This is a genomic window from Aestuariivivens marinum (assembly GCF_022662175.1).
Classification (GTDB): domain Bacteria; phylum Bacteroidota; class Bacteroidia; order Flavobacteriales; family Flavobacteriaceae; genus Aestuariivivens; species Aestuariivivens marinum.
Genome location: NZ_JAKMCR010000001.1, coordinates 865,072 through 922,742, shown reverse-complemented (window position 1 = coordinate 922,742; position 57,671 = coordinate 865,072). Strand labels below are relative to the sequence as shown.

The 57,671-nt window shown below is 35.1% G+C and carries 51 protein-coding genes and 2 tRNA genes (2 of these 53 only partly in view); 25 read left to right on the top strand and 28 right to left on the bottom strand.

Going from position 1 to position 57,671, the window contains the following annotated elements:
- Together MR053_RS03950 and MR053_RS03945 are read left to right on the top strand one after the other, a co-directional pair.
- Positions 1 to 83: the 3' portion of a SusC/RagA family TonB-linked outer membrane protein gene (locus tag MR053_RS03950; protein ID WP_242131152.1), read on the top strand. Its footprint begins 3,208 nt before the window's first position; 83 of the gene's 3,291 nt are visible here — the last part of the coding sequence; its start codon lies off the left edge, out of view; it ends in the stop codon at positions 81 to 83.
- Positions 84 to 93: 10 nt separating this feature from the next.
- A complete protein-coding gene (locus MR053_RS03945; protein ID WP_242131151.1) occupies positions 94 to 1,680 on the top strand; it encodes a RagB/SusD family nutrient uptake outer membrane protein in 1,587 nt (528 codons plus the stop codon).
- Between the two features lie 200 nt (positions 1,681 to 1,880).
- Here the strand turns inward: MR053_RS03945 and MR053_RS03940 are convergent, their stop codons facing one another.
- From MR053_RS03940 to MR053_RS03930, 3 genes are all read right to left on the bottom strand, one after another.
- On the bottom strand, positions 1,881 to 5,153 hold the full coding sequence (locus tag MR053_RS03940) for a VCBS repeat-containing protein (RefSeq protein WP_242131150.1): 3,273 nt from the start codon (positions 5,151 to 5,153) through the stop codon (positions 1,881 to 1,883).
- A 71-nt stretch (positions 5,154 to 5,224) separates the two neighbouring features.
- Positions 5,225 to 5,668: a LexA family protein gene (locus MR053_RS03935; protein WP_242131149.1), complete on the bottom strand. Its 444-nt coding sequence runs from the start codon at positions 5,666 to 5,668 to the stop codon at positions 5,225 to 5,227.
- Positions 5,669 to 5,729: 61 nt separating this feature from the next.
- Positions 5,730 to 8,066, bottom strand: coding sequence for a hypothetical protein (locus tag MR053_RS03930; protein WP_242131148.1), 2,337 nt, complete (start codon positions 8,064 to 8,066; stop codon positions 5,730 to 5,732).
- 70 nt (positions 8,067 to 8,136) lie between these two features.
- Here MR053_RS03930 and MR053_RS03925 point away from each other — a divergent pair, with 70 nt between their 5' ends.
- Positions 8,137 to 8,610 carry a regulatory protein RecX gene (locus MR053_RS03925; protein WP_242131147.1) on the top strand — a complete coding sequence of 158 codons (474 nt, stop codon included), beginning with the start codon at positions 8,137 to 8,139 and terminating at the stop codon, positions 8,608 to 8,610.
- On the opposite strand, the gene MR053_RS03920 is transcribed toward MR053_RS03925, so the two are convergent.
- Entirely contained in the window at positions 8,600 to 9,469 is an 870-nt protein-coding gene (locus MR053_RS03920; protein ID WP_242131146.1) for a cupin-like domain-containing protein, read from the bottom strand. The two genes, MR053_RS03925 and MR053_RS03920, sit on opposite strands and share 11 nt — an antisense overlap.
- A gap of 86 nt (positions 9,470 to 9,555) precedes the next feature.
- Complete coding sequence (gene bioB, locus MR053_RS03915) at positions 9,556 to 10,650, bottom strand: biotin synthase BioB (RefSeq protein ID WP_242131145.1); 1,095 nt, start codon at positions 10,648 to 10,650, stop codon at positions 9,556 to 9,558.
- 171 nt (positions 10,651 to 10,821) lie between these two features.
- Here bioB and MR053_RS13990 point away from each other — a divergent pair, with 171 nt between their 5' ends.
- From MR053_RS13990 to MR053_RS03900, 3 genes are all read left to right on the top strand, one after another.
- Complete coding sequence (locus MR053_RS13990; RefSeq protein WP_242131144.1) at positions 10,822 to 12,264, top strand: sensor histidine kinase; 1,443 nt, start codon at positions 10,822 to 10,824, stop codon at positions 12,262 to 12,264.
- Positions 12,265 to 12,400: 136 nt separating this feature from the next.
- Entirely contained in the window at positions 12,401 to 13,090 is a 690-nt protein-coding gene (locus MR053_RS03905) for a LytR/AlgR family response regulator transcription factor (RefSeq protein WP_242131143.1), read from the top strand.
- Positions 13,091 to 13,199: 109 nt separating this feature from the next.
- Positions 13,200 to 14,693, top strand: coding sequence for a TlpA family protein disulfide reductase (locus MR053_RS03900; RefSeq protein ID WP_242131142.1), 1,494 nt, complete (start codon positions 13,200 to 13,202; stop codon positions 14,691 to 14,693).
- Between the two features lies 1 nt (position 14,694).
- On the opposite strand, the gene MR053_RS03895 is transcribed toward MR053_RS03900, so the two are convergent.
- The 4 genes from MR053_RS03895 to MR053_RS03880 all read right to left on the bottom strand — a co-directional run bounded on the left by MR053_RS03895 (position 14,695) and on the right by MR053_RS03880 (position 19,027).
- Positions 14,695 to 15,879 (bottom strand): beta-ketoacyl synthase N-terminal-like domain-containing protein, encoded by a 1,185-nt coding sequence (locus tag MR053_RS03895; protein WP_242131141.1) that lies wholly within the window; start codon positions 15,877 to 15,879, stop codon positions 14,695 to 14,697.
- A gap of 21 nt (positions 15,880 to 15,900) precedes the next feature.
- On the bottom strand, positions 15,901 to 17,166 hold the full coding sequence (bioA, locus tag MR053_RS03890) for an adenosylmethionine--8-amino-7-oxononanoate transaminase (protein ID WP_242131140.1): 1,266 nt from the start codon (positions 17,164 to 17,166) through the stop codon (positions 15,901 to 15,903).
- Positions 17,163 to 17,777: a dethiobiotin synthase gene (gene bioD / locus MR053_RS03885; protein ID WP_242131783.1), complete on the bottom strand. Its 615-nt coding sequence runs from the start codon at positions 17,775 to 17,777 to the stop codon at positions 17,163 to 17,165. Before bioD ends, bioA begins: the two co-directional genes overlap by 4 nt.
- A gap of 74 nt (positions 17,778 to 17,851) precedes the next feature.
- Positions 17,852 to 19,027 carry an aminotransferase class I/II-fold pyridoxal phosphate-dependent enzyme gene (locus MR053_RS03880; RefSeq protein WP_242131139.1) on the bottom strand — a complete coding sequence of 392 codons (1,176 nt, stop codon included), beginning with the start codon at positions 19,025 to 19,027 and terminating at the stop codon, positions 17,852 to 17,854.
- Between the two features lie 270 nt (positions 19,028 to 19,297).
- On the opposite strand from MR053_RS03880, the gene MR053_RS03875 reads away from it, so the two are divergent.
- Positions 19,298 to 20,554: a Y-family DNA polymerase gene (locus tag MR053_RS03875; protein WP_242131138.1), complete on the top strand. Its 1,257-nt coding sequence runs from the start codon at positions 19,298 to 19,300 to the stop codon at positions 20,552 to 20,554.
- Positions 20,555 to 20,556: 2 nt separating this feature from the next.
- Here MR053_RS03875 and MR053_RS03870 read toward each other — a convergent pair whose 3' ends face one another.
- The 5 genes from MR053_RS03870 to gdhA form a co-directional block, all read right to left on the bottom strand.
- Positions 20,557 to 20,976, bottom strand: coding sequence for a hypothetical protein (locus MR053_RS03870; RefSeq protein WP_242131137.1), 420 nt, complete (start codon positions 20,974 to 20,976; stop codon positions 20,557 to 20,559).
- Between the two features lie 43 nt (positions 20,977 to 21,019).
- Positions 21,020 to 23,428, bottom strand: a complete 2,409-nt coding sequence (locus MR053_RS03865) for a TonB-dependent receptor plug domain-containing protein (protein ID WP_242131136.1) — start codon at positions 23,426 to 23,428, stop codon at positions 21,020 to 21,022.
- 3 nt (positions 23,429 to 23,431) lie between these two features.
- Entirely contained in the window at positions 23,432 to 24,151 is a 720-nt protein-coding gene (gene recO, locus MR053_RS03860; RefSeq protein ID WP_242131135.1) for a DNA repair protein RecO, read from the bottom strand.
- Entirely contained in the window at positions 24,151 to 26,490 is a 2,340-nt protein-coding gene (gene porZ, locus MR053_RS03855) for a type IX secretion system anionic LPS delivery protein PorZ (RefSeq protein WP_242131134.1), read from the bottom strand. Before porZ ends, recO begins: the two co-directional genes overlap by 1 nt.
- A 113-nt stretch (positions 26,491 to 26,603) precedes the next feature.
- Positions 26,604 to 27,947: an NADP-specific glutamate dehydrogenase gene (gene gdhA / locus MR053_RS03850; RefSeq protein ID WP_242131133.1), complete on the bottom strand. Its 1,344-nt coding sequence runs from the start codon at positions 27,945 to 27,947 to the stop codon at positions 26,604 to 26,606.
- Positions 27,948 to 28,148: 201 nt separating this feature from the next.
- Between gdhA and MR053_RS03845 the strand changes: the two genes are divergently transcribed.
- Positions 28,149 to 28,979, top strand: a complete 831-nt coding sequence (locus MR053_RS03845) for a THC0290_0291 family protein (protein WP_242131132.1) — start codon at positions 28,149 to 28,151, stop codon at positions 28,977 to 28,979.
- 35 nt (positions 28,980 to 29,014) lie between these two features.
- On the opposite strand, the gene MR053_RS03840 is transcribed toward MR053_RS03845, so the two are convergent.
- The gene (locus MR053_RS03840; protein ID WP_317221703.1) at positions 29,015 to 29,488 is read right to left on the bottom strand and encodes a DinB family protein; all 474 of its coding nucleotides are present in this window, start codon (positions 29,486 to 29,488) and stop codon (positions 29,015 to 29,017) included.
- A gap of 130 nt (positions 29,489 to 29,618) precedes the next feature.
- Between MR053_RS03840 and MR053_RS03835 the strand changes: the two genes are divergently transcribed.
- Positions 29,619 to 29,966 carry an arsenate reductase family protein gene (locus tag MR053_RS03835; RefSeq protein ID WP_242131131.1) on the top strand — a complete coding sequence of 116 codons (348 nt, stop codon included), beginning with the start codon at positions 29,619 to 29,621 and terminating at the stop codon, positions 29,964 to 29,966.
- Between the two features lie 127 nt (positions 29,967 to 30,093).
- Here the strand turns inward: MR053_RS03835 and MR053_RS03830 are convergent, their stop codons facing one another.
- From MR053_RS03830 to MR053_RS03805, 6 genes are all read right to left on the bottom strand, one after another.
- Complete coding sequence (locus MR053_RS03830) at positions 30,094 to 30,282, bottom strand: hypothetical protein (protein WP_242131130.1); 189 nt, start codon at positions 30,280 to 30,282, stop codon at positions 30,094 to 30,096.
- 302 nt (positions 30,283 to 30,584) lie between these two features.
- Positions 30,585 to 30,656, bottom strand: a tRNA-Arg gene (locus tag MR053_RS03825).
- A 354-nt stretch (positions 30,657 to 31,010) separates the two neighbouring features.
- Positions 31,011 to 32,519 (bottom strand): hypothetical protein, encoded by a 1,509-nt coding sequence (locus MR053_RS03820; RefSeq protein WP_242131129.1) that lies wholly within the window; start codon positions 32,517 to 32,519, stop codon positions 31,011 to 31,013.
- A 23-nt stretch (positions 32,520 to 32,542) separates the two neighbouring features.
- Complete coding sequence (locus tag MR053_RS03815; protein ID WP_223549876.1) at positions 32,543 to 33,166, bottom strand: outer membrane beta-barrel protein; 624 nt, start codon at positions 33,164 to 33,166, stop codon at positions 32,543 to 32,545.
- Between the two features lie 8 nt (positions 33,167 to 33,174).
- Positions 33,175 to 33,708, bottom strand: coding sequence for a T9SS type A sorting domain-containing protein (locus MR053_RS03810; RefSeq protein ID WP_223549878.1), 534 nt, complete (start codon positions 33,706 to 33,708; stop codon positions 33,175 to 33,177).
- A 332-nt stretch (positions 33,709 to 34,040) separates the two neighbouring features.
- A complete protein-coding gene (locus MR053_RS03805) occupies positions 34,041 to 34,397 on the bottom strand; it encodes a DUF3088 family protein (protein ID WP_242131128.1) in 357 nt (118 codons plus the stop codon).
- A 317-nt stretch (positions 34,398 to 34,714) separates the two neighbouring features.
- Here MR053_RS03805 and MR053_RS03800 point away from each other — a divergent pair, with 317 nt between their 5' ends.
- Complete coding sequence (locus tag MR053_RS03800; RefSeq protein WP_242131127.1) at positions 34,715 to 35,665, top strand: NmrA/HSCARG family protein; 951 nt, start codon at positions 34,715 to 34,717, stop codon at positions 35,663 to 35,665.
- A gap of 170 nt (positions 35,666 to 35,835) precedes the next feature.
- On the top strand, positions 35,836 to 37,086 hold the full coding sequence (locus MR053_RS03795; protein ID WP_242131126.1) for a T9SS type A sorting domain-containing protein: 1,251 nt from the start codon (positions 35,836 to 35,838) through the stop codon (positions 37,084 to 37,086).
- 169 nt (positions 37,087 to 37,255) lie between these two features.
- Here MR053_RS03795 and MR053_RS03790 read toward each other — a convergent pair whose 3' ends face one another.
- On the bottom strand, positions 37,256 to 37,495 hold the full coding sequence (locus tag MR053_RS03790) for a hypothetical protein (protein ID WP_242131125.1): 240 nt from the start codon (positions 37,493 to 37,495) through the stop codon (positions 37,256 to 37,258).
- Between the two features lie 269 nt (positions 37,496 to 37,764).
- Between MR053_RS03790 and MR053_RS03785 the strand changes: the two genes are divergently transcribed.
- Both MR053_RS03785 and MR053_RS03780 read left to right on the top strand, forming a co-directional pair.
- On the top strand, positions 37,765 to 38,031 hold the full coding sequence (locus MR053_RS03785; protein WP_242131124.1) for a DUF2492 family protein: 267 nt from the start codon (positions 37,765 to 37,767) through the stop codon (positions 38,029 to 38,031).
- A gap of 467 nt (positions 38,032 to 38,498) precedes the next feature.
- Positions 38,499 to 39,392, top strand: coding sequence for an alpha/beta fold hydrolase (locus MR053_RS03780; RefSeq protein ID WP_242131123.1), 894 nt, complete (start codon positions 38,499 to 38,501; stop codon positions 39,390 to 39,392).
- Positions 39,393 to 39,568: 176 nt separating this feature from the next.
- On the opposite strand, the gene MR053_RS03775 is transcribed toward MR053_RS03780, so the two are convergent.
- Positions 39,569 to 42,526, bottom strand: coding sequence for a DNA polymerase III subunit alpha (locus MR053_RS03775; protein ID WP_242131122.1), 2,958 nt, complete (start codon positions 42,524 to 42,526; stop codon positions 39,569 to 39,571).
- A gap of 2 nt (positions 42,527 to 42,528) precedes the next feature.
- Entirely contained in the window at positions 42,529 to 43,743 is a 1,215-nt protein-coding gene (gene dinB, locus MR053_RS03770) for a DNA polymerase IV (RefSeq protein ID WP_242131121.1), read from the bottom strand.
- 52 nt (positions 43,744 to 43,795) lie between these two features.
- On the opposite strand from dinB, the gene MR053_RS03765 reads away from it, so the two are divergent.
- Entirely contained in the window at positions 43,796 to 44,563 is a 768-nt protein-coding gene (locus MR053_RS03765) for an XRE family transcriptional regulator (RefSeq protein ID WP_242131120.1), read from the top strand.
- An 80-nt stretch (positions 44,564 to 44,643) separates the two neighbouring features.
- Here the strand turns inward: MR053_RS03765 and MR053_RS03760 are convergent.
- Positions 44,644 to 44,717 (bottom strand) — tRNA-Asn (locus MR053_RS03760).
- A gap of 69 nt (positions 44,718 to 44,786) precedes the next feature.
- Positions 44,787 to 46,130, bottom strand: a complete 1,344-nt coding sequence (gene rseP, locus MR053_RS03755) for an RIP metalloprotease RseP (protein WP_242131119.1) — start codon at positions 46,128 to 46,130, stop codon at positions 44,787 to 44,789.
- 172 nt (positions 46,131 to 46,302) lie between these two features.
- Between rseP and MR053_RS03750 the strand changes: the two genes are divergently transcribed.
- From MR053_RS03750 to MR053_RS03700, 11 genes are all read left to right on the top strand, one after another.
- Positions 46,303 to 46,971, top strand: a complete 669-nt coding sequence (locus MR053_RS03750) for an SCO family protein (RefSeq protein WP_242131781.1) — start codon at positions 46,303 to 46,305, stop codon at positions 46,969 to 46,971.
- Between the two features lie 189 nt (positions 46,972 to 47,160).
- Positions 47,161 to 47,394, top strand: coding sequence for a FeoA family protein (locus MR053_RS03745; RefSeq protein WP_223551919.1), 234 nt, complete (start codon positions 47,161 to 47,163; stop codon positions 47,392 to 47,394).
- On the top strand, positions 47,387 to 49,486 hold the full coding sequence (gene feoB, locus MR053_RS03740) for a ferrous iron transport protein B (RefSeq protein ID WP_242131118.1): 2,100 nt from the start codon (positions 47,387 to 47,389) through the stop codon (positions 49,484 to 49,486). Before MR053_RS03745 ends, feoB begins: the two co-directional genes overlap by 8 nt.
- Positions 49,487 to 49,514: 28 nt before the next feature.
- Complete coding sequence (locus tag MR053_RS03735; RefSeq protein WP_242131117.1) at positions 49,515 to 49,655, top strand: FeoB-associated Cys-rich membrane protein; 141 nt, start codon at positions 49,515 to 49,517, stop codon at positions 49,653 to 49,655.
- 121 nt (positions 49,656 to 49,776) lie between these two features.
- On the top strand, positions 49,777 to 50,436 hold the full coding sequence (locus MR053_RS03730; protein ID WP_242131116.1) for a metal-dependent transcriptional regulator: 660 nt from the start codon (positions 49,777 to 49,779) through the stop codon (positions 50,434 to 50,436).
- Positions 50,429 to 51,226 (top strand): transporter, encoded by a 798-nt coding sequence (locus MR053_RS03725; RefSeq protein ID WP_242131115.1) that lies wholly within the window; start codon positions 50,429 to 50,431, stop codon positions 51,224 to 51,226. Before MR053_RS03730 ends, MR053_RS03725 begins: the two co-directional genes overlap by 8 nt.
- A gap of 3 nt (positions 51,227 to 51,229) precedes the next feature.
- Positions 51,230 to 52,135, top strand: a complete 906-nt coding sequence (locus tag MR053_RS03720) for a metal ABC transporter solute-binding protein, Zn/Mn family (RefSeq protein ID WP_242131114.1) — start codon at positions 51,230 to 51,232, stop codon at positions 52,133 to 52,135.
- Between the two features lie 91 nt (positions 52,136 to 52,226).
- Positions 52,227 to 52,964, top strand: a complete 738-nt coding sequence (locus MR053_RS03715; RefSeq protein WP_242131113.1) for a metal ABC transporter ATP-binding protein — start codon at positions 52,227 to 52,229, stop codon at positions 52,962 to 52,964.
- A gap of 341 nt (positions 52,965 to 53,305) precedes the next feature.
- The gene (locus tag MR053_RS03710; RefSeq protein ID WP_242131780.1) at positions 53,306 to 54,433 is read left to right on the top strand and encodes a metal ABC transporter permease; all 1,128 of its coding nucleotides are present in this window, start codon (positions 53,306 to 53,308) and stop codon (positions 54,431 to 54,433) included.
- Positions 54,426 to 55,586, top strand: a complete 1,161-nt coding sequence (locus tag MR053_RS03705) for a metal ABC transporter permease (RefSeq protein WP_242131112.1) — start codon at positions 54,426 to 54,428, stop codon at positions 55,584 to 55,586. Before MR053_RS03710 ends, MR053_RS03705 begins: the two co-directional genes overlap by 8 nt.
- Before the next feature lie 52 nt (positions 55,587 to 55,638).
- Positions 55,639 to 55,998 (top strand): YraN family protein, encoded by a 360-nt coding sequence (locus MR053_RS03700; protein WP_223551933.1) that lies wholly within the window; start codon positions 55,639 to 55,641, stop codon positions 55,996 to 55,998.
- A gap of 4 nt (positions 55,999 to 56,002) precedes the next feature.
- Here MR053_RS03700 and MR053_RS03695 read toward each other — a convergent pair whose 3' ends face one another.
- Together MR053_RS03695 and mfd are read right to left on the bottom strand one after the other, a co-directional pair.
- Positions 56,003 to 57,349 carry a TlpA family protein disulfide reductase gene (locus MR053_RS03695; protein WP_242131111.1) on the bottom strand — a complete coding sequence of 449 codons (1,347 nt, stop codon included), beginning with the start codon at positions 57,347 to 57,349 and terminating at the stop codon, positions 56,003 to 56,005.
- Between the two features lie 76 nt (positions 57,350 to 57,425).
- Positions 57,426 to 57,671: the end of a transcription-repair coupling factor gene (gene mfd, locus MR053_RS03690; RefSeq protein WP_242131110.1), read on the bottom strand. Its footprint extends 3,168 nt past the window's final position; the window shows 246 of its 3,414 coding nt (coding positions 3,169–3,414); its start codon lies beyond the right edge, outside the window — the gene reads right to left on this strand; its stop codon occupies positions 57,426 to 57,428.

The following is a 57,671-nucleotide window of genomic DNA, read 5'->3' as shown; positions in this document are numbered from 1 at the left end:
CGGGAAATGCATTACAAGGGGTGGATGCTTTAGGACTTCCTTCTTCTAGAAGCCTAGGTCTAAATCTTAATTTATCATTCTAAAAAAAATATCATGAAAAACATAAATAAACTATTTATATACACCATCATATTGGCCTTTATAACTGCATCGTGTAGTGATTTAGATCAATTTAACACAAACGACAGAAATATAACCCAGGATCAGTTGGAAGTAGATTTTCAACATGTAGGTTCAAAATATAAACCTATTTTTGAGAGCATTTACCAATATACTCCCGCTTGGTCGTACCAATTACAACAAAACCTAAATGCCGATGTGTATTCTGGATATATGACCAATCCAAGGCCTTTTGTTGCAGGTGCTAATAACACAACTTATGCTCTGGTAAGTGGTTGGAACAATTTTATATGGAGTGTTCCGTATTCTAACGTAATGAATAATGTTGACGATATAAGTAAACTAACAGAAGTAGAATTCCCTACGCTTAATGCGGTTGCTCTAATCCTAAAAGTAGAAGCAATGCATCGTGTGTCTGATGTATTCGGTCCAATAGTGTATTCCAATTTTGGGGACCTCGCTAATGCCGGTGTCTATGACTCCCAACAAGAAGCTTACAATGCGTTTTTTAATGATTTAGATACGGCTGTAGCCAGTTTAATGGCCGATATAGATAGTCAGAAATTTGCTGCTTTTGACAAATCTTACAATGGAGACTATAGGCAATGGGTAAAATTGGCCAACTCATTACGCCTACGTTTAGCTATTAGAATATCAAAAGTAGATCCAACTAAAGCAAAAACTGAAGGTGAAAAAGCATTATCGCAATCCTTAGGATTGATGGCTAGTAATGAGGACAACTTTAATGTTAACAGTTCTTTAGACCATCCTCTTTCTATTATTGATAATTCGTGGGGAGATATAAGAATGAATGCATCAATGGAATCTATTTTAGTGGGTTACAACGATGGAAGGGCTGAAAAGTATTTTGATGCTCCAACAAGTGTTGCTGGTTCGGTAAAGGGTATAAGAGGTGGACTTCCTTTGTTAACTGGATATGCAGATGAACTAGCGCAAAAAGCAGATTATATTGGTTTTTCTGCTATAAATGATGGTGTACATACCTCAACAGTGCAATTAATGACTGCGGCAGAAGTTGCTTTCTTAAAAGCAGAGGCCGCTTTGAGAGGTTGGACTGGATCTGGAAATGCACAAGCAAATTATGAAACAGGTATTTCCTTATCATTCGAACAGCACGGTGTGGGTGGTGCTGCAGCTTATATTGCTGATAATACATCAACCCCAGCCGATTATGTCGACCCTGTTAATGCTTCTAATAACATTGCAGCTATGAGCAATATTACCATTGCTTGGGATGCTGGCGGGACTAATGAGGAAAACCTTGAGCGTATAATTACCCAAAAATGGATTGCCATGTTCCCCGAAGGACAAGAAGCTTGGAGTGAATATAGGCGTACAGGGTATCCTAAAATTTTCCCGGTTGTGAGCAACCAAAGTGGTGGCACCATTGATACCAATATTCAAATTAGACGGATTCCGTTTGTAGATAGTGAATTGTCTACAAACCCGGATGGCGTATCTGCAGCTGTTAGTAAACTTGGTGGCCCAGATAATGGAGGCACAAGACTATGGTGGGATACAGGCGGATCTAATTTTTAACAGATAACCTTTTTTATATTTAAGAGCGTTAAATTTAATTTGTTAATAAAAACCGGAAGGCTGAGCTCTTCCGGTTTTTTTATATTCTTTCTTGAAGTTTCATCTATCTAATACACTATCACCCTAATTTTAATATAAGATATGTTTATTTTTAAACAACTACTTAAGCTCCTTATACCATCACCATAAAAATCAGCAAACTATTTTAATTTTGCTTCTATTAATTTTAAAAATGTTAACGCTTTACCAGCATTTAAAAGTACTATGTGTGTAGTTCCATTAATTTTAATTTTCTTTATTGCTTTGGTATCATCGTGGGTGAAGTTTTGAAAACCATCCAATAATTCACAATTACTATCCAACACACAGCCTCTAAATGCATCATAGCGTATCGTTTCAACTTCTGCATCATAATTATTCCCAATGACTAAAACTTCCTTTTTGGAATCTTTGTTTAAATCTAAAAACTCAAACCCTAATACTGGTCCAAATTGAGCTTTTTGGGGTAATGGCTTAAATTCAAAATTATTATTCCCCATGTTTTCAATAAAAAAAGAACTGAAAGTATTTACTTCTAAGTGCAATGCATTTTCTATGTTTTCCTCACCATAAATATCAATAATATTTGAGTTTGCAAAAGCACTATAGGTAGATATCTTGTTTTTTAAAAAAGGCGTCTGTTGTGTAGAACATTCTTTACCTCGAATGGGGAAAAGTGCACCCTGTGATTCCTTACTTAATGCCATATCATAGCTTTTATTATCATCAAAGTAATTGGCATATATGTGTAACGGCTTTCTTTCGCTGGGATGAAATTTATTGTTATGACCATAATTACCAACAAAATAATCCTCATCACCATCATGATCAAAGTCAATGGCTTTTATAGTTTGGAACCATCCAGATTTGATTTTTAAAGATGTATCTGTATTAGTAAAAGTTCCTTCCTTATTATTAAAAATTGTTACAGGCAACCATTCTCCTACAATTAATAAATCCTTATCCCCATCATTATCATAATCAGAGAAAATTGCATCATTAATTAACCCCAAATTTGCTAATGCCTTCCCTCTTTCTAAAGTAACATTTACAAAGCTCCCATTTCTATTCTCCAACAAATACGATTCTGGTGCCATAGGATATTTTCCAGGAACGACCCTCCCTCCTACAAACAAATCTAAATCGCCATCGCCATCAAAATCATTTGATGCAATAGCTTTAGTAACAGTTAGCATTTTTGGAAGTTTCCCTTTATAAAAATTACCACTTCCATCATTAAGATATAACCTGTCCTGCAATAAAACACTATGTTCAGGCAGACTGTAGTTTCCTGTTGCTACATACAAATCCAAATCACCATCACTATCGGCGTCAAAAAACAAGGCATTGTTATCATTGTACTTTTTATCTGTTTCGAATAAGCTCTCATTGGAGAGCTTAAACTTACCCGATGGCAACTGAATATACAATGCTGAAGGGTAATCTTTTGTATTACCTATAAAAATATCGTCCAACCCATCATTGTTCACATCTGCAACGGCCAAGGCATTATCAATAGTCGATTGCTTTTGTGGCAGCAATACCTGCAAACCATAATCATTAAATACCACAGATTCGTGCTTATAATTTATTCCTAAGCTTTCTGCGCTAATATTTTCAAAATGGTTTTTTGTTTTTTCTGCTATTGGGTCAATACTTTCAGAATTCGAAAAAGAAAGCTCAATTTGAGTATTCACATTAATATCTTTTAATGTTTGTGATTTGTTTTCATCCCAAACCACTTTAAGGCTATCTACTTTTGTATTGTCTCCCAATCCAAAGTTTAAGTTATAACTAACAGACGATTGGTACCCCCTACTAGAATAAACTTCCTTAACCTGCTGCATTCCATTTGCATATACAAAAACCTTTGCTCCTATACCTTTTCTATTTTTATTGTTACCATTTAAAACAACCTTTATATAATTTGCTTCAGTGTTATTTCTATATATTGAGGCCTTATCGGACTGATTATTAATCACTAAATCCAAATCGCCATCGTTATCAAAATCGGCATAAGCCGCTCCGTTTGAATTTATTTTCTTATCAAGACCAAAATCTTTAGAGACATCTTTAAATGTATAATCCTTATTATTTAAAAATAAGTAATTAGAAAGTTTGGTTGAGGGCATCATAGAAATGGCTTCTTCTAATGTTACTTTTTTGCGGTTCTTAATATTTTGACGCATTTTATGCCTGAAGTCTTGATTAGATAAATCATTTTCAATCCCATTTGTAGCAAAAACATCGTTATAGCCATCATTATTAAAATCTGCTATTAAAGGTGCCCAACTCCAATCTGTTTTTGCTATTCCTGAAAGTTGACCAATTTCACTATAGGCCCCTTCACCATTATTAAGCTGTAACATATTGGACATGTATTGATGGTGAAAACCTATTTTAACCATTAAATTGAAGTTTTCAGTACTCATGGTTGCCATGTTTTCCTTACCTCGTTTTCTGTCTGCGGCCATCATATCTAAAACAATAAGATCTGGCAATAAATCATTGTTAATATCAGCAAAATCTGAACCCATGCTATTGGTTGGAATATGCTTAAAATAACTCTTAATAGCATCGGTAAATGTCCCATCCTGATTATTGATGTATAAAAAATCTGGCTCTAAAAAGTCGTTAGCCACATATATGTCTGGCCAATTATCATTATTAAAATCTCCTATTGAAGCACTCAATCCCCATGCCTTATTAGCAACTCCTGCTTGTTGTGTAACATTAACATATGTTCCATTATTGTTTCTGAATAATTGATCGGAGTCTTCCTGTGTTATTTGCTTTAACAACTCTAAGTTAATAACAATGTTATTTTGGAAATCGGCACGATGATTCACCAAATACATGTCCAAATCTCCATCCTTATCGTAATCTAAAAAATAAGCTTGTGTTGAAAAGCCTTTCTGGTTCAACCCATATTGTTTAGCTTCCTCTTTAAATGTTCCATTTTTTTGGTTGATGAATAATTTGTTCTGCCTTAATTCGACATTTTTTAAAGATCCTGATTTACAGACATAAATATCCAACCAGCCATCATTATTAATATCAACCATAGTTACTCCAGTTGACCAACCATCATCGTCCTTCACATTTGCTTTTTCTGTAATATCTTCAAAAACAAAGTTGCCTTTATTTATGTATAATTTGTTAGTGTTTTGGTTGGAAGTAAAATAAATATCCTCTAACCCATCATTATTAATATCACCTACCGCTACACCTCCGCCATTATAGATGTATGAATAATTTAAAAAGTTGAAATACAAGTTCTCTACAACCGTATTCTGAAATCTAATTTTAGAATGGTTTTCTGGTATTAAAGTAAAAATGGTACTGCTACCACTATTATAAGTTTCTTTTACTTTTTCTTTTTTACAACTTAAACAAAAGAAAAGCAGTATAAACAGTGTATTTTTATAACGCATGTTATGTATTTTGAATAGCTATAAAAATAAGGATCTTTTAAAGATTTTATAATTAAATAGAGCAAGAATATCTAATACACTTTCTTAATTACATTGGTAACTATACCCCAAATAACAAAGTGGTTTTCTTCGGTTATCTTAATAGGTTTATAGTTGTCGTTTTCGGGTTGTAACCAAACCCCATCAGCTTCAACTTTCAATCGTTTAACCGTAAATTCCCCATCCAAAAAACAAACTGCAATCTTATTGTGTTGTGGGGTTAAACTACGGTCTATTACTAACAAATCATTATCATCCAATCCTGCATCAATCATGGACTGTCCAGAAACACGAGCAAAAAAAGTAGATTCTTTGTTTTTAATCAGCTCCCTGTCCAAAGACAGGCGTTCTTCTTTAAAATCTTCAGCAGGCGATGGAAACCCTGCTGAGATGCCTGTGTCTAAAAATACAGCTCCTAAACCATTCGTTGGTTCTGGATTAAAAAATGTTAAATGATTTGATGCGTGTAGCTGCATATCGTTTGGCTATCCTATATAAAAATAGAACAATAAAAATAAATAAAAATACTTATACGAATTATTCCCTAACAATCTTTTTTGTATATACCAATCCATTCGACAATTCTACCTTGGCAATATAAACTGTATTAGGTTTTAATTTAGAAAGTGTATAGGTCTCAGAACTGCTATTTCCTTTTAAACTATAAAGCAAACTTCCGTAAAAGTCATAAACCTTAACAGATTTAATATCTGACTTGTCCGCTGTAGAAAATACCATAGCATAATTGTAAGCTTTTGAAATATTAACCGAACGCTCTTCAGAAGGACTTGAATTACCTAATGACTTAAACACAATTTCAAATCGATTTTTGAATTCACCAATTTCTGAAGTAAATGTATATTCGGAAGCTGACAAATCATGTGCTTTCCTTAAAATTTTATCTCTTAGGTAAATGGTATTTTCTTCCAAAAATTGCCCTTGAAGCTTTGCTATGGATAACGTGTATAACGTTGGGACGCTTATGGTTGTTGAAAATCCTAGTTGGATTTTCTCATTAACTGACAAGTCTTTGGTGTTTTTTCCTTGTATGGCATATTTTTTATCAGACCCTTTTATAATTGAATATAATACTGACGAACTTTTCGATGCGAAAACTTTTGTAGCATCATAACGGGTTCCGTCGTCATGCTTTGTAGCACCATCGACATAACCTATTAAGGCTTGGTTAAACACTCCATTATCCGACGTTAGGTTAATCCATAATTTATTATCAGCCTGACTATTAACTATTTGTTTTTTAGGATTTGCCGTTTTAAAGAACTGACTGTTATCTGTAGCTTCTTTAACGCGCATACTATTACTGAACGTCACAGAACCTTCGCTTATATCTCCCACAGTTGAAATTGGCGTTGCCGAATCACTATACATCACAAAAAATCCTTGACAAGATGGAATAAATCTGTTAGGAATAACGCCATCTCCTCCTGCCGTTTCCCCTACACCACTATTGATTATAGCATAATCTGAGTCTGAAAAATTCAGCACTTGATTACCATTGGCTGTTGCACTTGGCGGTGTATTCTGCGACCACAAATAAATGGCTCCATCTACATCTGGGTTAGCTGAGAAAAACGCATCTACATCTATAGCAGAAGGATAAGGGTTGCCTATAAAGTTCCAATTTTTATCATTAAGCTCAAAGTCATTTCTATATAAAGGCACAGTAATATCCCCATTATTAAAAACGCCATTAAAGGTATAAATAAACTGCCTTGGAAGCCCTCCTGGACTACTATTAAATATAAATTCATCATGGGTTGAAGCATAACCCATCCCTGGCTGCATTACTGCTGCTCCAGATACTGCTTGCCAATCGTTACCATCATCATCAATATCATCCTGCCCAGGATCTGTAGCACCATTGTTATTGGTTTCCTTAGTAGCATCTAAAAAGCTCTGTGCTGCATATTTGAATACCCTACCCGTTTGGGCATCCGACAGTCCATCTGCTATGGTCGTTGCCACTACAGGTGAACTCCAATAGGTATACTCGTACCAATTATTAGCTGGAGCTGTCTGTTTTTCAACTGTTATAGTTCCTGTACCACTAACCGCACCATCATCATTTATTTGAACAAAAGCTCCTTCAGGATTTACTATTATATTTCCATTGGCCACTAAATCCCTTTGGACCTCAACATAATCGCCATTCGCTATGGTCAATGTTCCTGAGTTAATGGTTAGACTACAAGCACTAAAACTAGCTTGTAAAGACGTACTATAGTTCCCATTTAAAATAACTGCTTTGTTAATATTTGGATCATCATTGTCCCAAGAAGCACCGTCCCATGTCGTTGTACTAGCACATATAGGAGTTACGGTGCCGTTAAATATAAAATCGTTTATACTGAATGTTCCATTTCCATTTGAAGCTCCCCAAGCATAGAATCTAAATGTAATTGAGCCAGTTATATTTTGATATGAAGAAGCGGACAAGTCAATCGTTGTTCCAGCAATACTTGATGTTCCAATATTTGCTGTATATACATCCAAACTACTTCTAAAGGCTGCTGAAACAGGACCTTGTGCAGATGATTGCCCTGTATAAAAGAAACTTGTGAAATTAATTTGATAACCAGAATTCGGCGTTATCGTAAAGTAAAAATAATCATCTGCATCGAAAACATTTTCCCAGGTTCTTGCATTATAGCGATCTGCCGTATTGCCTGGTGGGGCTATAAGTCCAGTACCTCTACCAATTCCTGAAACAGTAATATTAGCATCTACAACTTGGCCCGTAGTGTAAGGGTCTGATGCGGCTGGGTTTGTTCCTGTAATATCGTTAGAAAAAATACTTTGTCCATAAATAATGGCACAAGTAAAAAAAATAACAACAGAAAATATTCTTTTCATGGTTAAGTTTTAGATTTGGTAAAGTAAAAATTGAACGTGCTATTAATCAATTCTTATTACCTTCGTTACTATGGTAAAAAAACAAACGTACATCTTAGAAGAAGCCAAACAAAAGCTTGAAAACTTCTGTGTATACCAAGAACGTTGTCATAAAGAAATTAGGCAAAAACTTCTAGACATGCATATGAAACCAGAGGCCATAGACCTTATTATTATCCACTTAATAGAACACAATTTTCTAAATGAAGAACGCTTTGCCAAAACATTCGTTAGGGGAAAGTTCAATATGAAGAAATGGGGGAAACGCCGTTTGACTTTAGAATTAAAGAAAAAAGACATTGCCAAATCTAATATAAATCACGCAATTAACGAAATAAATAATGATGATTACTACAAAACGCTTGATGATTTAGCAAAAAAACGCCTTGCTTCGATTACCGAAAAAAACAAACTAAAAAAGAAGAAAAAGTTAGCCGACTATCTTTTATACCGTGGGTGGGAATCCCATTTGGTTTACGACAAAGTTAATGAGCTTATACCCTAGCTGTTTTTTTTTGCGTCCTCACAATGGCCTGTTCGTTTTTCCAATCTATCCAATGTTGACCTTTTATGCGACGCATGACATTATCTAGTGTACGCATCACAAACACATTATAAACAGCTCTTCCCAAATTTTTAGGATTTCTTGGAATAGCTCGCAAGCTCATAGAAAAACCAGGGGTAATGTAACGCATATAATGCCAATACCCCTCGGGCATATACAATACTTCTCCATGCTTTAATTCGCAAATCCATCCTTTGGCATACTTTAATGCTGGCCACTTTTCAAAATCGGGGTTATTAAAATCTATGTCCTCTCTTGTAATAAGGGAATGTGGAACTTTGTATAAATAATCATTTTGCTTTTGATCAAATAAAATACAACGCTTTTCCCCTTCAAAATGAAAATGAAAAATATTAGCTAGATCTATATCATAATGCATAAAGGTGTAGCTATTACGGCCACCAAAAAACAACATGGGTAAGTCTTTCATAAGACGTAGGCCAAAATCGGGATAGGAGAAATCTTTTTGAAGTTGGGGGATTTCTTTTAAAATATTCCAAAGGAAAATACGGTATTTGGTTGGCTCCTTTTTTAACAAATCCACATAATCGGCCATCTTCATTTTGGCATGTGGTTCATTAAACCCGTCTTTATAATCAACCGGTCTATCATCGTAAAGCGGTACCGTTTTATCACCAGCGACACCTTTAATATAATCCAAGTTCCACTTACTGTAGGCTGGCCAATGCTCAATAAAACGTTCTATAACCACGGGTTTTTGAGGCTTAAAATAATGCTTGATAAAGTCCTTCTTCGTGATAGTTTTTACACGCGGAACATCTTGTAGGTTCAATGCCAATACTTTCAGATTTTATGCTTCAAATTTAAGAAAACGTGGCTAAAGCATAAATAGTATATTTCTTTAACTAATGTTGGTTTTGGAAATTATTTATCCGCTTTAGCCTTTTCTTTTGCCGCTTCATTCCGTTCTATGGTATGGCCTGGTCTAGACCATTTAGGCTTTTCTCCCAGATCTTGGTATTGTGAATCGGTAGCTTCAACCGTTTGTGGCTGTACTTTTTTGGTAAACGGTTTTTGAGAGTTTAACCCTAGCAAATCAAACATTTTCATATCTTCATTTACATCAGGATTAGGTGTAGTTAATAATTTATCACCTGCAAAAATAGAATTAGCACCAGCAAAGAAACACATGGCTTGACCCTCTTGGGTCATTTGTGTGCGACCAGCACTTAAACGCACCTGGGTTTCTGGCATGACAATACGGGTCGTGGCTACCATACGTACCATCTCCCAGATGGATACAGGTTCTTGATCCTCCAAAGGCGTCCCTTCAACAGCTACTAATGCATTAATCGGCACCGATTCGGGTTGTGGGTTTAATGTTGAAAGTGCCACGAGCATACCTGCACGGTCTTCAACTTTTTCGCCCATACCAATAATCCCTCCACTACAAACGGTAACATTGGTTTTGCGAACATTATCTATGGTTTGTAAACGGTCTTCAAATCCTCTTGTAGAAATGACTTCCTTATAATATTCTTCTGAAGAATCCAAATTATGGTTATAGGCATACAAGCCTGCTTCGGCTAATCGTTTTGCTTGGTTTTCGGTAAGCATGCCTAAGGTACAGCATACCTCCATATCCAATTTGTTAATGGTTCGCACCATTTCCAATACTTGGTCAAATTCTTCGCCATCTTTTACATTACGCCATGCCGCCCCCATGCACACGCGGGAACTACCACTATCTTTTGCCCTTAAGGCTTGTGCCTTTACCTGCTGTACACTCATTAAATCGTTACCCTCTATATTGGTATGGTAGCGTGCCGCTTGGGGACAATAACCACAATCTTCTGAACAGCCTCCTGTTTTTATAGATAATAATGTACTTACTTGTACCGTATTGGGGTCATGCTGCTCACGATGTACGGTAGCCGCTTGGTATAGCAACTCCATTAACGGTTTATTGTATATCTCTAATATTTCGTCTTTAGTCCAGTTGTGTTTGGTTGCCCCCATATAAAATGATTTTATGCAAAAGTAATTATAATGCCCAAGATTGCTAAAGATAAAAAACATTAATTTAACACGATAACTTACTTTTATACCACCACGCATAGTGTTTGTAACATTGTTTTTTAAATAGTTTAAAATGGAGATAGTTTTAATTTTAATTAATCTTTTATAACAGTGTCAAAACTTTTTAAATTCAATAGGAAATCTATTGTGCACACAATAGTACTAATTGTATCCATTTTTAGTTTATATGTATCTGCTCATGGTGCTCTAAACCGTCATGGCAATTTATTTAATGGGAGCTTTTATGACTCCTTACTATTTGTTTTTACTATTTATTTTATCGCATTAATAATCATTCCGCTATTATTAAAGAATTGGAAAAAATACCTCCATATACCAATTTTATATATCACTATTTATTCTCTTCTATTAGGATGGATACGGGCTGTTCAAAGAAGTAATTCTGTTTTATTAAGAAAAGGGTTTTCTGTTGAGCCAATGGAATACTTTACTTTCGATTCAGTTTTCAAATTATCAATGACATTAATACCAATGGGTATTATGGCCTTATTATATTCAATTTTTGTAATGGATTGGGGAAAACTTAAAAAAGGTTTCTTTCAAAAAAATACCGAAAAAACTATAAACTCTATTGCTGTTATTTTAATTATGCTATATTTTAGTATAATGCCAGCTAAACCAAAAACAGATGCATTCTTCTTTGTAAGCTTTTTTATTCTGTTCTTTTACATCAATACTTTTTATATATCTCCAATTTTATTTATATACAATAAAAAGTTGAAGTATATTATTATTACCATTTTATGGTTTGGTACTCTTAATGCAATATATTTTTTAATTCTTTATTTTTTTTCAGGACCAATGGGTAAAAGTATTGTAACAAGGAATGCTTTATCAATTTCATTTATACTTCGTGCTACTTTTATGGCCTATATACCCCTTTTTTTGGTATCACTTACTTATGGATATATTCGTGTTAAAATAAAAAATCAAGATAACATTCTCGAAGCTAAAGAATCTGAATTAAGTCTTTTAAAATCACAGGTCAACCCCCATTTTTTGTTTAACACATTAAACACTTTGTACAGTACGGCTTTAGAAGAAAAGGCTGAAAAAACCGCCCAAAGCACTGCAAAACTTGCTAACTTAATTCGCTATATGCAAGAAGATATTAATAAGGATTTTATTCCGTTAGAAAGCGAAGTCAAATACCTTAAGGATTATATAAACATTCAAGAGTTGCGCTGTGCCATAGCACCACAAATTGAAACTGAGTTTTCCAATATTGAAAATCATACCATCAGCCCAGGCCTACTCATTCCCTTTGTGGAGAATGCGTTTAAATATGGCATCGACCCTTCAAAACCATCAACCTTAAAAGTATCGGTAGTATGTAATGAAAACACCATTAATTTTGAATGTATCAACAGCTATAACGATGCCTTTAAGACCTATTACAAAGAACAGGGCTTTGGTATTGGGATTAAAAATGCGAAACAACGTTTGGAACTGGTATACCCTAAAAAACATACCTTTAGCATTAATAAAACAGATCATTTGTTTTCGGTGAATATGAGTATAAACACAAAGTAAATTAAATGTCATTCAGAAGGAGCGTAGTGACTGAAGAATCTCAAGTATCTATGCTTAGATTCTTCGCTCCATCCCGATAGTTATCGGGATTCCGCTCTGAATGACAATAATGATGAGATGCTGAAATAAGTTCAGCATGACAACCATGATAACAGCCATAGCCATAGACGACGAACCCAAGGCCATTAAGGTCATAGAGCATCATGCCTCAAAAATAGAGCATTTGCAACTCGTTGCGCATTTTTATAACGCCGATGATGCGCTTCAGTTTTTAAGACAAAACCCAATAGACTTCATCTTTCTAGACATTAATATGCCCAATGTTTCTGGCATGGAAATGTTAAACAAATTACAGCACCAACCCCTAATTGTTTTTACAACCGCATATAGTGAATATGCACTGGAAAGCTATAATTTTAATGCGGTGGATTATCTATTAAAACCTTTTGAACTGGATCGTTTCCAACTTGCCATTAAAAAGGTAGAAGAACGGTTGGAAAGCACAAAGTATAATAGCTCCTATTTTTTTATAAAAGATGGCTTTAAAACCATTAAAATAGCATTCGAGGATATTTTGCACATAAAAGGTTCTGGAAATTATTTAGATATTGTCACTGATGGAAAATCGTTTTCACCACGTATGACCTTTACCGAAATTGTCGAGAAACTACCAGCATCACAATTTGTACGGGTGCATCAATCGTATGTGATAAATATCTCAAAAATTGATAAAATTGAAAACAATCATGTCTCTATTGGCGAACATAAAATTCCTGTTGGCAACCGTTATAAAACGCCTTTTCTTAAACGCTTGGGTTTGGGATAAGAATTTCTAACAAAAATGTTAGTATTACTATTCGGTTTAGCGTAAAGTCTAATTCTAAAGGCACTTTATAAACTATTAACCCTATCTTTAAATCCAAAATATAATTCAGATGAAATTATTTAAAATAAGCCTTTTGGCAATAATCAGTTTGATCCTTTCCTGTAAGGATAAACCAGAAAACACAATAATTACGGGTAAAGTAATGGGAGACTTCCCAAAAAAAGTTCAATATACCATACCAACAAACAACACAAGCTATTTGGGTTTTAGAGAAACGGTTACGACTGATTCTTTAGGACAGTACAAAATAAGTTTACCTATTGAAAAAGTATCGTTTGTTAAAATAATTATCCCAAAAGAAGATGGCCTTTTTCAAATCACAAACGCTACTTTAGTTGTAGAACCTAGAAAAAAGTATGAGGTAAACTTTAATTTGGATGCTCCAGACAAAACCTATGACATTAATGCTGAAAACCAAATTGCCCAATACACATTAAACCAATTACCGAACCCCGAACACCCAGAAATAGGCGCTATACCTTTTTATAGGGATTCTATAACCACAAATATTACAGCAACTATAGACTCACTACAAAATGTAGATATTAAAAAAATGAAGGCACTGTATGAAAAAGACAGTCTTTCTAGTTCGTTTTTCGATTTAGTTAAATTAGACAGAACGTATTATTATACAGCTTTAAAAGGCACTGTAGCCTTTGTAAAATTTATAATGAATGAAAGGGAAAAAGGAGTGTTTACAGATGAGGTTAAAACCATGTGGCAATCATGTTTTGATAACGACCTGTTAAGCCGCCCCGATTTTCAGAACACTTTCTGGGGGTTTTCACTATTAGAAAACTATTTGTATTATAAAAGGTATGAAGCAGTTGATTTTGATGCAGAAAAATTTAAAACTTCGACAAAAGATGTTCCCTATATTAGTCATCGTATTTCTGAAGCTAAAAAATATCTTCCTAAAGATAGATTAGAGTTTTATGAAGCAGCTTTTCTTTATAGAGAATTACTTCAAAAAAATTACCAAAAAGAGTTTATTTCCATATATAATGAATTTGATTTCGCCTACCCTAGTAGTAGCTACAGTCAATATTTAGAACCTTTAATTGACTCTGTTGTTGATTTCCATAAAAAAGCCGAACAACAATTTTCCAAAGCGGTTAAATTTGTAAATAACTATAAAGAAATCAATACATTTAGTGATTTGTTGGCTCAATTTAAAGGTAAAAAAATCTACATAGATATTTGGGGAACCTGGTGCGGTCCTTGTAAAAAAGAATTTCAACATAAAAACGATTTAAAAAAACTACTTAAACCCAAAAATATAGAAACCCTCTACATATGCGAAGGCAGAAGCAGCAAAGAAAATAATTGGAAAAACATGATTAAATTTTATGACTTAGAAGGGTATCATATCATGGCAAACGAAAAATTATTAGCAGATATTATTAAAATATTCGGAAATAACGGTTCGTTCTATTATCCAAGATATATTTTGATTGATGCTAATGGCAAAACAATAAAAAGTACAGCAGCAAAACCTTCGGAGTTGTCTGCCCTAAAGCAGCAAATCGAGGAAGCATTCTAATTTATTTTGAAAGTAAAATACTAACGGCATTTCCCCCAAAACCTACAGCATTTACCAATATGTTTTTTAGTTGTTTTGGATGGCTTTGGCCGTGAAAAGGCACAGGAATAAATTGCTGGTGTTGTAACATTAAAACAGCCAATTCCACACTTAAAAGTCCAGAAGCACCAAAACTGTGACCTACCTTCCATTTATTTGTAGTTAGACTTGGCATTTTGTTAGAAAACACTTTTTTTATAGCATTAAATTCACTTAAATCGCCTTTAATGGTACCAGGGGCATGCATGACGATAGCATCGATCTCATCTGGGTTTAAATCGCCTAAGGCCATGGCCATAGAACGTTGGAAACACTGGGCATCACTGGATATGGAAATGTTATGCTCCAAAATTTCGGTGGCGTAGCCATAGCCTTTAATAAAAGCAAGGGCATTATCTTTTTTACCAGCTTCCAAACAAGCGACTGAAGCACCTTCACCTAAAACCATAGTATTTTGTTTTTTTGAAAGGTCTAAGGCACGGCAAGGAAAAGATTCTTCGCTTACCTCTGAATGACAATCGTTATCTAAACCTGCCTTTGAATAAATTTTAAGGGCTTGCATTTGGGCTATGGTAAACGGTGTTAACGGGGCTTCGCTGCCCCCTACCAAAAATTTACTGCTCATCCCCGAATTCAACCAAGCAATACCATTCAACACCGCATGCAAGGCGGTTGAACAGGTAATGGAATGACTCACCTCTGGCCCTTGGGTCTGTAAATCGTGTGCGACCCAAGAGGCTATATTACCCAAAGTGGTAGTAGGGGAACTTAAGGTCTTGGATTTACCCTTTTTTAAAAAATCTTCGTGATAACTTTCAAAAAGCCCAGTAGCTCCTCTGGATGAGCCAATGTTAACTCCAAAATTATCCGAAGCTTTCCAACCTGCTTGTTTTACCGCATTCCTAGAGGCATAAATAGCATACAGAACGGTATCATCCAATGCCTTGTATTTGGCGTCAGATTGCCTTAACAATTCAATGTCCTGCTTCGCTTCGCCAGGGATTTCGGCCACAAAAACAGGTTGCTTCAATACTTGTCTTTCAGCAAAACAATGCTCATTGTCTTGATAGTGTTTCCAAGCATCTTCCAACGATTTGCCCAAAGGCGAAATGGACGAAATAGCAGTAATGGAGATTGGTTTTTGCAAGACTTAATTTTAGATGCAAAGTTATACTATTTCTAAAGCTTCTTCAATAACCGAATAAACTTTCTGTAATTGTTCTTCTGAAATCACATAAGGTGCCTGAATATAAATGGTATTTCCTAAAGGTCTTAAAAAAACGCCTTTATCCATAAAAAAACTAAAGAGTTTGTCACGTAAGTTGCCATAACGTTCTATTTCAACATTCAAATCGAGAGCAAAAATCACCCCTAATTGGCGTGTCGATTTAACTTTTGGATGGATTTTTATACGCTCATTAAACTCTTGATGAGATTTAGAAATGCTTATAATTCCATTTTGAATGTCTTCTGATTGTAACAACTCGATACTGGCCAAGGCAGCCATGCAGGCTAACGGATTAGCCGAATAGGTATGCCCATGAAACAAACCTTTGCTAATATCATCACTATAAAACGCATCGTATATTTTTTGTGAACAGGTTGTTAAAGCCATTGGCAATAAACCTCCCGTTAGAGCTTTACTTAAACACATGATATCTGGATAAGTCTTCAATTGAAGTGATGCAAAGTAAGTACCCGTTTTGCCAAAACCGGTCATCACCTCATCGGCTATAGTAATAACATCGTGTTGTCTACAGTATTTTAGAATTGCATTTAACCCTTCTGCATCACACATTTTCATAGCCGCGGCACCTTGCACTAAAGGTTCATAAATGAACCCTGCTACTTTATTCGTTTTAACCATTTCCTTAAATAAAGTTAAAACATGTTCATTATTAGCTCCTTTTGGAACCGGAATGCGTTTTACCTCCAAAAAGAAATCTTCGAAAGGCCCATTGTAAATGGATAATCCAGAAACACTCATTGCTCCAAAAGTATCACCGTGAAAGCCCTCTTCAAAAGCAATTAATGTATTTCGTTTTTTGCCCATATTAAAATGGTACTGTAAGGCCATTTTTATACCTATTTCAACGCTGGTTGAACCATTATCACTAAAGAACATCTTATTTTGATTATTGGGCAGTATGCCCATAAGAGCTTCCGATAATTTCACGGCTGGTTCGTGGGTAAATCCGCTAAACACCACCTGATCCAATTGTTGCATTTGTGTCGCTACCCGACTGGTAATATAATCATTGCAATGCCCATACATACAGGTGTACCACGAGGCAATGGCATCGATATATTCATTACCTGATTCATCGGTTAAAACACAACCTTTAGCCTTTGTTATGGCAAAAGCATCTGGATGTAGTTTGTGTTGCGTTAAGGGATGCCACAGGTGTTTTTTATCGCGCTCTTGTAAACTCATAAACTATCCTTAAATTTTTCAGCATACTCCCTAACCACATTCTTATCAAAATAAGGTTCTTCTTCAATACGCCCTATTACAGGAATATTGGTCATTTTTTTAATAATAGCTTCTGTAGTGGGATGTTCGTTTCCGCTAAAAATAATAGACACATCAAATCCCTTTTCTTTTAAGGTATTTACCGTTAAAAGCGTGTGGTTAATGCTTCCCAAATAATGCCGGGATACGACAATAACTTTGTAATGGGGTTTTATAATATCCAAAACCGTTTGCTCATTGTTCAATGGCACCAATAATCCTCCAGCACCTTCTATAATCAAATGGTTTTGCGTTTGGGGCGCTTTAATAGTTTTCAGATCGATTGCAATACCATCAATTTCTGCAGCAGCATGTGGACTCATGGGTGTATGTAAAGCATAAGTATTAGGGTGAAAAACTGACTTGAAATTGGACACCAGCCGTTGCACCTTTTTAGTATCGCAATTATCCAAATCGCCCGCCTGTACAGGTTTCCAATAATCGGCTTCCAAGGCTTCAGTTATAATAGCCGAAACAATGGTTTTACCTACATCTGTTCCTATCCCTGTTATAAAAAATGTTTTTTGTTTCATTTTTATCATACTAAACCAGTTTTAGCATCTCTTGTAATAAAGTATGATCCCAAAACTTTGGTAAAGGAAAACAATTAAAATGCAAAAGTACTCAACAACTCCAAAACTTCTGTAATTTCTTTTTCTGAATTATAACTGTGCAAGCAAAATCTTAAACGTTCCTGTCCTTTTGGAATAGTAGGCGATAAAATAGGCTTTACATTAAACCCTTTGTTTCGAAGATTAACCGCAATTGACTTAACTTTATCATTTCCCGGTACAACACAACAATGTATTGCCGAATGACTTTCTATAAAATACTCCTTCAAATGCAATCGTTTAATTTCTAATTTAAAAAACTGGATGTTTTGATGTAACTTTTGAATATTATGATGGGATTTCCCGTCATTGTTCAAAGTGGCAAGTTCATTATAAGCTATATGGATAGCTGCCAAACTATGTGGTGGTAATGCCGTGGTATAAATAAAACTACGGGAAAAATTAACTAAGTAGTATTTTAACATTTCATTCCCCAATATAGCTGCACCATGGCAACCTAGGGCTTTCCCAAATGTGATCAATCGGGCAAAAACATCTTGTTCTAATCCTAACTCTTGAACCAATCCTCTTCCATCTGTTCCATAAACTCCTACGGCATGGGCTTCATCTACTATTAAATACGTTCTATACCTTTTACACAATTCAGCAAGGTTAACCAAGTCTGGCGAATCACCATCCATAGAGAATACAGATTCGGTCACTGTATAAATATTTTGATGAGATACTGAAACGGCCTCAGAATGACGAAGCATTAGTTTTTCTAGGGTTTCTAAATCGTTATGTTTAAACTTATAGGCCTGCGCATTTGAAAGCTTTATTCCATCCCTAATTGAGGCATGGATATATTCGTCATACAAAATAACATCGCCACGCTGTGGTACACAGGAAAAGAATCCTAAATTGGCATCGTAACCCGAATTGAAAACTAAAGAGGCTTCACTGTTATGAAATTCGCTAAGTACGGTTTCTAAAATTGAATAAAGTGGATGATTTCCAGAGAGCAAACGAGATCCTGTCGCTCCATTTTGGGTTATATTGTGGTGCTTTAAATACTCATGGGTAGCTTCAAATAGGTCCTTATCTCTTGCCAACCCCAAATAATCGTTAGAGGAAAAATCCACCAAAAGATTGGGCTTATCCAATTGACGTAAAGAGTTTATAGCCTGTCTTTCATCTAGTTTTCGCTGAAGATTCTGTGGCAATGCATCCATGGAAACAAATGTAACAATTAATTAGAGTAAACTATGACACCCGTTTCTTTTGTTGCTTTTATATCTATCTATTTATAATCATATCTTTAGTAAAGCTCCCAATGCTTGTTCCTGTCATATCATAAATTAACTCCATATATCTTATCATCATTAATCTATAGTTGATGAAAAAAGATAAGATACTCATAATTATTTAGGGTCTTCCATTGTCCAAATTTTATTGGTCTGGAAATTTAAAAACAAAATCTATTTCCTTGTATCTTTACAACTATGTTTGCACTAGTAGATTGTAATAATTTCTATGCCTCCTGCGAGCGCGTGTTTAACCCAAATTTACGAGATAGACCCATCGCTATTTTGTCCAATAACGATGGTTGCGTAATCTCACGAAGCGATGAAGCCAAAGCATTGTGTTTGCCCATGGGTGCTCCTATTTTTAAATGGGAAGGTTTTTGTAAGGCTAATCATATTGAAGTGTTTTCGTCCAACTACCCACTTTATGGCGATATGAGTAGTCGGGTGATGTCTATTTTAAAGCAATTTACTCCCGATGTTGATGTGTATAGTATAGACGAAGCTTTTTTAGAATTTAAAGGTTTCGATAATTATGATTTTAACAATTATGGTAAGCAAATTAGGGAGCACATTTTACAATGGACAGGCATTCCTACTTGTGTGGGCATCGCCCCAACCAAGGCATTGAGCAAAGTAGCCAATAAAATTGCTAGAAAAAACATTAAAAAAACAGGAGGAATATGTGTAATAGATACTGAAGAAAAGCGCATTAAAGCATTGCAATGGATTAAAATTGAGGACGTTTGGGGCATAGGTTGGGGTTTATCCAAACGGCTAAAAGCTAAAGGCTGCAAAACGGCTTATGACTTTGTAGAACTCCCTGATGACTGGGTACGTAACACCTTTTCTATTACCGAATGGAAACTCAAAAAAGATTTGGAAGGTATTCCCACCTTAAAACTGGACGATGTTAAAGCCAAACGAGCCATAGCCACAACTAGAAGTTTCGATTTTACCTATACCGACATTAACTACATTAAAGAACGCATCTCTACTTTTGCAACAAGTTGTGCCGAAAAACTACGTAAACAGGGCTCTAGTTGCCATATGGTGTATGTTATGCTAAGTAGTGACAGACATAAAAAAGACGTCCAACAACACCGTGCCAGCAAAATAGTAAGTTTACCCTATCCTACTGATTCATCTCTTATAATAGGCCAATGCGCCATTGAAGCCGTTATTTCTATTTACAAACCCGGCATATACTATAAACGAGCAGGTGTCATTGTTATGGGGTTAGTCCCTACAGATAACCATCAATTACAGCTGTTTTACAACGAAAACCCTAAGCACAAACCCTTAATGCGCACTATAGATCGTTTAAATAAAAAGTATGCCGATTATAAAATTAAACTGGGCAACCAAGATTTAAAACGTACTTGGAAAATGCGACAGGAACGTCTATCGCCACGTTACACGACCAATATTAATGACATTATTAAAGTGAAATAGTCTTATTCTTTAAAAAGATCGATTCTTTGCATCCAAAAAATATTAGATTTAAAAAACCTTAATTTTGTTTTTATATCCCGATTGGTTTTATCCCTTGGTGATTTTGTAACAAATCTAGCTTGAGTATTGTTAAAGTCTAACGTGTATTTATCATTAAAGTCAGTGGTTTTATCGGCAGAAAAGGAAACTATATTATTTTCAAAAGCCCATGTCCCTTTCCCATATGTATTCACTTTAGGTGGAATTCCTTTTTTCATATCAGTAAAAGCACGGAAAAAAAATGTATGATCTCTATTTAAAACCAATTTATATTCTATTAAATGGTTTTCTTTATTCCCCAATGTGATTTTATAATCACCAACTACTTTTTCTGATTGCGAAAATGTTACTAAACTAACCATCAAAAATAATATCAAAATCATTTTCCTCATTAGTGCAGATTTCAAAAAACTAATAAACTTCACCTTAAATACTATACTTTAAGGACAAAATAAAGTTTCTTCCGGCCGCCGTTATCCCCGAAGAATAAGGACGATAGCGTTCATCCGTAATATTTTCAACACCAACAATAAGCAATAAAGCATCATTAAAACGGTACTGTGTCCTTAAATTTAGCGTATACCAAGAAGGTGAATACGGATTGCCATTATCATCTGAAGCATAGAGATAATCTTTACTGGCTTCGGAAGGTGCTAGCTCATTAAATGAGAACTCGCCATTATAGTCTACAAAAGCATCAACCTTAATATTATTAGTTGTCCATACTAAGTGTGTATTTCCAAAATTTGGTGCAACATGACGTACGGGGACCTCCACACCATCTTCTTCTTCAGTACCACCTATAACACTATATTGTGATTTTAGCTTAAGATTTCTGGCAAGCTGTGCCTCAAGACCTATTTCAAATCCATATATCCATGCTTTTGAAGCATTTTGAATGGCCTGCACATTACTTAATTCGCCATCGTAATCGATTTGGGTTTCACCATTTAAAGTAAATCCCCTACGCACTAACGCATTATCTAAATAGGTGTAATAGGAACTAAGATCAAAAACCACATGTTTAAAATGCAATTTTACCCCAAGTTCACCACCATAAGCGTATTCCGGTTTTAAATTTTCGTTAGGTACAACCACAGAACCCGGTTCAGAATCGAACACTTTACCTATATCATCAATATTTGGAGCCCTAAATGCAGAAGATGCATTTAAACGCCACTGCAGAACAGAATTAGGCATCCAAGTGATTCCTGCTGTTCCTGTTAGCGCACCAGATTTATTTTCAGACGACTCAAAAGGTAAATTTAGAAAGACATTATTTTCATTGAAATTAGATTTAGAAACAATATGGTTAAAACGCAACCCTGATTGAAATACAAATTTAACGTTGGGCTTATATTTTAAACTGGTATATACCGCTGCCGATTGCCACGTTGCTCCGTCAGGATATCTTGAAACATCCTTAGAGAACGTATTGGTTTCTATATTTTCTTCTTGTCCGTTAGAGTGCACCTTATTGGATACGTATTCTACACCGTAAAAAAACTCCGTTTTCAAACTCAGTCTTTTTTCAAAATCGAAATTGACCGAATACGCATCTACAGCTTCTTCCCTAATGTATCTTAAGTTAGATTGGAAATTTCGATCTACCCTACTTTCCTTAAAATTTTGATACGCCAAGGTAGCCTTTATTTTATCATATAAATTAGATCCGCTACTCAACTTGGTGACTTGCAGATTGGACATAAACCATTTTTGTGGACCATAGTACCATTCGGCTGCATACGGGTTATCTCCCTTGTACCTAATTAAACGGTCGTATCGCGGAATATCGGAACTTGCTGTATAATACAATCCTAAATCAAAATTTAAATCTTTACTAGCTCGATAACGTATTTTTTGCAATAGGTTTATTTGATTGTAGCTTGAATAATTTTGGACCAGGGGATCACTGTTTTGAACCACTTGATCTTGATCATTAATTCGTATAACAAACTCAGGCCTTAAATAATCTTCTGGGCCATGTTTACCCATTTTTAAATCATCAAAATCCGTATAACTCACATTAGTGAGAAAAGCCCATTTTCTATAACCCAAATTGAAATCGAAATGACCAGTATTTTCATTATTAGCAGAAGCATATCGAGCTACTGCATTCATGTTAAATAATAAAGAATCTCTATAGGATAATTGTGGCGTTTGTGAATAGAAGCTCATAACACCTCCTACAGCATCACTACCATAAATAACGGAGCCTGCTCCAAGAGTTACTTCGGTACGTTCAATTGTAAATGGATCAATAGAAATAACATTATGTAGGTTTCCCCCTCTGAATATGGCGTTGTTCATTCTAACACCATCAACTGTTATTAAGAGTCGGTTTGTAGAAAATCCCCTAATCATCGGACTACCTCCACCCATCTGACTTTTTTGTACAAATACTTGTCCTGTATTACCTAATAAATCAGCACTAGTTTGAGGGCTTATAGATGTAACTCTTCCAGCATTTATACTAATAATTTTTTGAGGTATATCACGCTTATTTTGCTCAAATTTGGAAGCTGAAACTACTATTTCCTCCAAACCTTGCGTATTCAAATCTAAATAAACAATACCTCTTTCGTCTATTTCTTCTTTCTTCAACACTTTTAAAACATGCGTTAAATGTTGAAAATATATAGCTTCCGAACTAGAAAACCGCTCTAAGGAAGCTTCTCCCCGAAAGTTTGTGATGATGCTTTTAGATTTGTCAATATTATAAATGGCAACACCATAAACAGGTTCTTCAGTAATTCTATTTAGAACTTTTATTTGCTGTGCTTGTAAAATCCCAGTAGCAAACAAAAGGAAAAATATATATTGAAAAAGCTTCATGTTTTAATTGAAAACTTGATTAAAAACTTGCATTGATTTGGGATATTTAAAACTACCCAAATGTAACTCAAAATAATGCAACATCATATTTAAAAAGGATTGTCTCTGCTTAGCGTTGATTTTTATTGTATTTATCGTATCAAATGTCGTGCCTAACAGTTGTTTTAAAAGCACTATATTATCATCCGATTTAGTGTAAGCATATCCAGCTTTCGGAACAAATTTTCCTTCCAGTAAATCAAAAAAATTGCCCCCTAAAGCATTACCATCTGGATAAAATCCTAAGTATTTGGTGAGTTTCAATAAAAAAAGCAAATGGAAGTTTGCATACTCAGAGTGAGTATCGAGCCACTGAAAAGTAGTTTCCAAAAAGCTAAACAACACTTTATTTTCTTCTTCCTCCATTAAAACACTAGATAAAATCTCGGCAAGAAACATGGTAATTGCACTTTTGAACACATTAGTATAAATAGAAGTATATAAGTGACTTGTTTTAACTTCTTTAATGGCCTGCAATGACCTATTCTCTTTATAAACCATTACAACTTCCAATTGGGACAGCAACTGAAAATAAGCAACTTTAGCATTACCTCTTTTACTGTTCAATACATTTCGAAGCACTACACTAACAATACCTATTTTTTCAGTGTAACATTTAACGATTAAATCGCTGTCCCTGTATTTAACTTTAGATAAAACAATAGCTTTTGTAGAAACAAGCATTACCTAACAACCATTAATTTTAAGACCTTAGTCTCAAAAGTATCTAAATCTGAAAGCATAATAAGGTAAACACCAGATGCCACCATATTATTAGCTAAGTTTTTACCATTCCAATAAGCAGTACCACCATCTATTTCTAGATTATAGCCATTGTAACGTAAATTAGTTCTTGATTGCGCCTCTGCCACTAGGTTCCCTTCAATATCGGTTATTTTAATGTTTACATTTTCTGAGATGTCCTTTATCTTAACTTTCTGCTCTACAATATCGAATTGGGGTCTTACGGGGTTTGGGTATACATAAGCACTCTCCAAATCTTCAAACGGACTAGACCCCCCAGACTTGAATGACACCAACCCTCTTCCTGTTGCTATATGTACTATGCCATTAGCATCATCCAAAGAAATATCATTGATTACATTGGATGGTAATGGTGAATTATCGGTTGTAAAGTGAAATATGGTTTCTTGCCCATCAGATGAAAAATAAAATAATCCTGAATCTCCTGTCCCAACCCATTTATTGTTTGATCCATCAACCTTAATGTCCGTTATTTGTTGCTGAAACAACAATTCTTTAGCAATACCGTCTTCTAAGATAATAATTTCATCAGTTTCAACCTCATCAGTAAAAAAATTTGATGTGGCATACAATACACGCAAACCTTTAAAAGTCCCTATCCATAATGCTCCTCTTTTATCCAAAGCAAGTGCTGTAACATAATTTGAAGGCAAATTACCATCTTCTTCATTTATTGCTTTAACCTGTTGCCCTCCATTATTCTCATTAAACGCGGCTAACCCATATTCATAGGTTGCTATCCATTTGGTTCCATCGTTACCAATAACCAAATCTGTATACCCATTGTTGTCACTTTTTACTGCCGCTTCTATACTATAGGATTGCCATCTGTTGGCTGAAGGGTTAAAAGTTTTAATAGCTGGATCCACAAAGTTGGTTAAAGTCCATAATAATCCATTTCTATCGAAAGTAGCAACGGATAATCTAATATCTCCCGTATAATTTGGTAAATTAGGGAAAAACGCATCATCTAAACCACTATTGTTTTCATCATATAAAGCAGTAGCTACACCTTCATTTAATTCTAAAAGTCCATCAATATAAGAGCCAATAAAAACCTGATTGTTATTGGATGGATTAACTGCAATATGCTTTAATTCCCTAGCACCTAAAAGTTCACTAAAGGGTGTGTTAAGCCATTCACCATCCTTTAAATGACTCAACCCACGACTGTTTAAAGGATAAGGGTTTAAAAATATATCATGTGCACCATAGGTAACCCATAATCCATTAGATTCAGCCTGCAAAGCAAAAGGATCATTTCGTAAAGGCCCCTCTGGTCTAATTTCTTCAAATAAAGTTAAGTTTGATAAAGGAACCCTAAACATACCATAACTTGTAGTTCCAATATAAACATAGTCCAAATCGATAATTGCCGAGGTAAAATCGGTAGCAAACATAGTGTCATCAGAAATTTGGGTAATCGACGTAAAATTATTATCGTAAATGTAAACATTATCTTTAGTAGCCACTAAGAGGTAATCGTTAACAAACTTCATATCTAAAGGAAGATTTGGATATAGAAAACGCTCCGTCAAAACATCATTACCCAAACTATAAATTCGTCTGGCTGTATTAATGACATATAGCTGATCGGCAGCTGTTTCAATAGCAACGAAATTCCCTGTTGCTACAGTTTGCCAATTATTGAAATCTATAATATTTGGATTTGTGTATAAGGCTTTCCTTACACCATTATCTCCTAGACATGATGCATAGATATAATCCCCTAAAATTGTAGTTTGAGTAACTTGAATCTGTTCCCCACTACTTCCTATAAAATAGGTGTCTCCAAACTCCAAACGTTCCAAATCATACACCGAAATACCATAATCTGTAGCAATATAAACCCAGTTGTCTTCAATATTAAAATGATTAATACGTCTATTTTCTGGTAAAATTGTTGGTTTTTCTATTATATCTACTACCGAGAGCACTTCATCATCATTATCAAAACGGATTTCAATGAGTCCATTTTCGTAACCTATTATTAAGAGTTCATATATTTCGCTATAACTTATTGTAGAAATCGTCTGTCCAGACAAGCCATTAATTGTAGTAATGGTTCCCAGTTCATTAGTTTGGGTATCGTAGCTATAAATAGCATTTTCTGTGGCGGCATAAATTTTATTATTTCCATGTACTACCTGAGAAACATGATAATAAGAAAAGTGACCTTCCCATAGGTTCGAAAAATCTTGTGACAAGACCCACAAAGGAAATGCTCCAAATACAAATAAAGCTATTTTTCTGTACATACCATTTTTTCGTTGTTCAAATATATTTATATATAACGAAATATGGTTGGAAATCATATAAATTAAAAAGCCTCCTAAAATTAGGAGGCTTAAAACTGATATTAATCTTGAGATTAAACAATTCCTTGAGCTAACATGGCATCGGCTACTTTTACAAAGCCTGCAATATTGGCTCCTTTTACATAGTCGATATAGCCATCTTCTTCGGTACCGTATTCAATACAAGACTGATGGATATCCGACATGATTTCCTTTAATTTGTTATCTACTTCGCTTCTAGTCCATTTGTACCTTAAGGAGTTTTGGGTCATTTCCAATCCAGAAGTAGCCACACCTCCAGCATTGGATGCCTTTCCTGGTGCAAATAAAATTTTTGCATCATGGAAAACATGTACTGCCTCCATGGTTGAAGGCATATTGGCACCCTCACTTACACAAATACAACCATTGTCCACTAACGTTTTAGCGTCTTCTTCATTTAATTCGTTTTGAGTAGCACAAGGAAGGGCTATATCACATTTAACTCTCCATGGCGTTTCGCCTTTTACAAATTTAGCTTTAGGGTACTGGTCAATATATTCACTAATCCTTCCTCTCTTTTCATTTTTTAGGTGCATCACAAACTTTAATTTATCAGCATCTATACCTTCTTCATCATAAATATATCCTGAAGAATCAGATAAGGTTAGTACTTTTGCTCCTAACTGTAACGATTTTTCTGCTGCATATTGTGCCACATTACCAGAACCTGAAATAACCACTTCTTTTCCTTCAAAACTATCGCCTTTAACTTCCAACATGTTCTGTGCGAAATACACAGTACCATATCCAGTGGCTTCTGGTCTAATTAAAGACCCTCCCCAGGACAAACCTTTACCAGTTAACACACCCGTAAACTCATTTCTTAGCTTTTTATACATCCCGAAAAGGAATCCTATTTCACGCGCACCTACACCAATATCTCCTGCAGGAATATCTGTGTTCGCCCCAATGTGCCTAAATAGCTCACCCATGAAAGCATGGCAAAAACGCATGATTTCATTGTCGCTTTTACCTTTAGGGTCGAAATCGCTTCCACCCTTACCGCCACCCATTGGTAATGTGGTAAGACTATTTTTAAATACCTGCTCGAAAGCTAAAAATTTTAAAATACTTTGGTTAACCGTTGGGTGAAAACGTAAACCCCCTTTGTAAGGGCCAATAGCCGAATTCATTTGAATCCTATAACCTCTATTTACTTGTATTTCTCCTTCATCATCTACCCAACACACTCTAAAGCTTATAACTCGTTCTGGTTCTACCATTCTTAATAGAATGTTTTTACCATAATATATGTCATGTTCAACAATATAAGGAATTACAGTTTCAGCAACTTCCTCAACAGCTTGTAAAAACTCTGGTTCATTACCATTACGTTGTTTTACAAGATCCATAAATGCTTCAATGTTATTTTTCATCTATGCAAAAAATTAAAAGTAATTAATAATACGCGTTTTTTTGATGCGCAAATATACGTTATCTTTAAAATTTACGTTATTTTTTTTTGAATTTCGTAATAAACTTTGTCTATGGGCTATAGACAACTTTACTCTTATTTGAATGTTAAATGGGTTTTTATATCTTTGTTTATGTAATTCCCCAATAGAAATACCGATAATATGCTTAGCTTAAAACGCTTTTTTACAGTATTTTTCGTAGTAGTCTTCGGTTCAATAGCGCATTCTCAACTTGGGTTTTCACATGAAATAGGTGTTATAGCTGGCCCTGTTGAGTTTCGAGCGGACTTTGGAAGTCGTTTTGATGAAGCAACTAATTTAGGGAACTCAGGTATTGGTATTGGCATTGTTCACTACATAAACTTTGCTTATCGTGCCGATTGTAATTGTTATTCTACCGACACCTATTTTAATGACCATTTTAAACTACGAAATGAAATATCTTGGAACTATACTGTTTTAGACCACCACGGGGAGTGGGTAAGACCAATATATACATCACCTGATGCCGATAAGTTGAGAGCTCACCATGGTGTTGCCGAAAATTTCGATATAGGTACTCAAATTGAGTATTTTCCAAGAAGCATTAGATCGTTTCAAGCGTTTAGTTATTTGTTGGCACCTTATGTAAGTTTAGGTATTCATTATACCTCATCTTCTCCACAAGCCAGTACAACTTATGGTGACGGAAATGTTTTTGATGGCAGAAATATTTATCAATTTTGGTATCAAAACGACAGTTTATTACCTCCACTACAGCCAGGAGAAACTCGCCAATATCCTATTAACACAAATTCTTTTTCCGATTGGTCCATGGTAACCAGTGTTGGGGTACGTTATAAAATTGGAGTACTGTCTGATTTACTATTGGATTTGCGTTGGCAACTTTATTTTAACGATTGGGTTGATGGATTTAACCACAAGCTCAGCTATAACAAATTTAATGACTGGCTTATATGGTTAAATTTTGGCTATATTTATTACCTAGACTAAACAACAAGTTATTTCTAATTTGAAATACAAACAATTCATTTTTTAATTGCCTTTAAAAGGGCTAAGACATAGCCGTAATGTAGGCCTTCATGAATAGCTACAAACTGCAAAGCTTCATCTACATTGTTTAAGATATTTCCTGTAGTAGAAACAGTGTAAGGATTATAATTTTTAAAAACCCCTTTATTATAATCAGTTTTAGTTTTCTGAATAGTTGAAACCAATAAGTCTTTTATCTTATTTACTTCCTCTTGATTTAAATCACCTTCTGGTTTACTCCCTTTTCTATATTTATTAATCATATCCTCTGAAAGGGTCGATTCCAACCCCGATAATTTATAGACTAATAACTGTTCTGAAACCACTACATGTGCAATGTTCCAAATAATATTATTGTTAAATCCCATTGGAACTTTATTTAGATCCTTAAGGGTATTGTTCTCTATTATTTCTTTAAAAATTACTCGGGTATTATTTAAAACTTGAAACACAAAATCCATATTATTCATTTTTTCGATAAAAGTACATGAATTTTTTTATTTGAAAATTCACAAAAAACAAATGAAAAAAATATTTAGACTAACAAAGTGGTTACTAAAGTAATAGTTAAATTTGCCCTTTAGATATATATTATATAGAATGAAAAAAGTATATTATTTAAAGACCTGCAGCACCTGTATTAGGATCTTAAAAGAATTGAATTTATCTACAGAATTTATTTTACAGGATATTAAAACCGAAGCCATAACCGTAAAGCAATTAGAAGAAATGAAAGCCCTTACCGGAAGCTATGAAGCCTTGTTCAGCAAACGTGCGAAATTATACAAGGAAATGGACTTAAAAAATCAGGCTCTAAAGGAGAAGGATTATAAGCACTATTTGCTTGAACACTATACATTTTTAAGTCGACCCGTATTTGTAATTGATAATGATATTTTTATAGGTAATTCTAAAAAAACTGTTGAAGCCGTGAAAGCGGCTTTGTAAAACAGGTCCTCTAACATTAAAACTAATACATTAAATCTTTTACTTTCAATAATAAAAGCGGCTAAGTTTATTGCATAAAAAAAGTCCAACATTTACGGTTGGACTTTTGTGTTTTTGTCAATATAATTTAAGAGCCCTTTTTTTCAATCGACATGTTAATTAAAATAGCCATAAGAACCCAAATTATCCAAGTTTCACCATGGGTCATTTCATAATCAGCTCCCGCTAACCGTGCTATTGTAAGAACAATGTAAATAATAATTGGTGAAAGAATAAGTGACACTAAAAGATTAATAACGGTTTTTTTAATATCCATAATTTCAAGTATTAGTTAGTCTTGTAAATATACTGAAATTTCTATAATATAAGTTTTTATGAGATAATTTATTATGTGGCTTTTATAATTGCTCTCTTTTTGAAGTTTAAGGTCTATTGAATTTGAAAGAGGTTATTATACTCATGAGAATGATACATATTCCTCATTTTTGAATTCCTTTCAATCAAATTAGATTATCAAAATCTGTTGAAATACTAATTGATGAAAATTTTAAGTAAACAGAAAAGACATAAAACGGAAAAGACCTGTTTAACAAAACAAGTCTATATAAATAATTCCAGTGACTCCACCAGGATTCGAACCTGGATCTAAAGTTTAGGAAACTTTTGTTCTATCCCTTGAACTATGGAGCCATTAGGCAGCAAACATACTAAAGTTAATTAAAACAAAAAAGCCCCAATAATTGTATCAAGGCTTTTTATTTTTACTCCCTCTGTATTTTTATAAACACAAATTCAAAAAACGCCCTCTGGAAACACATTTGTACAATAAGGTTTAAAAAACATGTACAAGAAAAGATATGTCTTGAGGATAAGTTTTTTATACTTGGACTTTTATTTAGACTTTTATAGATCAATTCAATCCATACCCTACCCTTTAATCTCCAATGCTATACTTTAATTTCTTCACAAGAGCGCTTTAAATTTCTATCTTGTAATTATTAGCTTTAAGCCCACGTATGAGGTTCCCATATTTAGCAATCAGGCTTATTTTACAAGCAAGAATTTAAATGTCACTGGGGTTTGTAAAGTTACAGGAATATTTCTTGGGTTAAATAAGATTACCTGAACATTAGCTTGTCCGTTACCATCAATACTCTGTAAATAAACCGATAATATACAACCCTGTAGATCAATATCGGCAGAGGCAAGAAAAATATCGCCCATTTCAAAGGCTTTGTCTGCCGGAGGGTCAATCTTTAAACTATTTGGTGAATACCATGCAGAATTAGGCCCAATAACCCCGTTACTTCCCACAGGAATATTAAAAGAGCCATCGGCACTTGTTGAAACCGGTGGTGAGATTATGGTAATATTACCCGGTGTATTTTCAATTACTATGCCTGTACCAGCAGTAAGGGTTGTTAAATTAAATTCATTGGTAGTACCATCTCCAATTAAGATTTCACCATCTCCAACAGCTGATGCATCGAGACCGGTACCCCCATTCTCAACCGCTAAGATATCGGTCACTTTAGTTGATAGGTTTATCGTATTGTTTGCAATATCTTCGTTAAGAATCGTTTCATTTAAAATCTCAGAGGTCTCAACAGCACCCTCAGAAATGTCTTCCGCTAGAATCGTTTCATTTAAAATCTCGGAAGTCTCAACAGCACCCGTAGAAATGTCTTCCGCTAGAATCGTTTCATTTAAAATCTCGGAGGTCTCAACAGCTCCTTCGGAAATGTCTTCGGCTAGAATCGTTTCATTCAAAATCTCGGAAGTCTCAACAGCACCCTCAGAAATGTCTTCCGCTAGAATCGTTTCATTTAAAATCTCAGAGGTCTCAACGGCACCCTCAGAAATGTCTTCCGCTAGAATTGTTTCATTCAAAATCTCGGAGGTCTCAACAGCACCCTCTGAAATGTCTTCCGCTAGAATCGTTTCATTTAAAATCTCAGAGGTCTCAACAGCACCTTCCGAAATATCTTCGGCTAGAATTGTTTCATTCAAAATCTCGGAGGTCTCAACAGCACCCTCTGCGATATCTTCGGCAAGAATTTCTTCATTGAGTATTTTTTCAGTTGTAATAGCATCATCGGCAATATCGTCTGTATAGAAAGAATAAGGTACTGCCATAAACTTTTGATTGCTCACTATTTTGAAATTGCCGTCATTTTTAGTTGAGATTTCAACCTTTAAGAACTGGTCTGCCTCAATCCATGGAATATCCAGTAACCTAGAATAGGTCGAACTAGACACAACACCTTTTCCTATAACTAAGCTAAACAGACCATAGGCATCTGTCGTTGTTACGTGAGTTTCTTCCCATTGAACCGCTCCTTCAAGCCCTTTTGTAATAGTAAATCGAACACCTATTTCTCTATTATATAATGGTTTTGCTTCTATATCAAGACCAACAATTTCTTGGGTTTCATCGTTAAGTGCCACAGCTTGATAATTAATGCCGTCTAGGTTACCGATGCGCTGTGCTGAAACGAAATTAGCAGCGATACTAAAAGTTACAATTAATAAAATATATTTAAATTTTTTCATGACAATCAAATTAATGTTTTCTACTATTCCGTTAAATTAAAGGCAAGACCCAATGAGATCCCAAAGCTTCTGTTGGCTGTCGTCTGACCCGAATCTTCTTCTATATTACTTAGTCCAAATAGATATAGCCCTTCTGCATAGGCCGATATGAAATTAGAAATTTTAAAGTTAAGCCCAATATTTCCTATAAGTCCAAAATCTGATTTTTTCAATATACCGGACTCAGTAATATTGAACTCCTCGTTATTTAAAACTTGAGTACCACGCAATAAATGACCATAGTAGGCATTAAGGACGGCATACGGACTGAACATACGTCGTTTTAACATATAACCGCCTCCAACTTTTAGTTCTGCATATTCCAAGCGCCATGAGTAATTCGTATTATCATATACGTAATTAGCTCCTCCATTACGTTTTCCCAAACCTGCTTTTAGCATAATATTATTCTCAAAAATATTACGGTATCCTATACCGTAAGCACCCGTAAATATGGATTGATAATCTGAATTTAATTTGTTGTTATCACTGTCCACAAACTTAAAAGTGCTTGCTAATTGAGATGCCTCAATGGTAAAACTTGGCTCTTGAGCGATACTTGAAAGCGATATAAAAGCCACTGTTAGGGCGAGTATAATTCTTTTCATATTAATGCTTATTTAGATATTATTAATTTACTGACCAATTGTTTATTACTATCATCTTGAACTTTCATTAGATATATGCCTGTGGCCCATGAACTGCAGTTTATGACATGCTCTTCTAGGCTCTGAACTTCATGATCATAGATAATATGCCCCTGTACGTTGGAAATAAGGATAACTGCCTTTTTTAATGCCTCCGTACTTTTTAGGGTAATACTGTAACTAGAGGGGTTAGGAAATATTTTAATATTCAATTCTTCAACATCGTTTTGGGCTACCTTTTCAATTTTAAAGCTCACCGGTTGCAGAAAACCTTGTGTCACATTGATGTTTATGCTATTACTGGTATTGTAGCTTTGCCCAATGGTTTGAGCATAATAGTAATCATCTCCGGTAACAGTTGTCCCATAACTTGAAATACTTTGTCTTATGATTGTTTGAGAGTAGCTAAAAGATGAGAACAACATTATAATAACACCTACATTTAAAAGCTTTGTTTTAAATTTAAGTTTTTCTGATAATGGATAAATATCTGGTCTTATCATAGTTATGAAATTAAAAAGCAAATAAAGATAAAGGATAATTCCCTTTGTTATTTATATTAACAAGATTATTAGACGATATGACATATCTTTCAGATATTATACGCCCTTTTGAAAGGTTTTTGAGTCATTTTTTGACAATATGCAAGAATATATTTCCTTTTTTTATCCTTAAAATAATGACTATTAAAGGTAAAAAAAGGGTGTTTTGGGAGTATTTTGTAGGATTAATTAATCTATCTAGAAACTAGTTTGTATAGTATTAAACCTATTTGACTTTAATACAACTTCGTTTAAATTACAATAAACCATATACAATAAAAGATTTGATAAAATCATGGATGTGGTTTTCCAATCCCATACTTATCTGTAAAATAGCGCACAATGAGTTCTTTTTTATTAACAAATAAATATCCTTTTAAACTCAAGAAATAACTTGTGTCTAAACCAACACTATCATCTTTACTTATCACAAGGTTAGGGCACCCTTGGTTTTCTTCTCCAACAAGTTCAACCAATTTATGTCTAGGTCTGGGAAAATCTATATAAATGACCTCTAGTTTGTCTTGTAATTGTGTATAATATGAAAGAACACCTTCTATCATGGCGCAATGAGGGCAATAAAACAATTGCTCTGTCCCATCAACATTGGCGTCTTTAAAGTTTGGTTTTAATAAAAAGAGTTTCTCCATTAACTTAGCATTTAATCCTATAATAATTTTTCAAGTATGTGTTTAAAAATTTAATTGTAATATTTTAAAGATACAGATTTTATAAAACTCAAATCTTAAACAAAAAAGCTTCATAATTTAAGTTAAGGCTTTCCATTTACCTTCCTTTTTCCTGCATAATATTTTTTCATTAAATTAGTAATCAAACCAATAGAACATTTTTTATGTTGTTAAAAAACAATAGCGCAAGTAGCTGAAAACACAAACTACTATGAAAGTCTCTTTTTAAAATTAAGAAAAATCAAAAAAAGTAAAATGTAAAAAATAAAAAAATAAAAATGGAAAACAAAAAAATCATTACAGTATTTGGGGCAACAGGTGCCCAAGGTGGCGGACTTGTAAATGCTATTATGGCAGACCGCAACTCAGACTATAAAGTAAGAGCAGTAACTAGAAACTCCCAATCTGAAAAAGCAAAGGCATTGTCACAAATGGGAGCAGAAGTAGTAGAAGCAGATATTAATAACGTTAAGAGTATTGAAAAGGTATTAAAAGATGCAAAAGCGGCATACTTTGTTACTTTTTTTTGGGAACATTTTTCTGCTGAAAAAGAGTACCAACAAATTAAAAACTTTATACAGGCAGCTAAAGGAGCAGATTTAGAACATATTGTTTGGTCAACCCTAGAGGATACCAGAAACTGGGTGCCATTGGATGATAACCGAATGCCAACTCTACAAGGCCACTACAAAGTACCTCATTTTGATAGCAAAGGTGCAGCAGACAAGCTTTTTTCTGAAGCTGGTTTGCCCGTTACTTTTTTAAGAACCTCGTTTTACTGGGACAACTTCATCCATTTTGGAATGGGCCCTCAAAATGGTGGAGATGGGAACTACTATATAGCATTTCCAATGGATGATAAAACATTGGCAGGTATGGCTGCCGAAGATATTGGTAAATGTGCATATGGCATATTCAAGAGGGGAAATACATTTATTGGTAAAACCGTTGGCATTGTTGGTGAGAAGTTAACCGGAAATGAAATGGCCTCCAAACTGTCTGAAGCATTGGGTATTAATGTGATTTACAATAATGTAAGTCCCGAGACCTATCGTAATTTTGGTTTTCCTGGAGCAGACGATCTAGGTAACATGTTCCAGTTTAAGAGGGATTTTAATAATGATTTTAATGCTGTTCGTGACGAGGCCTTGTCGTTGGAACTAAACCCAGAAATGCAAAATTTCGACAAATGGCTTTCCAAAAACGGATCACAAATACCAATAAATTAAAATAGACTATAGCATTAATTTAATCCTGAATTACTGTATAAAAAAGTCAAAAAAAGTCCAATTTTGATTTAAGCTATTATTTATTTGAAAATAAAAGCGTCTAATTGATATATATCATTGTAGCTATTGATGATTTCATGGACATTTAGCATTATTTAATACTAAATGTCATGAAAAATATTGCTTTATTTTTTATTGGATTTTTCTGTATTACGGCATTTATTTTTGCTCAAAACGCAGAGCTTAAAATCTATTTTGAAGATCATTATGTTGGCGGACTTGCCAGTGATGGAGATAACATTTGGGTTGGCGTGGACAATACCCTTGTGAAAATGGAAAAATCTACTGGGCAAACTATAGTTAGCTATACGCTTCCAATATCGAACTTAGACCCTGATCCAATAAATAGGCACGCTTATAAAATTTTATTGGATAGTAACGGATTGGCATGGGTAGTATGCACGCCTTTTCCCTATCTGGAAAAATTTAATGGAGACAATAATTGGACGGAAATACCAGTTCCAGGACTCTTTACAGGCATTGTCGTTGACAAAGACGACAAGATTTGGGTAACAGCACATAATGATTTATATGAGTTTGATGGAACAGAATTGATAGGTTATGATTGGTCGAATACAGGAATGACATTGTCAGCGTTTTTCTCAATTGCAGTCGACGATCAAAATAATAAGTGGTTAGGTTTAACAAGTGGATTTATCTATCCGGGGCGGGCAATGCCACCAATGTATTTGGTTAAATTTGATGGCGTGCAATTTACCATGCTCACAACTGATTGTCTAAATCAGGTTGAGGGCATGATTTATTCCATTGATATTAGCACTGAAGGCATTGTCTGGATGGGGACAATTGGTAATGGATTGATCTCTTTTGATGGAACCAATTGGGAAGTTTACAATTCTTCTAATTCAGGATTACCACATGACTTACTCTGGAATGTTACTGTTGAAGGAGCAAATATCATCTGGATGTCAACCGAAAGTGGATTGACACGCTTTGATGGGATTACCTGGGAAACGTTTAATGTGGACAATTCCATTATGCCTTCCAATACCATTAATTCCATTTTAGTTGACGACAATGGAACGAAATGGGTTGGGACTGATAAAGGACTTATTTCCTTTTCGGGAAACGCTTTAAGTGTTTCCAATGAACCGAATTTTGGAGTTCAATTTAATTTATTTCCCAATCCTGTAAATGATTTTATAACGTTGAAAATGCCATTAGAGGTTACAGATTCAACAGTGGAGATTTACAATACTTTGGGTAAATCCATGAAATCATTTAAGGCATTGGAAAAAACCATTAACATAGATGTGAGCACTTTTGCAAATGGCCTGTATTTTATCAGATTACAAACCGCTAATGGTGTGGCTATTAAAAAATTTGTAAAGCAAAATTGATTATAATTTTTATGGATTAACTACCTCTATAGTAAATTAAACAAAAAAGCCACTCACTTTGGGAATGACTTAGGTGCGCTTTGCTCCAACTAATATTGTTTTGTCGAATCAATTCAATGAAGAATTATTGAGTTTAGCCTCATTTTATTTTACAGGATGATGTTTAATCTTAACTAAGCTTACCCGTCATTGCTGCGCCCAGTAATACAATTAAGAGAATTCCTAACACGACAGCAACAGTTATAATTAAAGTAGCTACAAAAACGATTATCCAACAACCTTTATTCTCAGACTCTTTACTTCTTTTCCCCAGACCAAATCTATAACCAAAAAACATTAATGGAAATAGAATACCAAAGAAGAGAATAATTAATATTAATAATATATGACCAAAATGAAAATTATTCATGTTTTTATCTTTTTGTTGTCTAGGTTTTAAAAGTATGGAAATTATTAATAGAAAGTGTAGATAAAAAAAACAGCCAAATGATGAGTGGTTTTCTTTGGATGCTCCCCTCTCATCAATTAAATCGTTCTAGAAAAAAGAAATTGTTATTTGTTTAGTAAGTATTCGAGATGACAATTATCATATAACGATATTAATAAAATTAAGACCTTTACATGCACTCAATAGAAAACATATATCAAAGATAAGACATTTAACAATTAGCAAAACACATGAATAATATTAGGCATATACATGAGGTGATTTTTTTAATCGAAAAAAGCAATGAACAATGGACACCAGAAGAACTAATAGAAGCTATAAGTAATACTTGGGGCAAAGATGTTCACTTTGGCTCATGCTCTGGAAATGCCTTCCCAAAAGAAAATGCACTCGATTTTCTTATAAACCGCCAGAAAGTAGTCTTATCTCATGAGGGGAAAGTACTTCTCCATCCTACCATGCATATCTGTAACGGACATAAAGAATTTCAAGGTTAAAATTATGTATCCATTAAACAAATAACTAGATGTATACAAAACCTTTTGATTCCTATGAAAAATACTCCCCAAGTCCTCCAAAGTAAATAATAACTATTCTTAACTAAAAAAAGCTGGTATGTTGGCAATTCTAAAATTTAAAGCACATAATGCATACAATGCAGTTATTTATAAAGTGTAGTTGGGTTTAAACTACAGTTGTAATTTAGGCTTTAAAGCTCCCCCCCCCTTATACTTTTTGTCGAACCCTTCAATGAGAATATGGTGAAATTAGCTTTATTCTATGATAATGTTTATCATGATTATTAGCAGTTGCCTAACGAAAAGCATCTAAATTATATGCTAAACTTGCCTGTCGGCAGATAGGGAGGGGGGGGTACACAGGCCTAACCTAAATGGGTTTATTAAAGGGGGTTGGTTTGTAAATTTTCATTATCTTAAGGCTTAAGTATTTAAATAATGTAATTATGAAAATAATCATTCAAATTTCAATTGTATTGACCACAATTTGTTCTTTTGGACAAACAGAATATTTCATAACAAGTAAAGACCAAACTAAGATTCATATTAATGAATTTGGGGCTGGCGAACCTATTGTTATTTTGGCTGGGGGTCCTGGGCTAAACGCTGTTTATTTAAAACCTGTGATAGACAGTCTTTCATACCACTATAAGTGTATTGTTTTAGACCAGCGAGGAACAGGAAAATCAATACTTAATAAAGTTGATTCTACAGCTCTAACTATGGCAAATTATGTTAATGATATAGAAGCTTTACGAAAGCATTTAAAATTAGCCCAAATTAAAATCATTGGACATTCATGGGGTGCAATGTTAGCAATGGAATATGCATCAAGAAAACCAGACAACATTAGCAGTTTAATATTATTGAATCCTGGAGGGCCAACTAATAGTTTTACTACATATTATGGCGATAATATTGCGATGAGATTACATAAGGAAGATATCGAAGAAGCTACATCGCTTAATAAATCAGGAAAATCGAACTTAAGTGCAATTTTTCCAGGATATTTTTTTGATAGAGAAAAAGGTTTGGAGGCCAAAACCAAGATAGACTTTAATACTTTGTTTGGGCAACCTGGTGGTATAACTGGAATTGCTTTTAAAAATTATTATTCAAATCAATCTAGAAGAATCAATCATTTAAGAAATTACATGGGTGATTCTAGTATTATTATTGGCCGACAAGACCCTGTTGGTGAATCTGTGATATTTGAAATTAAAGAAGTAATACCACAATTAGAGATTAATATAATTGAGAAATGTGGACATTTTCCCTGGTTAGAGAATGAAAGTCAAGCTTTAGAGTTTTATAATTTGTTATTTAGTTCATTAGAATAGAAACCCCACACATTTAATACTATTCTAAAGCCAAATAAAGGAGCCTGCTTTGTTTTTTGTGGCTATAGAACTGAAGTTTGACCACCTTCAAATGAAAAAAATTGTTGTGGTACAGCACAAAAAAAGCCTCACATTTCTGTAAGGCTTTTAATTTTGCTCCCCTAATATTATTTTGTTTAGTTCATCCTAGGGTCGGGCTTTAAAGCTAATTTCCTTGTTGCTATTACCTCAATACTATAAAATCCAAACTCTTCAATCACCTTCCCTATACATTCATACACACCAATTCCATGAATTGGATATCTGTCCACAGTATTGTGGAAATGTACTGTATCGAAATAACTCCCTTTTATGTCTACAAAAGTGCAAAACCGCATGAGTTTCCCATTGGCTCCCTTATGGAACCTCGTATTTACCAACTTGCCATAAAGCAGTACTTCCCTATGGACATGGTCTTTCATGCCCTTGGCAAGTATATGTTTCTTAAGTTCCTCATTGATTAAATCAAAATAATTGCAAAGAGGAAATCCCAAAAGCTCCATTTGGTCATAGGATTCTTCAACTTTACCATAATTGAATTCAGGTAATTTATAGGATTTATGTTGGATTTTAAATAACGGATTCTGTATTGTTCTGTTTCCATTCTTATTGAGTTTAAAAATGGCATCCCAGAGCAATTGTGTCTTTGGTATCTCAGTAAACCTGAAGGCTCCTATTCTTATAAGTATTGTAAGTTGTTCAATACTTATATTTACCCTGTCTATAAAATCATCCAAGGATTTGTACTCTCCGTTCAATTGCCTTTCAGTCAAGAACCTTTGTATGGTGTAGTGCTCCAGGTTCTTTAGGTAACCAAAGCCTAAAAAAATATCTCTTCCCATTATCCTGTTGGGGTGGTCGCTCCTGTTTATACAGGGAGCATGTACTTTTCCCCCGCACATTTTGGCTTCATGGATATAGTGTTCAGTACTATAGAATCCCCCGCCATTATTAAGTACAGCCACCATAAATTCCAAAGGATAATAACACTTCAGATAAAGGCTCTGGTAGCTCTCTACTGCATAGGAAGCTGAATGTCCCTTGGCAAAGGCATACCCTGCAAAACTTTTTATCTGGTTCCATACCTCAAAGGTCAACTCGTCATCATGCCCTTTTTTTCTGCAATTTGAAATAAACTTTTCTTCAACAGCTATAAATTCAGCCCTTGACCTATACTTCCCGCTCATACCCCTTCTCAGTACATCAGCCTCTCCAAGGTTGAGGCCCGCAAACCTACTTGCTACCTTTAGTACATCTTCCTGATAGACCATAATTCCATAGGTCTCAGGCATGATTTCCAAAAGAATAGGGTTTGCCTGTTTTCTTCTCTCTGGATTGCGTTGCCTCTTGATGAATTCCTGTTTCATACCTGAACTGGAAACCCCAGGTCTAATTATAGAACTTGCCGCTACCAATCCCAAATAATCCTGTGTCTGTAGTTTCTGCATCAATCCTCTCATAGCTGGCGATTCCACATAATAAGCCCCCGTGGCCTTACCCTCTTTAAGAAGCGCATTCACCTTTGGGTCTTTTTTGAACCTTTCAACCTCTGTGATATCAATAGGTGGTAAATCTGGTCTGTTGTATTTTATGATATCCAAAGCATCCTTGATTTTAGCCAACCCTCGTTGTCCAAGGATGTCAAACTTGAAAATACCAACATCCTCAGCTATGACCATATCAAACTGTACCGTTGGGAATCCTTTTGGAAGTAAATCGGTAGCTGAGTAATAATGGATTGGCTTATCAAGAATCAATACCCCACATGAATGCACACTAATATAGTTTGGAAATCCATGGATGAGCTTACCGTAATTGACCACCAATCTCCCTAATTCATCCAGCTCAACTTTGTTATACTTTCCTGTACTTATCTTATCTATCTCTTCTTTGGGCATTCCAAAAACTTTACCCAATTCCCTGACCACGGCCCTATACTGGAAGGTGTTATAGGTTCCCAACAAGGCTACATTATCATATCGCTCAAAGATATATCTGGTCACATCATCCCTTTCTTTCCATGAAAAATCTATGTCAAAATCTGGAGGTGATGTTCTGTAAGGGTTTATGAACCTTTCAAAATAGAGATCCAGTTCAATAGGGTCCACGTCAGTTATTCCTATGATGTAAGCCACTATACTGTTGGCCCCACTTCCCCTTCCCACATGTACATAGCCATTGTTTTTGGAATACTGGACAATATCATGGTTAATTAGAAAATAGGAAACAAAGCCAAGCTGCTTTATGGTCCTTAGCTCCCTTTCGATCCTTTCAAGGACCTTCGCATCTGGGTTTGGATACCTTTTGGGCAAACCTAGCTTACATAGTTTTTGCAACAGTTTGAAATCGGCATCTGTAGAGTCCAGAAAAACACTCTGGTTTTGGGATATCCTATCGCCATCAAAACTAAAACGGATATCACACTCGGACATCAATCTTTCAGTATTTTCAAGGATATGCGGAAAGAGCTCAAATTTCTCTTGCAATTCCTCCATTGGCAACATTCTCTCATTTATGCTACACTGCTCTGAGGCATCTAATTTGCTTAACAAAGTATTCCTGTCTATGGCCCTTAGCAACCTATGGGCATTGAAATCTTTCTTGTTCCTTATCGTAACCTGTTGCTGAACCACCAATCTATCGATTTGTTCTTTATAATTTGTAAAAGGCAATCTCTTAAGGTCTTCAATATTAATACCAATAAATTCATTCTCCCTGAAGTGTTCCTTTTCCAGTTTCATGACCTGTTCAAAAGGATAGACTACATAGGCGTTCCTGAATTCTGGAGCGTTTTCAGGTAAGGGCTTTTTCCCATGGGAAAAAGAAGAAAGAAACCTGTTTAGTTCAAAGAAACCCTCATTGTTCTTGGCTAGGCCAACATACAACTGATTGGCTCCATTCCTGAAATCTATACCTACTAAAGGTCTAACACCAAAAACCTTTGCTCTTCTTATAAAGTTCAGGCAGGCAGAAGTGTTATTTATGTCTGTCAAGGCAAGGCTCTTTACCTCATTTTTTACAGCAAGTTCCAATAGCTCATTCTCAGAGAAAGCACCAAAACGCATGGAATAGTATGTATGACAGTTCAGGTACATCCCTATTGGTTTCTATGTGCCAAAAGTATCGGTGGTTCTCCGTTGAAAGGGTTTGTAAACCTTCCTATGTTCCCAGCTCCTATGGCAGCTGCCCTTTGTAGACTATGCTCTCCGAACCTATTGCGTATTCTGTCCATGGCACCATAAAGCCTCAACATCTCTTCTGTATCATCAAATAGGTTTATCTGGTAGTTTCCGCTGACAAGACTGCTGAACCTAACACCGACCAGCCTAATTAGCAACCTTCTTTCATAAAGCTTGTCGAACAATTCCAAGGCCTTTGGGATGATAACATGGTCTGCACTGGTGTAGGGAACCTTAACCTGTTTGGTATAAGTGTTGAAATCAGAATACCTAATCTTTACTGCTATACAGGATGTCAGTTTATCACCCCGTCTCAGCTGGAAAGCTAAATTCTCAGCCATTGCAAAAATGGTCGTCCTCAGCTTTATCATATCAATGGTATCCTTGCCAAATGTCCTTTCAGTTGAAATAGATTTCCTTTCATAATAAGGAATAATAGGAGAATTGTCTATCCCTAGAGCTCTTCTCCAAATGGTCCTTCCATTCTCTCCCAGTACGCTTACCATCATTTCCAGCGGCATTTCCTGAACTACTTTAACCTTATCTATTCCCAGGTTTCTTAATACCTGATAGGTTTTGTCACCAACTGAAGGAATCTTTCTAATAGACAGTGGAGCTAGAAAGGGTTTTTCAAATCCATGGTCTATCCTCATCTGGTTATTTGGCTTGGCCTCACCTGTGGCTATTTTTGAAACCACTTTATTGGCCGAGAGACCAAAGGAAATTGGCAAACCTGTTTCCCTTATAATGGTCTGCCTCAGTTCTGATGCAAACTTATAGGAGCCAAAGAATTTGTCCATGCCACTAAGGTCAGCATAAAATTCATCCACACTGGCTTTCTCAAATACTGGAACTCTATTCTTTATGATTTCTGTGACGGTCTTTGAATACTTAGTATAGGTTCCAGCATTACCCCTTATGACAACAGCTTCAGGACAAAGTCTTCTTGCAACCTTCATTGATATCCCAGAGTGTACCCCGAACTTTCTGGTTTCATAGCTACAGGCGGCCACAACACCTCTATCACCTGTCCCACCGACCAATATGGGCCTGAACTTCAAGCTGGAGTCAATGAGCCGTTCACACGACACAAAAAAAGTGTCCAAGTCCAAATGTAAAATCTGTTGTTTCATATCACAAAATTAGCTACATTTGTTAGCATTTATTGCTCATATTTGTAGCATTATGAAAATTATAAGTAAGAACATACGACACCTTAGAACACTAAAAGGCCTCTCACAAGAGCTATTTGCTGAAGAATTAGGGGTGACAAGGTCAAGGATTAGCGCCTATGAGGAGAACAGGTCTTCACCGACAATTGAAATGCTTATCAAGTTCTCTGATTACTTTAAAATACCTGTGGATATCCTTATTAGGAATGACCTGACAAAAGCTATAGACACATCCTTCATTGAAGTTGGCAACAAGAGAATCCTTTTTCCCATAGCTGTAAATGAGAACAATGAGGATTTGATTGAAATAGTACCTGTGAAGGCTTCTGCCGGATATCTTGCTGGATACGATGACCCTGAATATATTGAGCAACTTGACAAGATTAAATTACCGTTCATTCCTACTGGTAAGCACAGAGCCTTCCCCATTAAAGGTGACTCCATGCTGCCAATGAAGGATGGCTCCTATATAGTTGGTAGGTTTACAGATAATATAGATGATATAGTAGATGGGAAAACCTATGTTCTTTTGACCCTAAATGAAGGAATGGTATACAAGCGTGTCTATAGCAAAATAGAGGAAAACGGGATGCTCCTCTTGGTGTCTGACAATACTAATTATAAGAACTATGAGGTGCATATAAGTGAGGTTTTTGAGCTTTGGGAGTTCACTTGCAGTATCAATACACAGGAATACTCAATGCAAGAGCTTAAAATTAGTAGTATTTTGAATATGTTTAATAGCCTAGGAGTTGAGCTTGAAGCTTTGAAAAAACTTTAATATTTGGATAAAAGGCTGGATAAAATAAATGTTATAAAAAAACAAAAACCTTAACTTCAATTAGTTAAGGTTTTATTTTGCTCCCCCTCTTGGGCTCGAACCAAGGACCCTTTGATTAACAGTCAAATGCTCTAACCAACTGAGCTAAGGAGGAATGTTTTTCGCTTTTGCGAGCGCAAATATATATTAATTTTTAATTACTACAAATTTAATAATTAAAAAATTAATTAAAAATAGCCTTAAAAATATCATTCCCATTGGCAAATAAAACCAAAGCTATTAAAATAATAAATCCTACCATTTGAGCATACTCCATAAATTTATCGCCAGGTTTTCTGCCAGATACCATTTCATAAAGTAAAAACATAACATGGCCCCCATCTAAAGCAGGTATTGGCAATAAATTAAGAACGCCTAACATAATTGACAAAAATGCTGTTAACATCCAAAAATCTACCCACGACCATGAGGATGGGAAAATATCATAAATTGCCTTAAATCCACCTAATCCTTTATAGGCTCCTGTCTTAGGATTGAAAATGGCCTTTAACTGGTCGAAGTAAGAAAAGATCATCTTTGTAAATTTATCGGCTCCTACCACTATGCTTTCCGAAAAAGAGTATTCCTTTCTAACAATTTGAAAATACCCTAATTCTGCCATACGTTTTTCACTGATTCCTGGAAAAATTCCAAATTTACCTTCATCGTCAACCCTTAAGTTAAGTGAAATTTTTTCGTCCTCTCTTAATATTTCAACTGGAACCATTTGTCCTTTAAGCCCTTTCAGCCTCGGCTTTAATTCATCAAAATAGGTTAACGGTTCATTATTAATAGAAAGAAACAAATCACCCTTTTTTATATTTACATCCTTATTTACAGATTCCTTATCAACTTTACCTACCATAAAAGGCACCCTTAAGTCAAACAAGCCATATTCTCTTTTAGAAGTAGATAATTGCCCCAAAAAATCCTCGGGTAAGTCAATAGTAATATCCTCTCCTTGTCTATTTACAGTAATTGATTTTGCTGCAATTATATTAGACCTGATTTCTGATTCGTTTTCAATTTTTTCTCCATTAATCGCTACAACATTATCTCCTGTTTTAAAACCTAGGTCAAGTAAAAAAGGATTCTCAATTGAAAAACCTCCTTTAAGGCTATTTAAGGAAATATCGGTATCGCCATAACTGAAGGATACAAAAATGTATATAATTAACGCTAAGATAAAATTAACCGTAACACCTCCTAACATAATAATTAAACGTTGCCATGCTGGTTTTGAACGAAATTCCCAAGGCTGTGGCGGTTGAGCCATTTGCTCAGTGTCCATGCTTTCATCTATCATCCCAGATATTTTAACATAACCCCCCAAAGGCAACCAACCAATACCATAAACAGTATCGCCAATTTTCTTTTTAAATAGTGAGAACTTCACATCAAAAAACAAGTAGAACTTTTCTACACGTGTTTTAAATGCCTTTGCAGGCAGAAAGTGGCCTAACTCATGTAATACAATTAACAGGGAAAGGCTCAATAGAAATTGGGTTATTTTTATAACAAACTCCATAAATCTTCAGTCAATTTTTTATAATCGCACAAAAGTAAGCTTTTAAAGCTAGTTTAAAAAAGATATTTATAAGACACAGACGCTTTTAACACGAATTTAAGTATCATTAATTCTTTTCCCGATGGCTCTTTCATTGTACTTTTGCAACAATTTAATGTCTCAAAACAATAAAATGCTGTCGTTTTTCAAGGTCTATAAAAAGTTTGCTATCGTTTTTGCCATACTTTCCATTATCATTATTGTTATTATTTACAATACTTTAAACATCTACCAGCCACTGCCTATTTATCAACCTACCATGGTAAGCACAGAATTAGTAGATAGCACCATTCAATACCAAAAAAAATATCATAAAATAGCCGACTTCTTATTGACCAACCAAAATGGAAAAACCATTACCCAAGCGAATTACAAAGACAAAATCTATGTAGCCGATTTCTTTTTTACTACATGCCAGACCATTTGTCCCATTATGACCGATCATATGGCAAGCATTCAAAAGGAAATTATAAATGATGATGAAGTACTATTATTATCACATACCGTTACTCCAGAAATTGATACTGTAGCACAGTTAAAACGCTATGCCGTTGAGAAAGGAGTAATTGATAGAAAATGGAACTTGGTTACCGGAAATAAAGAACAGATTTACAATTTGGCCCGTAAAAGCTATTTGGCTGTAAAAGACAATCCCTATACTGGAAAATATGACATGATACATACCGAAAACTTTATGCTCATTGATAAAAAGCGACAAATACGTGGGTTTTACGATGGTACAAAACCTGAAGACATCGACAAACTCCTTAAGGATATCAAACACTTAAAAAAAGAAAAATAAAGTGCTATTGAAAAGTTGCCAAAGTTGTTTAAGTCTTTATTTACTAAAGAAGCTTCAAGAACCTCGGCTCCCAAATTAAAGTTCTGAATACTTTATAGCCATGGAATTTTTAAAAACTTTGAACTTGAAACTTTGAACTTGAAACTAATTGACTTACTTTTGCTTCTTTAAAATCAATCTAAATAAGCCTTGCAGTATACCATAGCACATCTTAAGCGCGGCGAACGCGGTATTATTACCAATGTATCTTCTAAATCAATTCCCTTAAAGTTATTGGAAATGGGCTGCTTACCTGGCAATATAGTCGAACTTGTTCAAGTAGCACCTTTTCAAGACCCCATGTACCTAAATATTAACGGATCACATTTAGCGATTAGAAAAGAGACTGCGATTCATATTCAAATTGAAAAAATAAATGGGTAAACAAATAAATGTTGCTTTAATTGGAAACCCAAACACGGGAAAAACCTCTGTCTTTAATGCTCTAACTGGCTTAAACCAGAAAGTAGGTAATTACCCTGGAATAACGGTTGAAAAAAAAGAAGGCATCTGCAAATTACCCCGTGGTGTTAAAGCGCATATAATAGACCTCCCTGGAACTTATAGCTTAAATGCCTCATCGCTTGATGAAAATGTGGTTATAGAACTTTTGCTCAATAAAAAAGACAAAGATTTCCCAGATGTAGCTGTTGTAGTTAGTGATGTTGAAAATTTAAAACGTAACCTGCTGCTTTTTACCCAAATTAAGGATTTGGAAATTCCAACTATTCTGGTCATAAACATGGCAGACAGGATGGACTACAAAGGTATTTCGTTAGACATTGCTTATTTAGAAGAACGCCTCAATACAAAAATAGCATTAGTAAGCACCCGAAAAAAGGAGGGCATCGATGTACTTAAAGAACTAATTACCAATTACAAAGAAATTTCAGTTACACCGTGTTTGGACACTTCAGAAATTGACAAAGATTATTTTGACAATCTGCGTAAGGCCTTCCCCAATCAATTACTCTATAAACTCTGGCTGGTTATTACTCAGGACGTGAACTTTGGAAAAACAGAGCGAAAGGAAATTGAAGACGTGTCCTCTTTTAAGACTAAAAGCAAAGTAGATTTAAAACGACTTCAACAAAAGGAAACTATAAAACGTTACCAGTTTATTAATGATGTTCTAAAAGTAGGGCAAACCATTGATTTAAAAAGTGCTAAAGATTTACGCATTAAATTAGACAGGATTATTACGCATAAAGTATGGGGTTATCTTATTTTTGGAGTCATCCTGCTTACCATTTTCCAAGCCATTTACGATTGGTCCAGTGTACCAATGGATTTTATTGATAGTACTTTTGCTTCCCTCAGTGAATGGACCAAAAATCAACTCCCTGCCGGCGCATTTACCAATTTATTGGCAGAAGGCATAATCCCAGGGCTTGGTGGCATTGTTATTTTCATTCCCCAAATCGCATTCCTTTTCTTATTCATTTCAGTTTTGGAAGAAAGTGGATATATGAGCCGTGTTGTATTTTTAATGGATCGCATTATGCGTCGTTTTGGTTTAAGCGGAAAAAGTGTTGTTCCTCTAATTTCGGGAACAGCTTGTGCCATTCCAGCCATTATGGCAACCCGAAATATTGAAAGTTGGAAAGAACGGCTTATTACTATTTTAATTACCCCTTTCACTACCTGCTCGGCAAGGCTTCCCGTATACTTAATTATTATTGCCCTCGTAATTCCAGAAGGGCGTTTTCTTGGTTTGGGATATCAGGCCTTAACCTTAATGCTTCTCTATTTAATAGGATTTGGAACAGCTGTCATTTCGGCTTACATCCTCAATAGGATATTAAAAATTAAAAGTCGTACCTTTTTTGTGGTTGAAATGCCCAATTATAAATTACCACTTTTTAAAAATGTGGTATTCACGGTTGTCGAAAAAACAAAATCTTTTGTGTTTGGTGCTGGTAAAATTATTTTAGCTATTTCCATAATTTTATGGTTTTTGGCATCATACGGCCCTAATGAAAATTTTAACAATGCAGAAAACATAGTTAAAACCAAATTAGCCGATAAAAATATAACTGAAGACGAACTACAGCAAAAAATAGCTTCCCATAAATTGGAACACTCCTTTATAGGTATTACCGGAAGAACCATCGAACCACTTATACGCCCCTTAGGCTACGATTGGAAAATAGGCATAGCCATAGTAAGTAGCTTCGCTGCACGGGAAGTATTTGTTGGCACATTGGCAACCATTTACAGTGTGGGTAGCGATCAAGAAGAAACCATAAAAAATAGGATGGCAGGTGAAATAAACCCTATTTTAGGGGGGCCGTTGTTTAATTTTGCTTCAGGTATTTCACTCTTACTTTTTTATGCCTTCGCCATGCAGTGCATGAGCACCTTGGCCATTGTAAAACGTGAAACCAATAGCTGGAAATGGCCTGTTTTACAACTGGCTATCATGAGTAGTTTTGCCTATATTGTTGCTTTAATTGCATATCAATTTTTGAAATAATAATAGACCTCTAACGTCATAAAGCATTATGAACCATATTATCCAAACCATATTAGTAATTGCTGCATTGGTTTTGGCTCTTCTGTTTTTAGTCAAAAAATTCTTTTGGAAAAAAGCTTCAAAATCCAAAAAATCCTGTGGCAGTGATGATGGTTGCAGCTGTCATTAACACCAACCTATTCAAAGCAACAAAACATTTAATTAGTTACAAATTTGCGTGTAAACTAATTTTTTTTGCTACATTTGAAAAATTTTTAAGCATACTTAAATATTATTTAAAGTGATTATAAATGTCTATAGCCATTGAAAATTTTGTAAAGGCCATTTACAAAAACGGAAAACGAGATAAAAACGACACTAAACCTGGTAGCATTGCTAAAGAATTGGGAATATCGAGTGCTGCAGCAACCGATATGGCACAAAAGTTAGCGGCAAAAGACATCCTGCACTATGAAAAATACCAAGCATTAAAGCTAACTGAGAAAGGCAGGAAAATAGCATTAAATGTTGTTCGTAAACATCGTCTTTGGGAGTCGTTTTTATTTAAAACCTTCGATATGTCCTTGCATGACATCCATCGTGAAGCTGAATTATTGGAGCATCAAACCTCAAATTTCTTGGCCGATAAAATCAGTGCGTATTTAGGGAATCCCAAATTTGATCCACATGGTGACCCTATTCCTAATGCCAATGGAGAAATCACCACGACAGATACCTCCATTATGTTGTCCAATGCCAAAGAAAGCAAAACGTATGTCATCTCCCGTTTAATGAGTGATGACAAGGAGTTCTTTGACTTTTGTTCACAACATGGCTTAAAATTTGGCAATACTGTTTTGGTTTCAAAACAGTTCAGCAAAAATAAAATGACACAAATACTAATAAACAATAACACCATCATTTTAAATGAAGATTTTACCTCAATTATTTATGTTAACAAAAATGAATAAAATTACCTTACTAATAGTCGCATTTACAGTAATGGTTTCAGCAGTTGCACAAGAAACACAAAATTCACCCGGAACCTTAATAACCGATCGCCCTGATGCTACCGAATCCCCCAATACAGTCCCAGTAGGCTACTTGCAAGTTGAAACTGGAGCCTTTTTTGAAAGTTTTAAAACAGGAAGCACAAAGTTTGAAGATTTTACCCTAAACACCTCATTGGTTAGAATTGGGCTTCTAGACAATTTAGAGCTACGCTTGGGGTGGGATTTTGTTGAAAGTTCCATAAAACTAAACGGTTCAAAATTAGATCATGTTATGAGTGGTTTTAGTCCTATGCTTTTTGGAGCAAAAGTTAATATAGCACATGAAAAAAAGGGCTTTCCAGAAATCGGACTTATTGGCCATGTGTTCTTGCCATTTACCGCAGGTAAAGATTACAAACCAGAAACCACAGGCATTGATTTTCGCTTTGCTTTTGCCCATACACTTAGTGAAAATTCCAGCTTATCCTATAACATTGGTGCCCAATGGGGTGACGATTCACCTGAAGCGGCTTATGTGTATACCATAGCCTATGGAGTAGGCATTACCAACAAACTTGGTGCCTATGCAGAGTTATACGGTGACCTCCCCGAGAACCATAATGCCAATCATTTTTGGGATGCCGGCTTAACCTATTTAATTTCAGATAGCGTGCAATTGGATGCCACCTTTGGTTCAAGCATTACAGAAGGACAAGATATTTTATTAAGTGGAGGCATTAGCTTCAGAATCCCTACTAAAAAACATTAGAACATGAAGAGAACTTTCCTATTATTTACAATTACATTAACTGTTTTCGGTTGTAAAAACCCCAAGAAAGACAACTCAAAACTAAACGTAGTTACCACAACCACAATGATTACAGATTTGGTTAAAAATATTGGTGGAGACCATATCAATCTGCAAGGCTTAATGGGCAGTGGGGTTGATCCGCATTTATACAAAGCCAGTGAAGGCGATGTTAGCAAATTGGCTAATGCCGATATTATTTTTTACAACGGACTGCATCTAGAAGGCAAACTAGTGGAAGTGTTTGAAAAAATGAAGAATAAAAAAACCATTGCCATTGCTGATGCTTTAGATAAAAGCACATTGATTGGTTCTGAATATTTTGCCTCCAATTTCGATCCGCACATATGGTTTAATATCGAGTATTGGAAACAAGCCACGCAATTTGTGGTTAAAACCCTTACTGATGCTATTCCTGAACAAAAGGAAACCTTTAAAACCAATGGAAATAATTATATTAAACAATTAGACGCTCTAAAAAATAAACTTGAAACGGTTATTGAAACCTTACCAAGAGAAAAGCGTATTTTAGTAACAGCACACGATGCTTTCAATTATTTTGGTAAAGCCTTTAATTTTGAAGTGGTTGGACTACAGGGTCTATCGACAGCTACTGAAGCCGGTGTTCAGGATGTACAAAATTTGTCAGCCTTCATTATAGAACACCAAGTAAAGGCTATTTTTGTAGAAAGCTCTGTACCAAAACGGACCATTGAAGCCTTGCAAGCATCTGTAAAATCGAAAGACCACGATGTTACAATAGGCGGAACATTATACTCTGATGCCCTAGGAGATGCTGGCACAATAGAAGGCACCTATATTGGTATGTTTGAGTATAACGTGAATACTATCGTGAATGCTTTAAAATAAGATATCATCAAAAGCGAAGCGTTGAATCTAATATTTGGTTTTCTAATAAGATTCTTTAGTCGTTGTTCCTTTTGAATGACAATATATAAATATGGAAAACAAAATAGCAGTACAAGTAGACGATTTAACCGTAGCCTATAACTACAAACCTGTACTGTGGGACATCGATTTAGAAATCCCCGAAGGTGTTCTTATGGCTATCGTTGGTCCGAACGGCGCTGGTAAATCCACATTAATCAAATCTATTTTAGGTATTTTAAAACCCATTGCCGGTAGTGTTAGCATTTATGGTAAACCTTATGATATGCAACGTTCTCTTGTTGCCTATGTTCCTCAAAAGGGAAGTGTGGACTGGGATTTCCCAACTACAGCTTTAGATGTGGTTATGATGGGAACTTATGGTAGTTTGGGTTGGATAAAGCGCCCGGGGCAAAAAGAAAAGAAAGCAGCCCTGGAAGCCTTAGAAAAAGTTGGCATGTTGCCGTTTAAAAACCGCCAAATAAGTCAGTTATCAGGCGGACAACAACAACGTATTTTTTTAGCACGAGCCTTGGTACAGAACGCTTCCATATATTTTATGGACGAACCTTTTCAAGGGGTTGATGCTACAACCGAAATAGCTATTATCAACATCTTAAAAGAGCTTCGTAAAGCAGGAAAAACTGTCGTTGTAGTCCATCACGACCTTCAAACTGTTCCAGAGTATTTTGATTGGGTCACTTTTTTAAACGTAAAAAAAATAGCTACGGGTCCTGTTAAAGATATTTTTAACGATGATAATTTAACCAAAACCTACGGTATCAATTATAAAGTAAGCATACAGGAGTGATACAATGTTCAGTTGGCAGTAGGCAGTCTCATTAAACTGAGTTCACTCAAATGAATAAACAAAATAATTGAAGAGGAAAAAAGACAGTATAAAACCAAGTCACAATTCAATTCGTAGAATTGATTGCCAAGGCGCAGAATAGATACAAAAAAGCTCCGAGAACAGGAGAATGATAGTTCGACACGGATTTTTCGAATCGGTTTTTAGTTTTTGTCAAAACTAAAAAATTCCTCGACTTGGATGTTCTTTTTTGATTCGTTTTTTGGACAAGCAAAAAATGAATATAACATACAATTTAAAATTTGCGAATTAAGGAAGAGATTCCTGTTTTCGCAGGAATTATGGATATAACAGAATACATACAATTAGTTTTTACAGACTATACCCTCCGCACCATTACCTTGGGAACTGCCATACTAGGTGCTGTTACGGGTATGTTGGGCAGTTTTGCTGTATTGCGCAAACAAAGTTTGTTGGGCGATGCCATTTCGCATGCTGCTCTTCCTGGTATAGCCATTGCCTTTTTAATTACAGGAGCAAAGGATAGTAATATATTATTACTAGGAGCTTTGGTAAGCGGCCTCATAGGTACTTTTTGGATTCGGGGTATTATAAAGAAAACACATTTAAAATCAGATACCGCTTTGGGGTTGATTTTATCCTTGTTCTTTGGTTTCGGTATGTTATTGCTCACCTTTATTCAAAAACAACCCAATGCCAATCAAGCAGGATTGGACAAGTATTTATTTGGTCAAGCAGCCACCTTAGTGGAAAGTGATGTATGGATGATGACCCTGGTAACAGGCATTTGTTTTTTTGTACTACTATTATTCTGGAAAGAATTCAAGATTCTTTTATTCGATGCCGATTATACCAAAACCCTTGGATTTAATACAAAGTTTATTGATGTTTTAATCACTACATTTATTGTTTTGGCCATTGTCTTGGGGTTACAGACCGTTGGTGTAGTTTTAATGAGTGCTATGCTATTAGCTCCCGCCGCCGCTGCTCGACAATGGACCAACAGTTTGGGTCGTATGGTTATTATAGCTGCCTTATTTGGATCCTTATCGGGCGTTTTTGGTACTGCGGTAAGTGCCAGTCAAAACAATCTATCTACTGGCCCTGTTATTGTTATTATTGCTGGAATTTTTGTGCTAGTTTCTTTTGTTTTTTCGCCCAGTAGGGGTTTGTTGTTTAAGCAAATTCGGTTTATAAAAAACAGACGGGATTTGCAACTCCACAAAACTTTGTCGTTTATGTACAACATTGTTAAAACCCATGACGATATATCGCATCCGCATGCCATTAAAATCTTAAATAATTTTCAAGGGTATACCAAAGAGACGCTTCAAAAGCTCGTTAGAAAAAATTACGTGCATTTGGAGGGCAATCAATGGAGTCTAACTAAGGAAGGTTTTAATACTGCAGCCAATTTGTACAATCAACAATCTAAAACCGATGAGTAGTGCCCAAATAGAAATACAAGTTATTGCCAGTTTGGTTGCCATTGCCTGTGCCATCCCTGGAACGTTTTTAGTGTTACGTAAAATGGCCATGATTAGTGACGCCATAAGTCATTCTATATTGCCCGGTATCGTTATTGGTTTTTTTATTACCCAAGATTTAAACTCCCCGCTTCTTATTCTACTAGCTGCGATTACTGGAATTATTACCGTGGTTTTGGTGGAATACATTCAAAAAACAGGTTTGGTGAAGGAAGATACGGCCATAGGCTTGGTCTTCCCTGCCCTTTTTAGCATTGGTGTTATATTAATAGCTAAAAATGCCAACGACGTCCATTTAGATGTTGATGCCGTACTATTGGGCGAACTGGCTTTTGCCCCTTTTGATAGGTTAATCATTTATGGAGTTGATGTTGGCCCAAAATCCCTATGGATTATTGGGTGTATATTATTAACAACCCTTGGTTTGTTATCTGCTTTTTTTAAGGAACTAAAAGTGAGCACTTTTGATGCTGGATTAGCGGCTTCTTTGGGGTTTTCACCAGGAGTGATCCATTATGGACTCATGTCTGTATCGTCTGTAACCACTGTTGGCGCCTTTGATGCTGTTGGTGCCATATTAGTCGTGGCTTTAATGATTGCGCCAGCAGCCACCGCTTATCTATTGACTACAAATTTAAAGCGCATGCTTGTTTATGCCATGTGCTTTGGAGTTTTTAGTGCCATAATGGGGTATTGGCTGGCCCATATACTGGATGCTTCAATTGCTGGTTCTATTACCACCATATTAGGCCTTATATTTTTTGTGGTATACCTCTTTGCCCCAAGTAAAGGTATTATTGCCGTTTTATTTCGTGAGAAACAACAACGTACTGAAGTTTTCCTGTTAACCTTTTTGCTTCATCTTAAAAACCATAACGAGGAAGGAGAACGCCATGTCAATCATTTAAATGAGCATATCAATTGGCAAAAGGTTCGTAGTAAAACAGTATTGGATTTAGCCTTGAAAAACAATATGATTACGATTAACAATAAAATTGTTTCATTAACAGAAAAAGGCAACGACTTTACTGCCCAAGCTATCGACTACATTATCACTAACGAAGACACCCAAATTGAACATATGAAAGATGATTTCTTTTTGTTTAGAGGATGAATTAATATCTTAGATACCGCGTTTTAGAAACCATTTAGATCTAAAAAAACTTATGGCGCAACACAACCAACTCGGTAAAAAAGGTGAACAACTGGCTGTAGACTTTCTACTGAAAAAAGGCTATGAGATTGTAGAACGCAACTTCCGTTTTGAAAAAGCAGAAGTGGATATTATTGCTCAGTACAATGACACACTTGCCATTGTAGAAGTAAAAACCCGCTCCTCGGCGGATTTTGGCAACCCCCAGGATTTTGTAAAACCCAAACAAATTAAAAATTTGGTGAAAGCTGTTGATGAATATGTTACCGTTAACGATTTAGACGTCGAGGTTCGGTTCGATATTATCGCCATTGTTAAAAACGGTAAATCCTTCGAAGTTGAACACTTAGAAAATGCGTTTTATCATTTTTAAATTTCTATAAGTCTTTGGTAAACCAGGCTTTCAAAGCTTCAACATCTTCTGGTTTGGAAATAATTTTCTTGTCCTTGTCCAAAATAAAATAAGTAGGCGTTGCCGTTACACCATAGCTGTTCCCTATCTCATTATCCCATTTACCCTTTCCATAAATATGTATAAATTCAGGGTAGTTCAATTTCAACGTTTTCCATTTAATATCTTCATCTTCAATGGCTATAGCAATAACTTTAACCAATCCTTTTTCTAGTGTTTTTGCAAATGCTTGAAGCCTAGGAATTTCATCCAAACAGTATGAGCAGGTAGTACTCCAAAATACAACAACATAGTTTTTATACTCTGAAAGTTCACTTAATCTTTTAATAGTTTTTTTACCCTCTTTGGTCATTTCAAATGAAAAATCCGGAGCTTCATTTCCAACAGAAGTATCCTTATAAACCATTAACCCATTTAACAAGTGTTGATCGTTTAGGGCGACTGCGATATCCATTAAGTAGGTTTCGGCTAGGTAATTAGCTACTGCTTCTTTGTTTAGGTCAACCATCTGTTGCCATAAATCGACTAATAAAATACGTTTTACTTCAAGCGGTGTTGGTTTTAAAACCGTACAAAATACATCAATATTATCTTTATAATTGTTGATTTCGTCTTTGGTTTTTGAAAACATCCCAAAGACATAATTAAGCATTTTCTCTTCTAAAAAACTAGAGCTTTGAAGTATTTTATTGTTAAAATCGATATAATCAAAATAATGGTCTTTTAACTGCTTGACATAAGTTTTAAAATCAACATACTTCTTTGGAATATACGGTTTATTCGCTTTAATAAATTGAAAAACAATACTGCCCTTAGCTGTTTTTTCGAAATTTTCTTGAGTTTCTTTTTGGGTTTTAAAAATAGCTTTTAAAGCTATAGTATCTTTATTTTGTTGACTATAATAATTTGCTATGGCTTGTGTTACCATAGCCATACTGTTGGTATAAGAGGCTAATAATCTGTTTTCAAAAGACTTTTGAAATGTAACGCCAGTTTCAGCATTAAAAGTTAACTCAACATCTTCCTTGGCGTTGTAGATCACATCGAAATTATAGTCTTCCTGAGGAATGGCATACACTATTTTATATATGCCCTTGGTCATTGTGGAGTCTAATTGAAATTGAAAACTACCATCTTCTTTTATCTCTGAACTGGCAATATAATTTGAAACCGTTGGCATCGATTTATATAAAAGCACCACATTGTAGTCTTCAGCAGGCGAGAACACCCCCTTTATGGTATGTTGGGCCAAAAGCAAACTCGGCAACAAAAAGAATGTTAATACTAAACGTTTCAATTTTATTTTTTTCATCGGTCAGATGTAATTCGCCAATAATCATCTCTGCAGATATAAAGATTTGCTATGGTTCGTTTCATAAAATCAACAATTAAGCCACAATAGATTTTAAAACCTGCAATGCATGTTTAACCGTTTTGATGTTTTCAAAAGTAAGCATTAAACGCAACCCTTTTCTAGTTTGCTTTTCTTTCATTCTGCATACATTGGAATGTGTTTGAACAAACTGTAATACTTTTGTAAATGCAGAACTCTGATAAAAACTACTTTGTTGATCACTAATAAAATATCCAATAAACTTACCTTGTTTCATCACCACTTTTTCCAACCCTATCTT

What these genes read in the sequence shown, in the direction of transcription:
- MR053_RS03705 (WP_242131112.1), top strand. Translation starts at nt 54,426, where the DNA reads ATGAGTAGTGCCCAAATAGAAATACAAGTTATTGCCAGTTTGGTTGCC.
- MR053_RS03845 (WP_242131132.1), top strand. Translation starts at nt 28,149, where the DNA reads ATGCTTAGCTTAAAACGCTTTTTTACAGTATTTTTCGTAGTAGTCTTC.
- MR053_RS03820 (WP_242131129.1), bottom strand. Translation starts at nt 32,519, where the DNA reads ATGAAAAAATTTAAATATATTTTATTAATTGTAACTTTTAGTATCGCT.
- MR053_RS03880 (WP_242131139.1), bottom strand. Translation starts at nt 19,027, where the DNA reads ATGGATGCATTGCCACAGAATCTTCAGCGAAAACTAGATGAAAGACAG.
- MR053_RS03725 (WP_242131115.1), top strand. Translation starts at nt 50,429, where the DNA reads ATGAATAAAATTACCTTACTAATAGTCGCATTTACAGTAATGGTTTCA.
- MR053_RS03905 (WP_242131143.1), top strand. Translation starts at nt 12,401, where the DNA reads ATGACAACCATGATAACAGCCATAGCCATAGACGACGAACCCAAGGCC.
- MR053_RS03935 (WP_242131149.1), bottom strand. Translation starts at nt 5,668, where the DNA reads ATGCAGCTACACGCATCAAATCATTTAACATTTTTTAATCCAGAACCA.
- MR053_RS03870 (WP_242131137.1), bottom strand. Translation starts at nt 20,976, where the DNA reads ATGATTTTGATATTATTTTTGATGGTTAGTTTAGTAACATTTTCGCAA.
- MR053_RS03735 (WP_242131117.1), top strand. Translation starts at nt 49,515, where the DNA reads ATGAACCATATTATCCAAACCATATTAGTAATTGCTGCATTGGTTTTG.
- dinB (WP_242131121.1), bottom strand. Translation starts at nt 43,743, where the DNA reads ATGAAACAACAGATTTTACATTTGGACTTGGACACTTTTTTTGTGTCG.
- MR053_RS03810 (WP_223549878.1), bottom strand. Translation starts at nt 33,708, where the DNA reads ATGATAAGACCAGATATTTATCCATTATCAGAAAAACTTAAATTTAAA.
- MR053_RS03925 (WP_242131147.1), top strand. Translation starts at nt 8,137, where the DNA reads ATGGTAAAAAAACAAACGTACATCTTAGAAGAAGCCAAACAAAAGCTT.
- MR053_RS03800 (WP_242131127.1), top strand. Translation starts at nt 34,715, where the DNA reads ATGGAAAACAAAAAAATCATTACAGTATTTGGGGCAACAGGTGCCCAA.
- porZ (WP_242131134.1), bottom strand. Translation starts at nt 26,490, where the DNA reads ATGTACAGAAAAATAGCTTTATTTGTATTTGGAGCATTTCCTTTGTGG.
- bioD (WP_242131783.1), bottom strand. Translation starts at nt 17,777, where the DNA reads ATGAAACAAAAAACATTTTTTATAACAGGGATAGGAACAGATGTAGGT.
- MR053_RS03695 (WP_242131111.1), bottom strand. Translation starts at nt 57,349, where the DNA reads ATGAAAAAAATAAAATTGAAACGTTTAGTATTAACATTCTTTTTGTTG.
- MR053_RS03780 (WP_242131123.1), top strand. Translation starts at nt 38,499, where the DNA reads ATGAAAATAATCATTCAAATTTCAATTGTATTGACCACAATTTGTTCT.
- MR053_RS03830 (WP_242131130.1), bottom strand. Translation starts at nt 30,282, where the DNA reads ATGGATATTAAAAAAACCGTTATTAATCTTTTAGTGTCACTTATTCTT.
- bioB (WP_242131145.1), bottom strand. Translation starts at nt 10,650, where the DNA reads ATGGGGGCAACCAAACACAACTGGACTAAAGACGAAATATTAGAGATA.
- MR053_RS03795 (WP_242131126.1), top strand. Translation starts at nt 35,836, where the DNA reads ATGAAAAATATTGCTTTATTTTTTATTGGATTTTTCTGTATTACGGCA.
- MR053_RS03715 (WP_242131113.1), top strand. Translation starts at nt 52,227, where the DNA reads ATGGAAAACAAAATAGCAGTACAAGTAGACGATTTAACCGTAGCCTAT.
- feoB (WP_242131118.1), top strand. Translation starts at nt 47,387, where the DNA reads ATGGGTAAACAAATAAATGTTGCTTTAATTGGAAACCCAAACACGGGA.
- MR053_RS03720 (WP_242131114.1), top strand. Translation starts at nt 51,230, where the DNA reads ATGAAGAGAACTTTCCTATTATTTACAATTACATTAACTGTTTTCGGT.
- MR053_RS03815 (WP_223549876.1), bottom strand. Translation starts at nt 33,166, where the DNA reads ATGAAAAGAATTATACTCGCCCTAACAGTGGCTTTTATATCGCTTTCA.
- MR053_RS03730 (WP_242131116.1), top strand. Translation starts at nt 49,777, where the DNA reads ATGTCTATAGCCATTGAAAATTTTGTAAAGGCCATTTACAAAAACGGA.
- MR053_RS03945 (WP_242131151.1), top strand. Translation starts at nt 94, where the DNA reads ATGAAAAACATAAATAAACTATTTATATACACCATCATATTGGCCTTT.
- MR053_RS03765 (WP_242131120.1), top strand. Translation starts at nt 43,796, where the DNA reads ATGAAAATTATAAGTAAGAACATACGACACCTTAGAACACTAAAAGGC.
- MR053_RS03940 (WP_242131150.1), bottom strand. Translation starts at nt 5,153, where the DNA reads ATGCGTTATAAAAATACACTGTTTATACTGCTTTTCTTTTGTTTAAGT.
- MR053_RS03865 (WP_242131136.1), bottom strand. Translation starts at nt 23,428, where the DNA reads ATGAAGCTTTTTCAATATATATTTTTCCTTTTGTTTGCTACTGGGATT.
- gdhA (WP_242131133.1), bottom strand. Translation starts at nt 27,947, where the DNA reads ATGAAAAATAACATTGAAGCATTTATGGATCTTGTAAAACAACGTAAT.
- MR053_RS03840 (WP_317221703.1), bottom strand. Translation starts at nt 29,488, where the DNA reads ATGAATAATATGGATTTTGTGTTTCAAGTTTTAAATAATACCCGAGTA.
- MR053_RS03785 (WP_242131124.1), top strand. Translation starts at nt 37,765, where the DNA reads ATGAATAATATTAGGCATATACATGAGGTGATTTTTTTAATCGAAAAA.
- MR053_RS03750 (WP_242131781.1), top strand. Translation starts at nt 46,303, where the DNA reads ATGCTGTCGTTTTTCAAGGTCTATAAAAAGTTTGCTATCGTTTTTGCC.
- bioA (WP_242131140.1), bottom strand. Translation starts at nt 17,166, where the DNA reads ATGAGTTTACAAGAGCGCGATAAAAAACACCTGTGGCATCCCTTAACG.
- MR053_RS03805 (WP_242131128.1), bottom strand. Translation starts at nt 34,397, where the DNA reads ATGGAGAAACTCTTTTTATTAAAACCAAACTTTAAAGACGCCAATGTT.
- MR053_RS03835 (WP_242131131.1), top strand. Translation starts at nt 29,619, where the DNA reads ATGAAAAAAGTATATTATTTAAAGACCTGCAGCACCTGTATTAGGATC.
- MR053_RS03875 (WP_242131138.1), top strand. Translation starts at nt 19,298, where the DNA reads ATGTTTGCACTAGTAGATTGTAATAATTTCTATGCCTCCTGCGAGCGC.
- MR053_RS03930 (WP_242131148.1), bottom strand. Translation starts at nt 8,066, where the DNA reads ATGAAAAGAATATTTTCTGTTGTTATTTTTTTTACTTGTGCCATTATT.
- MR053_RS03700 (WP_223551933.1), top strand. Translation starts at nt 55,639, where the DNA reads ATGGCGCAACACAACCAACTCGGTAAAAAAGGTGAACAACTGGCTGTA.
- rseP (WP_242131119.1), bottom strand. Translation starts at nt 46,130, where the DNA reads ATGGAGTTTGTTATAAAAATAACCCAATTTCTATTGAGCCTTTCCCTG.
- MR053_RS03790 (WP_242131125.1), bottom strand. Translation starts at nt 37,495, where the DNA reads ATGAATAATTTTCATTTTGGTCATATATTATTAATATTAATTATTCTC.
- MR053_RS03900 (WP_242131142.1), top strand. Translation starts at nt 13,200, where the DNA reads ATGAAATTATTTAAAATAAGCCTTTTGGCAATAATCAGTTTGATCCTT.
- recO (WP_242131135.1), bottom strand. Translation starts at nt 24,151, where the DNA reads ATGCTTGTTTCTACAAAAGCTATTGTTTTATCTAAAGTTAAATACAGG.
- MR053_RS03775 (WP_242131122.1), bottom strand. Translation starts at nt 42,526, where the DNA reads ATGTACCTGAACTGTCATACATACTATTCCATGCGTTTTGGTGCTTTC.
- MR053_RS03710 (WP_242131780.1), top strand. Translation starts at nt 53,306, where the DNA reads ATGGATATAACAGAATACATACAATTAGTTTTTACAGACTATACCCTC.